The organism is Acidaminococcus timonensis (genome assembly GCF_900106585.1).
GTDB lineage: Bacteria > Bacillota > Negativicutes > Acidaminococcales > Acidaminococcaceae > Acidaminococcus > Acidaminococcus timonensis.
Map to the genome: position 1 here is coordinate 1 of NZ_FNWH01000003.1, position 53,912 is coordinate 53,912.

At 54.1% G+C, this 53,912-nt stretch carries 56 protein-coding genes, 2 tRNA genes and 4 rRNA genes; 8 read left to right on the forward strand and 54 right to left on the reverse strand.

All coding sequences use genetic code 11. The features are described from left to right. From BQ5462_RS00030 to BQ5462_RS00175, 30 genes are all read right to left on the reverse strand, one after another. Nucleotides 1–256: head-tail connector protein (locus BQ5462_RS00030; RefSeq protein WP_071141424.1), on the reverse strand; the 256-nt coding region annotated here is incomplete at its 3' end. A 17-nt stretch (nucleotides 257–273) separates the two neighbouring features. Further along, nucleotides 274–1,410: a phage major capsid protein gene (locus BQ5462_RS00035; RefSeq protein ID WP_071141425.1), complete on the reverse strand. Its 1,137-nt coding sequence runs from the start codon at nucleotides 1,408–1,410 to the stop codon at nucleotides 274–276. 4 nt (nucleotides 1,411–1,414) lie between these two features. Beyond that, nucleotides 1,415–2,149, reverse strand: coding sequence for a head maturation protease, ClpP-related (locus BQ5462_RS00040; RefSeq protein ID WP_071141426.1), 735 nt, complete (start codon nucleotides 2,147–2,149; stop codon nucleotides 1,415–1,417). Then, on the reverse strand, nucleotides 2,146–3,381 hold the full coding sequence (locus BQ5462_RS00045) for a phage portal protein (protein WP_071141427.1): 1,236 nt from the start codon (nucleotides 3,379–3,381) through the stop codon (nucleotides 2,146–2,148). The genes BQ5462_RS00040 and BQ5462_RS00045 overlap by 4 nt, the downstream gene beginning before the upstream one ends. After that, nucleotides 3,378–5,123, reverse strand: coding sequence for a terminase large subunit (locus tag BQ5462_RS00050; protein ID WP_071141428.1), 1,746 nt, complete (start codon nucleotides 5,121–5,123; stop codon nucleotides 3,378–3,380). Before BQ5462_RS00050 ends, BQ5462_RS00045 begins: the two co-directional genes overlap by 4 nt. Then, complete coding sequence (locus BQ5462_RS00055) at nucleotides 5,120–5,599, reverse strand: phage terminase small subunit P27 family (RefSeq protein WP_071141429.1); 480 nt, start codon at nucleotides 5,597–5,599, stop codon at nucleotides 5,120–5,122. Before BQ5462_RS00055 ends, BQ5462_RS00050 begins: the two co-directional genes overlap by 4 nt. 106 nt (nucleotides 5,600–5,705) lie before the next feature. Beyond that, nucleotides 5,706–6,104, reverse strand: a complete 399-nt coding sequence (locus BQ5462_RS00060) for an HNH endonuclease signature motif containing protein (protein WP_071141430.1) — start codon at nucleotides 6,102–6,104, stop codon at nucleotides 5,706–5,708. A 153-nt stretch (nucleotides 6,105–6,257) separates the two neighbouring features. Then, nucleotides 6,258–6,767 (reverse strand): hypothetical protein, encoded by a 510-nt coding sequence (locus tag BQ5462_RS00065; protein ID WP_071141431.1) that lies wholly within the window; start codon nucleotides 6,765–6,767, stop codon nucleotides 6,258–6,260. A gap of 69 nt (nucleotides 6,768–6,836) precedes the next feature. Beyond that, entirely contained in the window at nucleotides 6,837–7,295 is a 459-nt protein-coding gene (locus BQ5462_RS00070; protein ID WP_071141432.1) for a RusA family crossover junction endodeoxyribonuclease, read from the reverse strand. Continuing rightward, entirely contained in the window at nucleotides 7,292–7,597 is a 306-nt protein-coding gene (locus tag BQ5462_RS00075; protein WP_143037986.1) for a hypothetical protein, read from the reverse strand. The genes BQ5462_RS00070 and BQ5462_RS00075 overlap by 4 nt, the downstream gene beginning before the upstream one ends. A 134-nt stretch (nucleotides 7,598–7,731) precedes the next feature. Continuing rightward, nucleotides 7,732–7,947 (reverse strand): hypothetical protein, encoded by a 216-nt coding sequence (locus tag BQ5462_RS00080; protein WP_071141434.1) that lies wholly within the window; start codon nucleotides 7,945–7,947, stop codon nucleotides 7,732–7,734. Next, nucleotides 7,928–8,284 (reverse strand): hypothetical protein, encoded by a 357-nt coding sequence (locus tag BQ5462_RS00085; RefSeq protein ID WP_143037987.1) that lies wholly within the window; start codon nucleotides 8,282–8,284, stop codon nucleotides 7,928–7,930. The genes BQ5462_RS00080 and BQ5462_RS00085 overlap by 20 nt, the downstream gene beginning before the upstream one ends. Before the next feature lie 162 nt (nucleotides 8,285–8,446). Further along, nucleotides 8,447–8,716, reverse strand: coding sequence for a hypothetical protein (locus BQ5462_RS00090; protein ID WP_071141436.1), 270 nt, complete (start codon nucleotides 8,714–8,716; stop codon nucleotides 8,447–8,449). Continuing rightward, complete coding sequence (locus BQ5462_RS00095; RefSeq protein WP_071141437.1) at nucleotides 8,703–9,065, reverse strand: hypothetical protein; 363 nt, start codon at nucleotides 9,063–9,065, stop codon at nucleotides 8,703–8,705. The genes BQ5462_RS00090 and BQ5462_RS00095 overlap by 14 nt, the downstream gene beginning before the upstream one ends. After that, entirely contained in the window at nucleotides 9,058–9,243 is a 186-nt protein-coding gene (locus tag BQ5462_RS00100; RefSeq protein WP_071141438.1) for a hypothetical protein, read from the reverse strand. The genes BQ5462_RS00095 and BQ5462_RS00100 overlap by 8 nt, the downstream gene beginning before the upstream one ends. Beyond that, nucleotides 9,230–9,511 (reverse strand): hypothetical protein, encoded by a 282-nt coding sequence (locus BQ5462_RS00105; RefSeq protein ID WP_071141439.1) that lies wholly within the window; start codon nucleotides 9,509–9,511, stop codon nucleotides 9,230–9,232. The genes BQ5462_RS00100 and BQ5462_RS00105 overlap by 14 nt, the downstream gene beginning before the upstream one ends. After that, nucleotides 9,508–9,693 (reverse strand): hypothetical protein, encoded by a 186-nt coding sequence (locus tag BQ5462_RS00110; protein ID WP_071141440.1) that lies wholly within the window; start codon nucleotides 9,691–9,693, stop codon nucleotides 9,508–9,510. Before BQ5462_RS00110 ends, BQ5462_RS00105 begins: the two co-directional genes overlap by 4 nt. Continuing rightward, entirely contained in the window at nucleotides 9,686–10,150 is a 465-nt protein-coding gene (locus BQ5462_RS00115) for a hypothetical protein (RefSeq protein WP_071141441.1), read from the reverse strand. Before BQ5462_RS00115 ends, BQ5462_RS00110 begins: the two co-directional genes overlap by 8 nt. 13 nt (nucleotides 10,151–10,163) lie before the next feature. Next, entirely contained in the window at nucleotides 10,164–10,370 is a 207-nt protein-coding gene (locus BQ5462_RS00120) for a hypothetical protein (protein ID WP_071141442.1), read from the reverse strand. 3 nt (nucleotides 10,371–10,373) lie between these two features. Next, nucleotides 10,374–11,183, reverse strand: a complete 810-nt coding sequence (locus BQ5462_RS00125; RefSeq protein ID WP_071141443.1) for a DnaA ATPase domain-containing protein — start codon at nucleotides 11,181–11,183, stop codon at nucleotides 10,374–10,376. A gap of 15 nt (nucleotides 11,184–11,198) precedes the next feature. Beyond that, nucleotides 11,199–11,447 (reverse strand): hypothetical protein, encoded by a 249-nt coding sequence (locus BQ5462_RS00130; protein WP_071141444.1) that lies wholly within the window; start codon nucleotides 11,445–11,447, stop codon nucleotides 11,199–11,201. Nucleotides 11,448–11,460: 13 nt separating this feature from the next. Continuing rightward, nucleotides 11,461–12,306 (reverse strand): phage replisome organizer N-terminal domain-containing protein, encoded by an 846-nt coding sequence (locus tag BQ5462_RS00135; protein ID WP_071141445.1) that lies wholly within the window; start codon nucleotides 12,304–12,306, stop codon nucleotides 11,461–11,463. Nucleotides 12,307–12,351: 45 nt separating this feature from the next. Beyond that, the gene (locus BQ5462_RS00140; protein WP_143037988.1) at nucleotides 12,352–12,831 is read right to left on the reverse strand and encodes a hypothetical protein; all 480 of its coding nucleotides are present in this window, start codon (nucleotides 12,829–12,831) and stop codon (nucleotides 12,352–12,354) included. Nucleotides 12,832–12,833: 2 nt separating this feature from the next. Then, the gene (locus tag BQ5462_RS00145; RefSeq protein WP_159429659.1) at nucleotides 12,834–13,751 is read right to left on the reverse strand and encodes a recombinase RecT; all 918 of its coding nucleotides are present in this window, start codon (nucleotides 13,749–13,751) and stop codon (nucleotides 12,834–12,836) included. Continuing rightward, a complete protein-coding gene (locus BQ5462_RS00150; RefSeq protein WP_071141448.1) occupies nucleotides 13,738–14,715 on the reverse strand; it encodes a YqaJ viral recombinase family nuclease in 978 nt (325 codons plus the stop codon). The genes BQ5462_RS00145 and BQ5462_RS00150 overlap by 14 nt, the downstream gene beginning before the upstream one ends. A 121-nt stretch (nucleotides 14,716–14,836) precedes the next feature. Beyond that, complete coding sequence (locus tag BQ5462_RS00155; RefSeq protein WP_071141449.1) at nucleotides 14,837–15,100, reverse strand: hypothetical protein; 264 nt, start codon at nucleotides 15,098–15,100, stop codon at nucleotides 14,837–14,839. A gap of 6 nt (nucleotides 15,101–15,106) precedes the next feature. Further along, nucleotides 15,107–15,382, reverse strand: coding sequence for a LysM peptidoglycan-binding domain-containing protein (locus BQ5462_RS00160; protein ID WP_083378010.1), 276 nt, complete (start codon nucleotides 15,380–15,382; stop codon nucleotides 15,107–15,109). 2 nt (nucleotides 15,383–15,384) lie between these two features. Then, a complete protein-coding gene (locus BQ5462_RS00165) occupies nucleotides 15,385–15,603 on the reverse strand; it encodes a hypothetical protein (RefSeq protein WP_071141451.1) in 219 nt (72 codons plus the stop codon). Between the two features lie 99 nt (nucleotides 15,604–15,702). After that, nucleotides 15,703–16,494 (reverse strand): phage antirepressor KilAC domain-containing protein, encoded by a 792-nt coding sequence (locus BQ5462_RS00170; RefSeq protein WP_071141452.1) that lies wholly within the window; start codon nucleotides 16,492–16,494, stop codon nucleotides 15,703–15,705. Between the two features lie 36 nt (nucleotides 16,495–16,530). Further along, nucleotides 16,531–16,734: a helix-turn-helix domain-containing protein gene (locus BQ5462_RS00175; RefSeq protein ID WP_071141453.1), complete on the reverse strand. Its 204-nt coding sequence runs from the start codon at nucleotides 16,732–16,734 to the stop codon at nucleotides 16,531–16,533. Between the two features lie 136 nt (nucleotides 16,735–16,870). On the opposite strand from BQ5462_RS00175, the gene BQ5462_RS00180 reads away from it, so the two are divergent. The 3 genes from BQ5462_RS00180 to BQ5462_RS00190 all read left to right on the forward strand — a co-directional run bounded on the left by BQ5462_RS00180 (nucleotide 16,871) and on the right by BQ5462_RS00190 (nucleotide 19,733). Further along, a complete protein-coding gene (locus BQ5462_RS00180) occupies nucleotides 16,871–17,692 on the forward strand; it encodes a helix-turn-helix domain-containing protein (RefSeq protein WP_071141454.1) in 822 nt (273 codons plus the stop codon). 14 nt (nucleotides 17,693–17,706) lie between these two features. Then, complete coding sequence (locus BQ5462_RS00185) at nucleotides 17,707–18,108, forward strand: hypothetical protein (protein WP_071141455.1); 402 nt, start codon at nucleotides 17,707–17,709, stop codon at nucleotides 18,106–18,108. A 125-nt stretch (nucleotides 18,109–18,233) separates the two neighbouring features. Next, complete coding sequence (locus tag BQ5462_RS00190; RefSeq protein ID WP_076978278.1) at nucleotides 18,234–19,733, forward strand: recombinase family protein; 1,500 nt, start codon at nucleotides 18,234–18,236, stop codon at nucleotides 19,731–19,733. Here BQ5462_RS00190 and BQ5462_RS00195 read toward each other — a convergent pair. The 14 genes from BQ5462_RS00195 to rpsF form a co-directional block, all read right to left on the reverse strand. Next, nucleotides 19,696–19,771, reverse strand: a tRNA-Lys gene (locus BQ5462_RS00195). The two genes, BQ5462_RS00190 and BQ5462_RS00195, sit on opposite strands and share 38 nt — an antisense overlap. 57 nt (nucleotides 19,772–19,828) lie before the next feature. Further along, nucleotides 19,829–21,046 (reverse strand): NAD(P)-dependent oxidoreductase, encoded by a 1,218-nt coding sequence (locus tag BQ5462_RS00200; protein ID WP_071141456.1) that lies wholly within the window; start codon nucleotides 21,044–21,046, stop codon nucleotides 19,829–19,831. 712 nt (nucleotides 21,047–21,758) lie between these two features. Continuing rightward, a 5S ribosomal RNA gene (gene rrf, locus BQ5462_RS00205) occupies nucleotides 21,759–21,875 on the reverse strand. A gap of 68 nt (nucleotides 21,876–21,943) precedes the next feature. Further along, a 23S ribosomal RNA gene (locus BQ5462_RS00210) occupies nucleotides 21,944–24,849 on the reverse strand. Nucleotides 24,850–25,251: 402 nt separating this feature from the next. After that, nucleotides 25,252–26,808: ribosomal RNA gene (locus BQ5462_RS00215) — 16S ribosomal RNA — on the reverse strand. 366 nt (nucleotides 26,809–27,174) lie between these two features. Then, nucleotides 27,175–28,464, reverse strand: coding sequence for an adenylosuccinate synthase (locus BQ5462_RS00220; protein ID WP_071141457.1), 1,290 nt, complete (start codon nucleotides 28,462–28,464; stop codon nucleotides 27,175–27,177). A 21-nt stretch (nucleotides 28,465–28,485) separates the two neighbouring features. Then, nucleotides 28,486–29,778, reverse strand: a complete 1,293-nt coding sequence (gene purB / locus BQ5462_RS00225) for an adenylosuccinate lyase (protein ID WP_071141458.1) — start codon at nucleotides 29,776–29,778, stop codon at nucleotides 28,486–28,488. Nucleotides 29,779–29,931: 153 nt separating this feature from the next. Further along, the gene (gene dnaB, locus BQ5462_RS00230) at nucleotides 29,932–31,263 is read right to left on the reverse strand and encodes a replicative DNA helicase (RefSeq protein WP_071141459.1); all 1,332 of its coding nucleotides are present in this window, start codon (nucleotides 31,261–31,263) and stop codon (nucleotides 29,932–29,934) included. Nucleotides 31,264–31,336: 73 nt separating this feature from the next. After that, a complete protein-coding gene (gene rplI / locus BQ5462_RS00235) occupies nucleotides 31,337–31,789 on the reverse strand; it encodes a 50S ribosomal protein L9 (RefSeq protein ID WP_071141460.1) in 453 nt (150 codons plus the stop codon). Then, nucleotides 31,749–33,797: a DHH family phosphoesterase gene (locus BQ5462_RS00240; protein WP_071141461.1), complete on the reverse strand. Its 2,049-nt coding sequence runs from the start codon at nucleotides 33,795–33,797 to the stop codon at nucleotides 31,749–31,751. Before BQ5462_RS00240 ends, rplI begins: the two co-directional genes overlap by 41 nt. Nucleotides 33,798–33,809: 12 nt before the next feature. Further along, nucleotides 33,810–34,778 (reverse strand): YybS family protein, encoded by a 969-nt coding sequence (locus tag BQ5462_RS00245; protein ID WP_071141462.1) that lies wholly within the window; start codon nucleotides 34,776–34,778, stop codon nucleotides 33,810–33,812. Nucleotides 34,779–34,923: 145 nt separating this feature from the next. Continuing rightward, complete coding sequence (gene rpsR / locus BQ5462_RS00250; protein ID WP_012937440.1) at nucleotides 34,924–35,160, reverse strand: 30S ribosomal protein S18; 237 nt, start codon at nucleotides 35,158–35,160, stop codon at nucleotides 34,924–34,926. A gap of 21 nt (nucleotides 35,161–35,181) precedes the next feature. Then, on the reverse strand, nucleotides 35,182–35,628 hold the full coding sequence (locus BQ5462_RS00255) for a single-stranded DNA-binding protein (RefSeq protein ID WP_071141463.1): 447 nt from the start codon (nucleotides 35,626–35,628) through the stop codon (nucleotides 35,182–35,184). Nucleotides 35,629–35,641: 13 nt separating this feature from the next. Continuing rightward, nucleotides 35,642–35,926: a 30S ribosomal protein S6 gene (gene rpsF / locus BQ5462_RS00260; protein ID WP_071141464.1), complete on the reverse strand. Its 285-nt coding sequence runs from the start codon at nucleotides 35,924–35,926 to the stop codon at nucleotides 35,642–35,644. Nucleotides 35,927–36,141: 215 nt separating this feature from the next. Here rpsF and BQ5462_RS00265 point away from each other — a divergent pair, with 215 nt between their 5' ends. Together BQ5462_RS00265 and mnmA are read left to right on the forward strand one after the other, a co-directional pair. Beyond that, nucleotides 36,142–37,293 (forward strand): cysteine desulfurase family protein, encoded by a 1,152-nt coding sequence (locus tag BQ5462_RS00265; RefSeq protein ID WP_071141465.1) that lies wholly within the window; start codon nucleotides 36,142–36,144, stop codon nucleotides 37,291–37,293. An 11-nt stretch (nucleotides 37,294–37,304) separates the two neighbouring features. Next, complete coding sequence (gene mnmA, locus BQ5462_RS00270; RefSeq protein WP_071141466.1) at nucleotides 37,305–38,375, forward strand: tRNA 2-thiouridine(34) synthase MnmA; 1,071 nt, start codon at nucleotides 37,305–37,307, stop codon at nucleotides 38,373–38,375. A gap of 101 nt (nucleotides 38,376–38,476) precedes the next feature. Here the strand turns inward: mnmA and BQ5462_RS00275 are convergent, their stop codons facing one another. Continuing rightward, nucleotides 38,477–43,882 carry an ESPR-type extended signal peptide-containing protein gene (locus BQ5462_RS00275; protein WP_071141467.1) on the reverse strand — a complete coding sequence of 1,802 codons (5,406 nt, stop codon included), beginning with the start codon at nucleotides 43,880–43,882 and terminating at the stop codon, nucleotides 38,477–38,479. A gap of 564 nt (nucleotides 43,883–44,446) precedes the next feature. Between BQ5462_RS00275 and BQ5462_RS00280 the strand changes: the two genes are divergently transcribed. Beyond that, nucleotides 44,447–45,172, forward strand: a complete 726-nt coding sequence (locus BQ5462_RS00280; RefSeq protein WP_071141468.1) for a LytR/AlgR family response regulator transcription factor — start codon at nucleotides 44,447–44,449, stop codon at nucleotides 45,170–45,172. Nucleotides 45,173–45,209: 37 nt separating this feature from the next. Here BQ5462_RS00280 and BQ5462_RS11305 read toward each other — a convergent pair whose 3' ends face one another. The 8 genes from BQ5462_RS11305 to BQ5462_RS00320 all read right to left on the reverse strand — a co-directional run bounded on the left by BQ5462_RS11305 (nucleotide 45,210) and on the right by BQ5462_RS00320 (nucleotide 52,586). Further along, nucleotides 45,210–45,713 (reverse strand): GHKL domain-containing protein, encoded by a 504-nt coding sequence (locus tag BQ5462_RS11305; RefSeq protein ID WP_076978277.1) that lies wholly within the window; start codon nucleotides 45,711–45,713, stop codon nucleotides 45,210–45,212. Between the two features lie 840 nt (nucleotides 45,714–46,553). Beyond that, on the reverse strand, nucleotides 46,554–47,465 hold the full coding sequence (locus BQ5462_RS00290; RefSeq protein WP_071141470.1) for a hypothetical protein: 912 nt from the start codon (nucleotides 47,463–47,465) through the stop codon (nucleotides 46,554–46,556). Nucleotides 47,466–47,567: 102 nt separating this feature from the next. Beyond that, nucleotides 47,568–47,643: transfer RNA gene (locus BQ5462_RS00295), tRNA-Thr, on the reverse strand. 61 nt (nucleotides 47,644–47,704) lie between these two features. Continuing rightward, a complete protein-coding gene (murI, locus tag BQ5462_RS00300) occupies nucleotides 47,705–48,499 on the reverse strand; it encodes a glutamate racemase (RefSeq protein WP_071141471.1) in 795 nt (264 codons plus the stop codon). Nucleotides 48,500–48,624: 125 nt separating this feature from the next. After that, nucleotides 48,625–49,806, reverse strand: a complete 1,182-nt coding sequence (locus BQ5462_RS00305) for a M20 metallopeptidase family protein (protein WP_071141472.1) — start codon at nucleotides 49,804–49,806, stop codon at nucleotides 48,625–48,627. Then, nucleotides 49,806–50,183: a peptidase dimerization domain-containing protein gene (locus BQ5462_RS00310; protein ID WP_071141473.1), complete on the reverse strand. Its 378-nt coding sequence runs from the start codon at nucleotides 50,181–50,183 to the stop codon at nucleotides 49,806–49,808. Before BQ5462_RS00310 ends, BQ5462_RS00305 begins: the two co-directional genes overlap by 1 nt. Before the next feature lie 82 nt (nucleotides 50,184–50,265). After that, entirely contained in the window at nucleotides 50,266–51,777 is a 1,512-nt protein-coding gene (locus BQ5462_RS00315) for an AbgT family transporter (protein WP_235819525.1), read from the reverse strand. A gap of 296 nt (nucleotides 51,778–52,073) precedes the next feature. After that, a complete protein-coding gene (locus tag BQ5462_RS00320) occupies nucleotides 52,074–52,586 on the reverse strand; it encodes an NAD(+) diphosphatase (protein ID WP_071141475.1) in 513 nt (170 codons plus the stop codon). A gap of 117 nt (nucleotides 52,587–52,703) precedes the next feature. On the opposite strand from BQ5462_RS00320, the gene BQ5462_RS00325 reads away from it, so the two are divergent. Further along, nucleotides 52,704–53,216 (forward strand): ferritin, encoded by a 513-nt coding sequence (locus BQ5462_RS00325; protein ID WP_071141476.1) that lies wholly within the window; start codon nucleotides 52,704–52,706, stop codon nucleotides 53,214–53,216. Between the two features lie 6 nt (nucleotides 53,217–53,222). After that, the gene (locus BQ5462_RS00330; RefSeq protein ID WP_071141477.1) at nucleotides 53,223–53,423 is read left to right on the forward strand and encodes a DUF2905 domain-containing protein; all 201 of its coding nucleotides are present in this window, start codon (nucleotides 53,223–53,225) and stop codon (nucleotides 53,421–53,423) included. A 404-nt stretch (nucleotides 53,424–53,827) separates the two neighbouring features. Here BQ5462_RS00330 and rrf (BQ5462_RS11780) read toward each other — a convergent pair. Next, a 5S ribosomal RNA gene (rrf, locus tag BQ5462_RS11780) occupies nucleotides 53,828–53,912 on the reverse strand; the annotation flags it as partial.

The following is a 53,912-nucleotide window of genomic DNA, read 5'->3' on the forward strand; positions in this document are numbered from 1 at the left end:
GCTGGTGGAGCATGGACTGGATGATGTAGCCCAGGTCCTTCTTCTCTCCGACTCGGTCCTCATAGAGATTGGTGACGATGGCCAGCATGACCATGTCGGCCTTGGCTTTAAATCCAGCATCCCCAGCGTAGAGGGTGGCATAGTCGCTGACAGCATCCTTGATGTAGCTTTCGGCGGCTGCCATCTCGCTGGTGATCAGGGCATCATCCTCGGAGCCTTCCACCCGCAGGTGCTGCTTGACTTCTTCGAGGGTCATTTAGAGCCCTCCCTTCCTTATGCGCCTACTTTGTAGTTCAGCAGGACCATGGCGTCGGGGTCATCAGCTTCTACGTCAAAGCGTTCGATGGCCCGGATGTAGGTGCCGTTCTTGGTAAAGCCCGCATCAGAGGAGGCTTCGATGGCCACCTGCTGCCGATCGTAGAAAGCCACAGCTTCGGCCATGGCGCCTACATAAAACGGGATGCCAGCGGTCGGAGTAACCAGGATGCTGTCAGACACGGGGACGATGATCTTGCCCCGAATGGTCATCATGGACGGATCAGCCAGGGACGGGGTCAGCAGAGGACGGCCCTGGGTATCGGTCAGTTCATCCAGGTAATCAAAGCCGCTCTGGTTGGTCAGGACGATGGCAGAGATGGCCTTCATGGGGTCGATCTTGGTATTAAGGGCTTTGATGATGCCTTTATAGTCGGTGATGGCAGAGCCTTTGCTGGGCAGCTTGGCCAGGATCTTGTCGTTTTCGGTATTGATAGACTTGATGGCAAAGCGGCGGCCGATGACTTCCATCAGATTGATGTTATTATCTGCAGCCAGTTCGTTGGACACGAGGATGATGTCGCCGTAGCTGGAGATCTTGTAAGTGATCTGACCGAAGTCCAGATCATCCTGGTTGATTTCATTCAGTTCATCAAAAGCTATCAGCTTGCCTTTTTCGGAGGACATGGTGGGCCGCTTGCCGGTGTCAGAGGTTACGGTCTGATAGCCGCAGAAGCTGCGCAGTGCCAGGTTGGCCCGGCGATATTCACGCAGGATAGAGATCTGTTCTTCGGGGACGATGTAGCCGCCCTTGCCCGGAGTGGTTTCAACCAGGCCAGGAGTCCCGGCAGCATCTGCAAATTCCCGTTCCTGGGCATCCAGCGTGCGGCCGAACACCATTTTGTTAAACACACGGTTGCGCAGTCTAGCCATGTTTTCGTTCTTAATGGGAGCCCCTGTCGGGGCAGAGGGGTGCAGCATGGCTTTGGTCAGGTCGGCGGCTTCCACGGCTTCCTGGGTGTGCAGGTCCCGGATGGCGTCATTCAGTTCTTTGGCCTTGGCAGCGGCTTCGTCCATCTGTTCCTTGGCCTGCAGTTCCATTACTTCTTTTTTCAGGCCTGCAACGATTTGTCTCAGTTCATCGGATTTTTTCATGAGATTAAACTCCTTCTGCTGCCATCAGGGCAGCCTTGATATAGTCACTCTGTTCTTGTTTCTTGCGCATTGCTTCCAGCATCTTGGCCTTGGCTTCTTTTGCATCCACCAGGGACAGCCCTGCCGGGATGCTGTCCAGCAGGTTCCTGGCACTGCCAAACTTGGCTACGGCCTGTGTGGGTTTCAGAACGTCCACTTTAAAATACTTGGCGGCGTCCTCCCCTGTCAGCCAGGTGGTGCTGTTGACCATGTCGTGGATCTGCTCGGCCGTCACGCCCTGCCTGGCGGCATTACGGTAGACGGCTTCGATCCCGTCCTGCATAGTGTCCAGCGTTTCCGCCGCCTTGAGCAGGTCGTCGCTGTTCCCGCTGACCACGCAGCTTGGCTTGTGGATCATCAGGTAGCTGTTTGCCGGGATCTTTCTTTCCCGGGCAGCGAAAAAGATCTCGGTGGCGATGCTGCACGCCCACCCCTCCACGACCGACGTCGTCGGCCCTCTGTGGTTGGCGATCATGTTGGCAATGGCCACCCCTGCCTGGACGCTCCCGCCGTCGCTATTGATGTAGACAGTCAGCGGCATATTGGTGTCAATCTGTTCCAGCTGCTTCCGGATGTTCTCCGGCCAGTCAAAGGCGGATTCAATTCCCCAGGCTTTTACAAATTCCCCTTCCATATCGTCGATGATGTCGCCGTTGATGTGGAGCTCGGCCCCTTCGGCACTGTTACGGATGTCGATCATTCTCCCTCACCTCCTTTCGTGGTGTCCTTGTAGGCGATGCCCACATCCTTGACGTCCACCATGGATCCGTTGATCACATGGACATCGCCGCCATCTACAGGAGGCATATCCAGGAGCCTTCTGGCCTCGTTTGGGCTGTAGATCCCGGAGGCGACGCATTTCTGCAGGATGTCGGCCTGCTGGCTCGGGTCGCCCCGTAGGATCACCTGGACATTAAACTTAAAACCCAGGCCTCGCTGCAGCTCCTGCTGTGTCAGCAGCTTACAGTTGAGCTCCTGCTCATACAGGCTGATGTTGTACAGCAGCGTGTCTACGTAAAAGCTCAGATTTTGAGCGGCGCTGTTGGCATAGCTGCTCTTGCTGTAATCGTTTAGGCTGTTCGGTTTGATGCCGAAGGCGGCCGCAATCTGCAGGGCATTGTACTGTTTCAACTCAAAAAACTGACTATCGGTCAGCTTGAGATCCAGTGTCTGGATGTCAAACCCAACCGGCAGCGTGATCATGCGCCGGTTGTTGTCCTTGGCCTGTTCTTCCAGGCGGCGCAGCAGCATGTTTTGCTTGTCCTTGTTCAGATCGCCGACGTACTTGACCACTGCATTTGCGGTCAGCCCGTGCTGGTACAGGTTGTTTAAAAACGCCTGGCTGGCCTTGGCTCCGGCCATGTTAGTGGCCAGGATTTCCCGGACGCTTTTACCCGCCAGTCCGTCGTCGGTGGTAATCCAGCTCTTGACGTGGACCACTTCCTCGGGCCTGAAAAGGTAGCTCTTGCCGCTCCGATTGTCCATGTAGCTGTAATAGTATCCTCGGCTGGTAAAGACGTCGGTATCGTTGACATAGATCTGTACCTGCTGGGGGTTAAGGGGATACAGACCAACGATGCGGCCCTGGCTGTCCGTGCCGATGTAGGCATAGGCATTTCCGTAATGGTTCCGGCACCGTTCCAGATAGGTAAAAAACTGGACCGGCGTCAGGTACGGGTTAGGCCGGGCACTGAAAAGCCGGATGGCGTCATGGTACTGCACCCGGTTCTTGTTCTGATCCATCAGGTAGATGGGCATCTTTCCGATGGACTCTGACAGCGTTTTGAGGCACGTAAAGTAGGTGATCTCTGAAAGATCTGTACCGTACTGCCGCATATCCCCATTAAAAAACAGCTCGTTGATGTCGGACAAGCTGACCGTATCAGCAGAGCTGTTGGAGAATTTTTTCTTTATTTTTTCGATAAAATTCATTTATTTGTTTCCTCCGGTTCCGTTATTCCCAGCCAGGTGTCCAGGGCTTCCTCCCCGCTGACCTTGGCATCGTCCTTCATGATGAACCAGATCTTCCACGCATCCAGGATGGCGTCCACTGGGTCGATGCGGTCGGTCTGTGTCATCTTGTCGACTTTTATCTCGCCGAAGCTGTTGGGTGCGCTGATGATGGCGTTGATGATTGACCAGGTCAGCAGGCTGTTGTGCTTGTCGTACCGCACCTGGTTGGCCTCGACTGACAGCTGGAAATCCTTGGTACAATCGTTGAGGCTCCGGGCTGACTGCTTGACCTCCGTCAGGTCACAGTCCAGGACGCCCTCCAGATCTGCCAGAAAGGCTGCAGCATTGTGGGCATCATAGCCGCATCCGACAACCTTGATCTGATAGGTCTGGACGATCTGACGCAGGTCCTCGATGATGGCGTGATAGTCGGTCTTGATGCCGTACATCCCAGAGGTCAGTGTGATTAGCCCGTTTCGGGACCATTGGCCATATGGGGCCTCGTCGGTCCGCTCATGTTCGGCCAGCCGGAGCTCTGGCATGTATGACTTGCTCCACAGATAGACCCGGTCATCTTCCAGCGGAAATAGCAGCGCAATGGACGTCAGGTCTCCGCCGCTGGAAAGGTCGATGCCCAGATAGCACTCCCGTCCAGCCATGTCAGCGATGGTCAGATCTGACTCGCAGGCTTTCCATTGGTCGGCCGGGATCAGGCAGCCGCCCGTGTAGGTTACCCAGGTATTGAGCGACTTCGTCTGAAAGTTGACCAGGTCAGCGCCCTGCTTTTCCCTGGCGTCGATTGCCTTCTCGGCCATCCTGGCCATCATTTCCTTGTCCAGTTCTGTGTCCGATTTCCACAGGATCAGCGGGTTGGCTTTGGCCCAATTCTCCGGCTTCCAGATGTCGTCATCTGTATCCATCTCGGCAATGTAAATAAACTGAGAGTCCTTGTTGATGGCACCTTCCAGGATTTTTTTGCAAAATAGGTACTGCTGGTAGCATGGTCCGTTTAAGTTAAAGCCTGCCGTGGTGATGGCCATAGTCAGGGCGTTGTCAACCCTGATCTGTCCGTCCAGCATCAGCTTGTACATCTGGATGGTGGCATGTGCATGATATTCGTCAATGACGGCCAGAATAGACCGAAAGCCATCAGCTGACTTGGTGTCCCTACCGATGGCTTTTATTTCAGTTCCGTTGATTTTACTGATTATCGTGGAGTTGTACTCCTTGATCCTGTACAGCTCGCTGAGGTCCTTATCCGCCTTGATAAATTTTGCAACTTCGTCCCAGACGATCTTCGCCTGGTCATATTTTGTCGCCGCACAATAAATCTTGCCTTCTCTGTAGCCGGAAAATGTTGCGAAGTCGTTGACTATCTCCCCAGCCAGAAACGATTTTCCGTTCTGCCGACCAATTTGGATGTAGGCTTCCCTGTATCTCCGCTCCCTGGACCGTTTCTTCCGCCAGCCGAAGATGGAGCCGATGATGAAATTCTGAAAGCCCCTGGTGACCAGAGGTTTCTCCTCCATTCCTTCCCCGATGGTCAGGGTGTTGGCTATTTTGATGTGCCGCTCGGCAGTCTCCGCATCAAAGATGTAGGGGAAATCTTTTCCCCGCTCCATGTCGTCCAGGTGCCTCTTGCAGCATAGATACTCCGACCGCCCTGCCAGCCGTTTCCCGCTCACGACTAACTTGGCGTACTCTGTCGTCCTGTCGGTCATGCCTGGAGCAGCTTCAAAAATTTATTTTCTTTTTTCTCAGGCTTCTGCGGGACGATCAGCTTGAGCCGGTCCGTGGTGGCCAGCCCCAACTTGGCGGAGGCACTCATGATCCGCTTGACGTACATCTCCTGGGCGGTCAGTGCGGGATTGACCTTCGGAGCCCGATTGCCCTGGGAGCCAACCACCTCGATGACATTGCCCTGCTTCTGGATCAGAGCATGGAGTGCGATGTAGTTGGACCAGGCATCAGCATAGACGGCCAGGACGGAGAGATCCAGGTTGTCCAGCAGATCTATCCGGGCAGCTTCTTCCACCACCCGGGCAAACTCCTTCCGTGCTTCCAAGTCCAGCCACTCGGGAGGGTCCAGCCCATCCCTGGGTAACTTGTGCTGGTTCTCGGCCAACTCCCGGTTTAGCCGTTCATCCTTGCTCATATGCTTTCTGGTCAGCTTTGTGGTTTTTCTTGGCGTAGGCATGGTCTCACCTCCTAAAAGCAAGATGGCGATCGGGGCGTTTTTGCAGAAGAAAAGAAATCGCGCGGTCCTATCCAGGGCGCCCAAAACTTTTTTGACCCACCCCCGGTCACTCGAATTTGCGGATAATCTCGAAAAGTTTGGCCTGCATCTCCTGCTTATGCCCAGATTTGTACTGATCATGGACCATCTTATGTGTCTTGGCACTGAGCAGGATCAAATTGTCTGGGTCTGCGCATCCCTCGGGATCCTCGGCCAGCGGGATGATGTGGTGGACGATGGTGCCAGGGACGATGCGATGGTTGACACACCACTCATAGGCATCCATGCCATGGTATTTGTCCTTGACCATATCATGCAAGGCTGTCCATTCTTTGGAGTGGTAGAAGCCAGCCCGTGCTCGGTCCCGATGGTCCCGGTCGTACTCCTTGTGGCGTCGTTTGGCCATGGGGCACTGCTCGCCCTGGTTGTGTATGCGTCCACAGATGGGACAGGTACGTTTGAGCATTGTCTCCACCTCCAGATAAAAGAAAAAGCCATGCGCATGCATGACTCTGTCCTTTGCTGTTGATGCTATCATCTTATCACATCAATGCATCCCTGGCCGATGGACTTTAGCGGAAATCTGCCAGAGGATTGCTCGAAAACTGCTAGCGATCTGCTAGTCCTGATGGAAGAAGACAATGCTGGTTTGGAACGGTACAGCCTTTGGACCGAAGACCATGCGGGTCAGGCTCACCAGTCCGTCCTGTGCCTGGGCTCTGCAGGTACTGTAGCTGACGTTGCAGGCCATGGCCACAGCATCCCAGGAGTGTCGCTTGCGGTAGCGTGCCTCCAGGATGTGATACTGTAGGCTATTAAAAGACTTGAGCGCCTCCATGCTGCTCTCAACCTTGTGGAGCAGGGGCTCGATCTCTGCCAGCTCCTGTTCATAGCCTGCAATCTTATCCCTCAGCTTTTCATGTGCCGCAAAGGCCCGCTCCTCAACACTCTGCTTCTCACCGCCCCCGCCACCTGCAGATGACAGGACGGGAGATGCAGGAGCGGCATCCTGGGCCAGCAGTGTCTCACAGTAGTGGATCTCCTGCCTGGTCGCCTTGACGTATTGATTAAACTCGTCGTACCTCTCCAGATACTCCTTGACTGCGTTGATGTAGTCATTGTGCTGCATCTTATCTCCTCCTGTCTGCTAGTAAAGCGGTAGTCCTGGCAGGCAAGGCAGCAGCCTGTCAGGACTATTTTAATTCTCAGTGATAATTATATCCACGCCAGGATTAGTCTGATAGATCTTGATGGCATTGATGCCAATCACCCGGCTGTCGTCTTTGACGATAACCGTGTTGATGGCGTCCAGGATGCCCTTGATATAGTTGTCCAGATCCGGCTTGCTGGTCGGTCTGATCTCCCCCTTGATGGCCATAGCCTGCTTTTTCTTGCTCCATGACTTGGGAACTGATCTCCCGACGGTCAGCATCATGTAGCAAGGTCCCTCAATAGGTGCGAAGGCCTTGTCCATCTCATAGATCCGCTGGGCCTCTGACCGCACCAGAGCCTTGTAGTTTTTGCTCTTTTCCGGATCCCTGGCAGTGACGTGCCCACACACATGGCTAAACCTTGGACGGCCTTGGGCCACGGGCTCGCCCATGACAATGATCTCTACTTTCCATTTTCCGGCTTCCCGGCTGACGCTGATGCTCATTTACCCCTCACCGCCCTTCTAAAGGCCTTCTCGGCGACATCGGTGCGCCGATTGTAACAGGCTCTCTCGTTGTTGCATTTTTTAACAAGCTGTCCAAACTCGTCCCGCATCCAGTGCCAGCTGGTGGCGGTCAGCAGCCTGCCACAGTAGGCGCAGCGTCCATAGTAAAGGTCAGTTGCCTTGACGCTGACGGGAGTCCGGCCTCTGGTAGTCCTCATGGCTGGCTGACCGTGGCTGATGATCTGCTCGTAGGTGTAGGTGTCGATCAGCTGCCGGTCGAACCGGCTCCTCTTAAATCTCACAAAGTGCTTACGTCCCATTCCTCAGTTCTCCCACTTGCGGCTCAAGGCAAGAGCACAGAGCAGGAGCGCCGCAAAGGACGCCCCGGTTACTGCTCCTAGGAAAAAGATGCCTGCAATTTCCATATCAATCACTCCTATCTATAGATCCTTCCGGTCCTGACATTGCGCAGGACGATACGTCCGACAACCTCGAATCCCGCCAGCTTAAATGCCGACTTGGCAATGGATAATGAGCGGTCCATGCGCTCTGTGTCCTCAGCCTTTTTCGGATCCGGATTCTGCTTTTCCAGGTCTTCGATCACCTTCCCGGCGGTCGGGTCGGCATAATACTCATCGTTCCGCACAACCATTAGCTGCCTCCTTTTTTTCGTTGGCTTCCTGGAGCCGCTTGGCCCATCTGACCAGCTTGCTCCAGTCTTTGACACAAGAGCTGTCAACAAGGCCCAGGACATAAGCCGCAATCAGTACGTCATTGATTTCTTCCCGGAGGTTTTTTATTGCGTCCTCACAGCTGACCGGCGTGGGGTTCTGGCTGAAGCCTTGGGCTCGAATGCACTTCAGCGCCGCCTGGGTGAGTTCAGCCCCCTCCTCGGCCAGCTGTGCATACAGGTCTCGAGTCGGAAGCCCCATGACTTCCCATAGGCAAATACGGAAAGCAGTGTCACTCATTTTTTGTTCCATCGCCATTCTTATCTCTCCCTTCTTTTCACGCCCTGGGGGCATGCGGCCAGATCCAGGATCTTGTCCCCGCACGCCTTGCATGTCAGATACATCCATAGCCTCGGGTAGGGCTGGTACTCCTGGGGGCTTAAAAACCGGCACCCGGAGCACCTGGCCACCCGTCTCTTGTCATCCTTTGCAGCTTTTGTGGCCATTTTTTGCCAACCTCGTAGACATGGCCTTTATGTCCAGTAAAACGGAGCGCATGTCATCGTCTGCCTGTCTCCGGGCTTGGGCCAGGGTGTCAAATGCTTGATTTAGCCAATCAATGACTGCTGTATCACTTTGGCTGTTCTTAATGCCTCTGGCAGCCTCGTTGATCTTTGCGATTGTACCCGCATAATGGGTGGCCATGTTGAAATATCGCATTGAAATCAGTTTGACTTTATTCTCGTTCATGGTTAACCTCCTTGGCAAAATCGTCGATGCACTTGAGGATGCTGTGAGTGGTCAGCGGGAGGCTACGTCTGGAGTAGTACGATCTGACGCTCTCGACTACATTGCCGTCCTTATCGCACCTAAAAATCATGCACTCGTTGCCTGCGTCCGGGGTCCATCTCAGATCTGCTAGGTAGCTCTTGCCCTTGACCTTGGAGATCGCCCGGAACCAGAGCCCCGTAGAGGTGTTTGGCTCATGGCCAGATTTTCGGCCCATGTCCTGGATTTCCTCCGGCACCTCCTCCCTGCCGTAACTGACGTCTAAAATCTCAGCCCCGTGCAGAGTCTTGCCTTTGAGCTCGTCAATCATCCTTTTCTGCCTCCTCGTACTTGTGTTTGCAGGTCGGCCCACAAAAGTAGAGATTGTGGCCATGCCGGACCATGATGTAGGGATACCGTCCCGTTGGCGGTATCCGAAAAATCTTACCGCACCGGTAGCACACCCGCTGCCGGTGATAGAACCCATTGAGGCCTTCATGCATGACCATCGCTGTCGCCTCCTCCAGGCTTACGGTGCCACAGTGGGACCACGTTGGTCTTAGGCTTTTTCTGGCCCCATTTATTAATCTCTGGGTGCTGCTTTGTTGGCTCAGTCTGCTGCAGTTTTAACCATGCCTTGAGGATGTGGTCGTAGGTTATCTCATTGCCTTTGTGATCCCGATACCGGTTGACCAGGCTCCACCCCTGATCAATGCCCCAAATGATGAGATCCATGGCCATGGCAAGTAATACCAGGTTAAAAAGAATTCTCGTCATTTGGCCGCCTCCTCCCGGATGATCCGTCTGATGTGGATCCGATAGATGCCCTCTCCACCGTTGGGCAAATACAGCCGCATGTAGCTTTTCATCGGCTCATGCCAGCCCTTGCACCGGCGAATATCGTTCATCAGCATCATCGCCCCCCAGAGGAGTTTCTTTCTTTTCTTGGTGTTACTCATGGTCTTTGCCCCCTTCTTTTATCTCATTCGGTTTATCGGTCTCTGGATAGTTCATGACTTCCTCAATGGCAGCCTGTACAAATTTGCAGGCCGGTTCGTCAAGGTGGTGGTCTCCGGACCAATGGTGCCAGTCTTTCAAGCTCCTGTCTATGCCTAAGTTGATGAGGCTTTCAAGGATTTCGAAGCTTTTGAAATCGTCCAGGCTAAATTCGCCTTGATCCCATATTTGGTCACTGATGTACTCATTGATAAGGTGCTCTCCATCAACCTTGAAATTCTTCTCTCGGATTAAATTGATGTATGCCAGCTTGTCTTGGTAACGGTAATCTTCGCGGGTCCCCCAGGTGTAGTCCCGGAATGAGTCACGGATCTGCTGCCGAAATTCAGCGCTCACTACAGACTTAGGCGTAATCATTACTTTCACGCCCCTAGGGAAATACAAAACCTTGCTTTTCATGTCTCTGCCTCCTTTATTCGTCCTTAATGGTGATGAGCATCACTACGTCTTCGTTCTTATTGGCACATGCAACGATTTCAAGAATTTCTCGATTCTTGATTTCTTCGATGGAATCCCACGTCATAGCCGCCGGATCACCATTGAGCATGGTTTCTCCACCCCGCGTCTGAACTTCAATGTTCGTATCCACAATCAGTGGAAACAGCTTCTTGAATCTCATTGTTTAGCCTCCAATCCTCTGGTTCTTCCCAGACACGTACAGCCCATACGGCTCGATCATCTGATAGATCCTGCTGCCCAGGGCCATGTCGATCTGGGATATGTCCTTGATGGAGTACTCCCCGGAAAAAATGGTGGTCTTGTGATTGACGTAGCGGGCATTGATGAGGTCGAAGACGACTCTCAGCTCCTCCCGGTCGATGTCAACCAGGTGCCCATCCTGTACCCGGCCGGAGAGCTTAAACAAGTCGTCGATGTACAGGTTCTTAGCGGTTTTCCAGCAGTCCATCGCATCGTCATAATCGGCACTGTAGCTCCTGGCCGCCTTGACCAGATTGGGAATCTCGGCCCGATAAGAAAAGTAGTGATGTGGCTCTCCAAAGTGCTGGGTCAGCGCCAGACAGACTGCGATGCAGATATGAGTCTTGCCCATTCCGCTAGCCCCGAAGATTCCGAAGCCCGGGCCGCCGCCAAGCTCGTGCTCGTTGAGATACCGGAGGGCCAGGTCGGCCATCTTTGCCGCCTCCGGGCTCCGACCCCGGTCAAAGCTCCGGAGACTGTACCGTTTGTAGTCCTCCGGGTTGATGCCGGACACTTTGAGCATCCGGGCCACCTTGCGCCGTGCCCAGCACTTGGGGCAATGGGTCATACACCGATGGCCATCCTCGACGACCTCAATCCATCCGGTGCTGCCGCACTCTGAGCACTGGATGCCGTCCTCCGGCTGGGGCATCGGGATGATGTTGCTCCGGCCCGCTGCCTTCTGCCGGATCCTGTCCAGCATTTCGTGATACTCGCTTTTGACTTCTTCCATGATCAGCCTCCTGCTTTAGTGGTCATCGATTTGGTCTGCTACATCATGCAGGTAGTAGACTCCAATTTGACCATTGCTTAACAAACATTTGAGCACATTCGGGTAACAAATCCCGTCTTTTCCTTCGGCATTGATCATGCCTTTATTGGTTTCGTAGTCAAGGATTACCTTGGCTGCAACATGGTCCACCTTTTCATGCTCCCGACATTCCGATGCGTTTTTAAAAATCTGGTGGCAAAAACTGTATGCATATAAGGTTTCCATCTCGTCACCCTCCTCAAAAAGGTATCTCGTTAGCCTGGTCGATGGTATCCTGGCTCTGGGTCGATGGGCCGCTGCGCTTTTTAGTGCCCGATCGGCTCTTGTACCCTTCCACCTTCCACCGTTCCAGGATCTTTTCGGTATATCTCAATCCACGCCCTCCGCCTTTGATGGTCTCCTTTAAGGCCTTGATGGTCCACTCATCGCTGTACTCATCAGCCAGGTCCAGGAGACAATTGAGCTCATACTCTGACGGCGTCGGACGGATGTTTTTGGTATAAAAGTCAGAGACCGCACAGTGACCGTCTTTGACTTTTCGTTGTTTGGGGCTGCTGCTGCAGCTGCTGCTATATATATCTTTATCTTTATCTACTTCTTCTTCTATTTCTGTCCCCGTTTCATTTCGTTTCTGAAACGTTTCGTGAAACGTTTCATTTTTAGAACTCGTTGAAATTTGTGGAAGATTGCTCTTTTCCTTTTGCTTTTTACGCCACTCCTGGAGCCGTTTCCGGTCTTTTGCCCGGTTGATTTCATACTTGTCAGGAGATTGGTACTTGTTCCAGTTTGGGAGACAATAGACCCCGTCGATGACCTCGATCATCTTGAGCTGCTGAAACGTTTCAAGAGCCAACTTCATAGTGGCCGGTTCTCGGCCAAAGATCATGGCCAGCATATCAGCTGTGTAGGGGACCTCGCTGCTGATCCGGAGGATACCGTCCTGGCACTCTTTTCCGCAATGCGTGAGGATTTGTAGCCAGATGGCTATGATGGTGTCTCCTGCTGGCATCTTCATGATCAGCTTGATTTTGCCCTGGTCAAAGATATTGGTGGCCAGCTTGATCCACTTCATCCCTTCGGCCATATCATCACCACCTTAGTGCGGAGGGGCTTCCCCCCCCCGCATCCATCACTTTCCATCGTCAAACAGAGTCGCCTGGGCACGGTTGCCCTGGACGTATTCTTCCGCCTCAAAGAGCAGCGTTTCTACCCGTTTCCGGTCGGCGTCGTCTTTCATGTCCATCATGGGGATCGGCGGCAGGGCGATTGTGGCGTATCCTTTGATGCCCGGGCAGTAGAGCTTGCCGGTCATCTTGAGCACCTTGCCGTTTTTAGCGGATTCGCTGACCGCCACAGATGTGATAAAGAGACGGCGGATTGGGTCCTCTGCATTTAATGGATCCACCTTGTCCGGGCTAATCATGGCGTGCTTTAAAAACACGGTCCGCATGGCCGCCATGGCCGTGTAAAATTCCGGCCGGGGCAGCTCGCTGGATGCCAGGCGGAGGGTGGAGCTTACGCCCTCACCCGTCTCCCGATAGTCGATGATGACTCTCTCAGTCCCCACGGGGCTGTCGATTTTAAAAATCTCGATGACTTTCTTAGCCATGATCATTTATCCCCCATTTCTTCGGCAGTAAAAGGAGTGTTGGGGTCAATAGTACCCTGGGACTGTTCCTGATCCGGAGCTTCCTCGGCTTCGCTGGCGTTCACATCCACCACATAGTCCGGTTTATCTTCATCATCGAAGGTGCCGGTGGCAATCGCCTGGGCTGCCCGCAGCACGGAGGGATCCGCACTCTGATACGTAACACTCATAAGTCCCCACTTGCCAATCAGTTTACGCATGATGGTCTTTCTCATCATGGCATCCGGGTTTTCTTTCCAACCACGGCTCATGTAATTGCCGTGACGGAACTTCTTTTCGTGTGCCTCCAGCTGTTTCACGGTCATGTAAATGGTCTTTTCCATACCATTTATCATCTGAAAGTACCCGACATAACCGATAATGGGCGCTTTCTCCCGTTCATCTTCATCTTCGATAAATTCCAGTTCAATATCTTCCCGGAGGCGGTCATAAGATTTCAATTCACCGGCGCGCACGTCAACGACATTGATCCGTTTATATACCCCAGTCCGCAGGGCCAGCTGGAGCATGCCCTTGTATCCCATAATGAAGCTGGCTTCCATCCGGTCCCGCTTGCTGTTGCGGAATGGGACAATGTACGCATATCCCAACGCCGGGTTAATCGGCAGGTCAAAGGATGCTGCCTGGAGTGCACTCTGAATAATGGTCACAGGAGCATCATGGAAGGCATCCATAAGCGTGCTGTCCGCGTTCATGAGGCTCACAATGCTGCTGATAAATTGCGGGGACCTTTTGCCCAGCAGTTCATCGAACCGCTTCTGATACCCTTCTTTGCTCAGCAGCATGTTCATCAATGCCGCAGTTGACTCTTTCGCCTGCGGTTGTGTCTGGGTCATTTGTGCCTGCCGTTTCGCCATAAGTCCGCCCTTAGTCGTTGCCATTGTCATCAGCCTCCTTGATTTTCAGCACACGGGTCGGTTTCCCGACTTTTTTGCAGGCCTCATAAGCCTCTGGCCAGTCCTTGGCCAGCTTCTTTCTGTCGATGGTGGTCCGCCCTGCCTGGGGCCTCCAGGTCACCCTGGCCCCGGCCGGAGTCATGCCCACCTCGTTGTCCTCCATCATGGCCATGATCTTGTTGTTGACCTGCTGGAGTCGGACCTTGCGGTCATCGATGTCCTCGGTGAGGCTGCTCCGCATGGCCAGGAGCAGATCCATCTCCTTGGGGAGATCCACCACATCAGCGCCTCCGCCCGGGTATCTCTCGAGCAGTGCCTCTTTGGTCATCTGGCTGCCGTCGATCTCCGGCATCAGCTTCTGCTGGACGTTGACTGTCCAAAAGGCCCGCTCCCTCTTGTAGAGCTCGTCGATGTCCTCCTGGCAGCGGGGCACCTCTTTCCATCTAAAATCCTGGCCGCCGATCAAAACGGCGATGTACCAGAGAGGCATGCCAGTGCACATCATGTAGTGCTGGCATTGCCAATAGTAGCTGTCCGGGAGGTTGTCCCCGTCCCAATCAGATGCTCTAAATGCGTTGGTGGTCTTGATCTCCAGCCCGGCGTCCTCGTGCATTACTACCCGGTCCACGTTGGCCAGCATCCAGGGATCGCTGATGTGCCGCAGCATCCCCAGGCGCTCTACCTTCTTACCGGTCTCTTCGGTAAATTTCCGGGCGATCAACGGCTCCAGCTTGGTGCCCCAGTAGACAGGGCCCTTGTTGCTGATGTCCTCGGCCTCCACCTGGCCGGTCTTTTCCAGCCACAACTGGTAGGGGCTTTTCCATGGGTTGCTCCCCATGATAGTCCCGGCGTCGCTCCCGCCGATGCCGGACGTCCGGATCTTGAGCCAGGCGTCCCGGTCCTGCATCTCCTTGACAGTCATAATCAACTCACAGTTTTTTATTTTCATGCTTTTTCTCCCTCCGTTGTGTTAAAATAGAGGCAACCTTACTTGCCAGAGTGAAGGTTCACCAGCCACCGGCTCCCACATGCCGGTGGCTTTTATTTTGTCTGCCCATTGACAATCATTTTCACGCCTCCTCGATAAAGGCCCGCCCGGCCACTTTAAAGATGTCGTACATCATAGCCATGGGGTTGTCCATGCTGACGTTGACCACCATCTCCGGCTTTTGACTCCGGACGAACTTGATGTGGACTGTCTCTGTATGAGGCTCATAGCTCAAAAACACATGGACATCAGCAGCTTTCAGGGCCGTTTCCAGATGTCCTAAAACTCGGGCCTTTTGCTCCGTATCCAAGGCACGCAGCCGTGCCAGCTCTTTGTCTTTATCCATTTTTAATCACCTCTTGTATCTGATCATGAGGACCTTCCCCGGCTGCATCGCTCCGGGATCGTCCACGTCGTTATCCACCCGGGCCCGGTCGATGATTGTCCGGATGTCCTCGCTGCTGTTGAGCTTGATGCAGATGTCCCACAGGCTCTGTCCAGGCTGGACCACCCGGGAGACCGTCTCATAAGGCCGGTGCTCCCGCTCCACAGCGTCCACGCCGTGGCTCAAGAGAGTCATGCCTGTCAGCACCAGGACGATGGCAGCCAGCTTTTTACGTTTTGTCATTGTCATCCCTCCTTATGAGTCTTGCCCGTGGCCAGCAGCCAGGGATCTATGTCCAGATGGTCTACGATAAACCAAAAGCAATGCAGGCTGATGATGGAGTTTCCTCCATAGCCTAGCAGCTCGCTGATGGCCCGCTGTGAGAGCCCCTTACGCATGCGCCACAGCAGGGTGTTGTAGCGAAAATTGTCCTCTTTGATAGACTCTCTTCCCTCCAGCTTCATTTCCCTCGCCTCCCTCCTGGCTACTCAGCCAGGCCTCGTACTCTGCCTGATGGGCCTGGACGTAATGACTGATGTACTCTAGTAAGTCGTACATAATGGTCACCTCTTGTCCGCCAGAAATCTATTAATAAAATACTGTTGGCCTTTCCCGGTAACTTTCGGAGTTTTTGTAATGATGTTGACTCCACTGCCATTGATGTAGGAGCCTTCTTTGATTTCGAACAGACCCAGCTCCATGGCTCTTTGAGTCGGCATGTTGTAGTCTGTCCCTTGGCGCTTAATCAGGTATCCATGTTCACGCAGCCAGTTAAATAAACGGCGCTGTCCGATTTCGATACCATTTCCCCGGAGAATCTTGGCCAACTCACCAACTAAGATTGATGTGTGGCTGCTGCTCACAGCATCAGCAAAAATCACCTTAGGTTTCTGCACCTCAATTTGCATTTCCGCTTCTTGTCTAGCAGCTCTCTCTTCTTTTAGTTGAGTAGCCAGGCGGATAAGAAAGTCTGGTTCAGTGATAGCTCTCTCGATTGCCTCTTTAGTCATGTAGGCACCATGTTGCCGAATATCTGGAATAACATCATGTGTTATCCAACGCTTAAATTCTCTGGCGGAAGGAAGCTTGCTGGAGAGGACTAAGCTGTAGAGTCCGGATTCATTAATAAGAACCGGATACTGTTCACGCCCCAGAGAGTCTTTGATGGATGGGGTAACGTTCCGTTCACCCATCTTTTTGTCTTCTTCATCAACATGGTCACGGAGCGCTTTTGCTGTATTTTCATAACCAAGCGCTACAGCCACATCCTTTCCTACAAACCACGGTTCATCATTAATAGCAAGTGTTCGAATGCTGCCAAACTCTTGGCTTTTAAAAATTTTCATTTCTTTCATCTTTCAGCCTCCTAGTCACTATTTGTGACAACAGGACTAGAAAAAAATATGCCCAACGGAATCTCCATAGTATCGGGCAATTTTTTCTTTCGTGTAATCCCTAGGTGTTCTTAGCCCTAGCTCATAAGCGGTTAAGGAAGATGCAGCTATTTTTAAATCGCTGGAAGCCTCCATAATGGTTTTGCCTTTCTTTTTCCTTAGCTTTCTCAAACGTTCGCCAACTTCTTCAGGCTTTGGCATCTTGATTCCTCCCTTCTTGTCACTTTCAGTGACTATCTGTATTATAAAATAAGTCACTGAAAGTGTCAAGATTTTTTTTCACCTTTCGTGACATCACGTAATGTGATATAATATCAATTAAAAGGAGGGCTGTATTATGGCAACGTTTGCAAGTCGTCTCAGAGAATTGAGACAGCAAAAAGGCCTAACCCAGGAAGATCTGGCTGATGCTCTAGGGATAAGCCGGAGTGCTTTGGCTATGTATGAGGCCGGAAAAAGGATTCCTCGCTATAAAGCGATTGATACTCTCGCCGCCTATTTTGGTGTTACCGCTGACTACTTGAGAGGAAAGTCAGACTACCCTCACGGGATACTCTTGACAGAGCAACAACAAAAAGAGATGTTTGAGAAAGTACAAGCCCAGGGAGAAAAAGCCGGATTGAAGCTCCCTGATGGAGTCAAAAGCCTGGCAGATCTGAACAACTGGATAGAAATGGAGCGAATGGATGCCATTATTAAAAATCAACGCAAGACTATGGACCAGCTGGCGGCACAAAACCAGAAGCTAATGATGACAAAGTCCAGTGTTAAAATTCCCATTATTGGCCAGATCATAGCAGGCCAGCCCATTGACTCCGTGGAAAACTATGACGGCTGGGAAGAAATCCCCGCCAGCCTGGCAAAAACGGGAACCTTTTTCGCTTTACGGGTACATGGCCAGTCCATGGAGCCTACCATGCGGGAGGGAGATATTATCATAGTCCGGCAGCAGCCGAACGTGGAGAGCGGAGATATAGCAGTGGTCTGCATCAACGGCACGGAGACAACCGTCAAGGAAGTGAAAGAGTCGGCTGACGGCATCACTCTTATTGGCCATAACCTGGCGGTCTATAAACCACAGTTCTACTCCAACGAGCAGATCCAGAAGCTACCAGTGATCATACAGGGCAAAGTGGTCGAACTGCACAGAAAATTTTAAAAGGAAGGTGCCTCATGAAGAAATATGCAAAATTGCTCATCGCTCTGCTGATCCTGCTGGCCATCCCGTTCGGGTTTGACTACTCCGGCCGGTCTATAGAGATCCACGAAGGGCCCCGGGTCCCGTTTGATCCGGGCCATACCCTGGCCATAAATGACCAGACCATCTTGCCCTGCACGATCAACCAGACCGGGACTATCTCCCTGGATGGCAAAAAGGTATACACCCTCAAAAATTTCCAGGCCGGGACACTGGGCCGGAAAGGGCTGACACTGCAGCACATCTTTGTTTTCCGGCTGCCCGATGACCAGTTTAAAAAGATCACCAAAGACGGCTATGCCACGGTCAAATACTCAAACGGCATAAGTCATAAGGTGTCGCTGGCCAAGATCCGGCCATTCCCAGCCGGGAAATAGGCAACAAAAAAATCCCCACCCGTGAGGCAACACGGATGGGGATACCACACAATCAATCGGAGGCTGATCATGTATATATTATTATATCATGTCTGCCTCCTGCGTGCTATAGGAGGCTATTTTTTATGGGACAGAAATGTGTGATCTACACCAGGTACAGCTCTGACCGGCAGCGGGAGGAGTCCATCGAGGGACAGATCAGGGTTTGCGAGGACTACGCCAAGCGCAACGGCCTGGAGGTGCTGCATATCTATGCGGACCGGGCCATGACCGGGAGATCTGATCAGCGGCCGGAGTTTTTGATGATGATAAAAGACGCTGCCAGCATGACTTTTGACACAGTGCTTGTCTATAAGCTCAACCGCTTTGCTCGCAACCGGTACGACAGCGCAAAATATCGGCATAGGCTCAAAAAATACGGAGTCAAAGTCGTTTCGGCCATGGAAAACATCGCCGACGATCCCTCCGGGATTCTGCTGGAGTCGGTCATCGAGGGCATGGCTGAGTACTACTCTGTGGAGCTCGCAGAAAATGTGGTAAGGGGTATGACCGAAAACGCCCTGGAAGGCAAGTGGCCCGGCGGGATCGTCCCCCTGGGGTACAAGCTGGATGCTGACCACCACCTGGTCATCGATGAGCCCAACGCTCTGGTGGTCCGCCGGATCTATCAGATGATCCTGGACGGCCGGACTCCTGCCTCCATCTGCCGCACCCTTAATGCTGAGGGCAAGCGGACGGCCACAGGCAGGCCATTTAACCACAACAGCATCACCAGGCTGCTGCAGAATGAAAGGTACATCGGGACCTTTATCTGGCGGGACATCCGCCGCACGGGAGTCGTCCCCCGCATCCTGGACGACAGGACCTTTTACGCCGTCCAGGAGCTGCGCAAGAGCAGGCAACACCACAAGGGCGTGGCCAAACGGTCCGAAAACTACATGCTGACGGGCAAGATCTTTTGCGGCCGCTGCGGCAGCCCCATGGTAGGCAAGAGCGGCACCGGGAAAGGCGGCGTCTACTACTATTACAATTGCCAGCACCACATCGATGGATCCGGATGCCCTGCCCGGCCCGTTCGGACGGACAAACTGGAGGACCAGGTGGTCCAGGTGACCACTAAGATCCTGAGCCAGCCGGATGCCATCAAGGCCATCGCCCGGCAGGCCATTGCCATCCAAAAGGAGCGCCGGGAGTCACTGGAGGTGCAGTCTCTCAAAGCCCAGGTCAGCGACCTGTCCAAAAAGCTGGATAACTGCCTAAAAGCCGTCGATAACGGGGCCTTTTCTGAGACTCTATGTAATCATATGCGAGAGTACGAAAGTCGGCTGAGAGACCTAAAAACGGCGCTCAGCCGGGCACAATTGATGGACAGAGGTGGTAAGCTGACGGAGCGGCAGATAGAGTTTTTCTTTTTTGCGATTTCCCGGCAGTTAAAGCAGGAGCCACGATACAAAGAGATCCTCCTGTCCTCCCTGGTCCGCTGCGTGATCGTCAACGACGATTCCATCGAGATCCAGTACAACTATAAAAAAGAACTCCCCACCCTGGCCAATCCGGTCAAGGTGAGAAGTTCGCATAAAGTTCTTATGGTGATCCACCCGGGATTCGAACCCGGGACACCCTGATTAAAAGTCAGGTGCTCTACCAACTGAGCTAGTGAATCATTGCGTTACAGCTTAATTATTGTAACAGGAAAAACAGGTTTTTGTCAAGGCCTTTTTCACAATTTCTGCATATAAGCATCCATTTCATCGGCAATCTTCTTGGAATATTCCACAGCATGGACCACAGTCTTGGCCCCGGTCACCACATCCCCGGAGGCAAAGACCCCCGGCAGGGTGGTCTCTCCCTCTTCCGTCACCTTCAGGTTGCCCCGTTCGTTCAGTTCCAGGCCCTTGTTGTGTTCCACCAGCCGGTGCTTGGGGACCTGGGAAACAGCGATGATCACACTGTCCACCGGGAACAGTTCAGCCGTATCTTCCAGCACCTTTACATGGCCGTCGATGACTTCCGTCTCCGCCACCATGGGGCCTTCATCCCGGATGGCCACTGCCGTTTTGTTGAACTGGTATTTCACCCCGTCCAAAAGAGAATATTCGTACTCATCCGGAGAAGCGGAAACCTTGTCCCGGCGCACGAACACCGTCACGTTTTTGCAGCCGTGGCGCACCGCCGTCCGTGCCACATCCATGGCGGAATTGCCGGACCCGAAGATGGCCACGCTCTGGCCCAGGTCGATGGAATCCGGATTGTTCAGGTAGCTGACCGCATAATGCACGTTTCCGAAGGTTTCACCCGGGATCATCATCCGCTTCGGTCTCCAGGCCCCGGTCCCGATGAACACGGACTTGTAACCGTCCTTGAACAGATCGCTCAGCGTCACATTCCCTCCGATGGTGAAGTTGAACCGGAATTTGATCCCCATCTTTTTCATCAGGACCTCATACCGGTCAAGGATGTACCGGGGCAGCCGGAAATCAGGGATCCCGTAGCGCATGGTACCTCCCACCTTGTCCCGGGAATCGAAGATGGTTATGTCATAGCCCCGTCTGGCCAGGATGATGGCAATGGTAATGCCCGCAGGGCCGGCACCGATGATGGCCACCTTTTTCCCGTTTCTGGGGGCCATGTCGATCTTCAGCCGGTCGAAACAGGAGTCGGAAATATAATGTTCAATGGCAGAAATATGCACCGGAGCTCCCTTGATACCCCGGACACAGTGGCCTTCGCACTGGGCAGCATGGTTGCATACCAGGCTGCATACGACCGACAGCGGGTTGTTGTCGAACAGCATCTGGGCGGCTTCCTGCAATTTGTTTTCTTTGAACAGCCGGATCATCTCCGGCACATTGGTATGGATCGGGCAGCCCAGGTTCTGGCAGCGAGGCACCTTGCACTGGAGACACCGGTTGGCTTCTTCTACTTCATGGATGGACATACACACACCTCGTAATTTCTTCAGGATACTTTCATACTTTCCATATAGTGTATATGGCGGGAGCAAGTACTGTCAAGTGTAGCAACAACAAAATAGAAAGGTTAAAGGGCCCTGCGGGGCGACCTGAGCTCGGACGTCCCTCATGGGCCGTCCCTAAGCATGGAAACGTACGGGTACGTATATCCGGCGTAGGGTCTACCCGTAAGGGGAGACCGTTCCCAGGTCCCTAGCGGGCCCATATATCCCTTAAAATTTGCCATAGGCAAATTTTCTCCATCTGCTAGAGACTCGAGACTAGTGACTAGAGACGGGGTGTGAAAAAATCACAGCCCCCTTTTTCAGTGGCTGGTGGATAGCGAGTAGTGGTTGGAAAAGAATTTTTTGCACGCAGGGCAGGTCGGTAAGCAGGTCGATCAAAGCAATCGGCCCCTACAGCGTTGGGGTCATAGCGATACCGTACTCCCTCAGCCGGGCAGGGTGCCGCTGGCCGACCATGGAGCCGAGCGTAAAGCCATTTTCTGTTTCGCTCATCCGCCGTGAGCCTCGTTCAAGCGAAGCGCGTTGGCGGAAGGCGGATTGGAACGGCGAGGCAGAAAATGGCAGGGAGGCGACTTTGCGTCGGCAAGGGGTTCCCTGCCCGGCGGCGACAAGCAGCCTTCTCCTCAGAACACAAAAAGAAAGAGCATCGCGTCTGCGATGCTCTTTCTGTCTTAACCGGCAGCTCCCTATCCTCCCGGAGCGTTTCCACTCGAGTACTTTCGGCGTATAAGGGCTTAACTACTGTGTTCGGCATGGGAACAGGTGGATCCCCTTAGCTGTCACCACCGGATTTTCAATTGAAGGCATGAGCCTTCAAAACTTCATGAAGAGACGTTTTGTCTATTGCCAGACTCGGTTTAAGTCAAGCCCTCGACATATTAGTACAGGTCAGCTTAACATATTGCTACGCTTCCACACCCTGCCTATCAACCTGGTAATCTTCCAGGTGTCTTACCAGCTTATGCTGTGAGAGATCTCATCTTAAGGATGGTTTCACGCTTAGATGCTTTCAGCGTTTATCCGTTCCGGACGTAGCTACCCAACTGTACCCCTGGCGGGATAATTGGTACACCAGCGGTCCGTCCACTCCGGTCCTCTCGTACTAGGAGCAGCCCCCTTCAAATCTCTTGCGCCCGCGATGGATAGGGACCGAACTGTCTCACGACGTTCTGAACCCAGCTCACGTACCACTTTAATGGGCGAACAGCCCAGCCCTTGGGACCGACTTCAGCCCCAGGATGTGATGAGCCGACATCGAGGTGCCAAACCTCCCCGTCGATATGGACTCTTGGGAGAGATTAGCCTGTTATCCCCAGGGTAGCTTTTATCCGTTGAGCGATGGCCCTTCCACTTGGATGCCACCGGATCACTAAGCCCTACTTTCGTACCTGCTCGCCGTGTTTGGCTCGCAGTCAAGCTCCCTTCTGCCTTTGCACTCGCCGCGCGGTTTCCGTCCGCGCTGAGGGAACCTTTGGGCGCCTCCGTTACACTTTGGGAGGCGACCGCCCCAGTCAAACTGCCCGCCTAACACTGTCCCGGCGATCGTTACTCGCACGGTTAGAATCCCGATAGTTGAAGGGTGGTATCCCAACAGCGGCTCAGGCAATCCCAGAGGACTGCCTTCCATGCCTCCCACCTATCCTGTGCATCAAATATCAGAACCCAATATTAGGTTACAGTAAAGCTCCATGGGGTCTTTCTGTCCAGTCGCGGGTAACCTGCATCTTCACAGGTATTTCAATTTCACCGGGTCCCTCGTTGAGACAGTGCCCAAATCGTTACACCTTTCGTGCGGGTCGGAACTTACCCGACAAGGAATTTCGCTACCTTAGGACCGTTATAGTTACGGCCGCCGTTCACTGGGGCTTCAGTCGAATGCTTTGGGTCGGACCCGGACATCCTTCTTTAACCTTCCAGCACTGGGCAGGTGTCAGCACCTATACTTCAGATTTCTCTTTCGCAGGCACCTGTGTTTCTGGTTAACAGTCGCTTGGGCCTCTTCTCTGCGACCACACCGGGCTCCAGGAGCAAGTCCCTTCACCTTTGTGGCTACCCTTATCCCGAAGTTACGGGTACATTTTGCCGAGTTCCTTAACGAGGGTTCTCCCGCGCACCTTAGGATTCTCTCCCCGCATACCTGTGTCGGTTTACGGTACGGGCGGCAGCTTTCTCACTAGAAGCTTTTCTCGGCAGCGTAGGCTCAATCCCTTCGGGAACAAGTTCCCTCCGCATCACGCCTCAGCCTCAGTCACCGGATTTGCCTGATGACCAGCCTATGCGCTTGCACACGAACTACCAATCTCGTGCGGACCTGCCTTCCTGCGTCACTCCATCGTTCAAACGATCACTGCCGGTACTGGAATATCAACCAGTTGTCCATCTCCTACGCTCTTTGCCTCGGATTAGGTCCCGACTTACCCTGAGACGACGATCGTTGCTCAGGAATCCTTATGCTTTCGGTGGAATGGATTCTCACCATTCTTTTCGCTACTCATGCCAACATTCTCACTTCCCACCAGTCCACCGTTCCTTCCAGAACGACTTCAGCCCGATGGGAACGCTCCTCTACCACACATACTTGCGTATGTATCCATAGCTTCGGTTCCATACTTTAGCCCCGGGAATCTTCGGCGCAGGGCCTCTCGACCAGTGAGCTATTACGCACTCTTTAAATGGTGGCTGCTTCTGAGCCAACATCCTGGTTGTTTATGAGACCCCACATCCTTTTCCACTTAGTATGGCATTGGGGACCTTAGCTGATGGTCTGGGCTGTTTCCCTTTTGACCATGGGACTTATCTCTCACAGTCTGACTCCCAGGCTCTGCAGCGTAACCATTCGTAGTTTGACAGGGTTCGGTAACCATTACAGTCCCTATCCCGATCAGTGCTCTACCGCCTACGCTTACTGCCTGAGGCTAGCCCTAAAGCTATTTCGAGGAGAACCAGCTATCTCTGCGTTCGATTGGAATTTCACCGCTACCCACGATTCATCCGAAAGTTTTTCAACACTCACCGGTTCGGTCCTCCACACGATTTTACCCGTGCTTCAACCTGATCATGGGTAGATCACTACAGTTTCGGGTCTACGAACACCAACTATTCGCCCTGTTCAGACTCGGTTTCCCTACGGCTCCGCATTTCCTGCTTAACCTCGCTGGTGCCCGTAACTCGTTGGCTCATTCTTCAATAGGCACGCCGTCGCTTGCGCTCCGACTGCTTGTAGACATACGGTTTCAGGTTCTATTTCACTCCGCTCCCGCGGTTCTTTTCACCTTTCCCTCACGGTACTATGCGCTATCGGTCACTAAGGAGTGTTTAGCCTTGGAGGGTGGTCCCCCCGACTTCCCGCAAAATTCCTCGTGCTTCGCGGTACTCTGGATACTGGCCCCCTTGCTCTGCCTTTCGCCTACCCGGCTATCACGGTCTGTGGCTCATCTTTCCAGATGATTCGGCTAGGCCTGACTCGGTTTATGCCAGTCCGTAACCCCAGAGAACCGAAGTTCTCTGGTTTAGGCTCTGCCCTCTTCGCTCGCCGCTACTGTGGGCATCTCGTTTGATTTCTCCTCCTCCGGCTACTTAGATGTTTCAGTTCACCGGGTTCCCCTCCCGTAGGATACCATCCCATAACGGATGGTGGGTTTCCCCATTCGGACATCTGCGGATCAAAGCCTGCTTGCGGCTCCCCGTAGCTTTTCGCAGCTTACCACGTCCTTCATCGGCTCTTAGTGCCTAGGCATCCACCGTATGCCCTTAGTAGCTTGACTTCCTCGCTTCGATAAATTGGCGTCTCCTGCGTCACGTCTCCGCGTAGCTCGGTCGATNATACCAGATGTATAATCTCCCTCGCCATGCTCGCCGTTCCTTGGATCCATCCAATTTCTCTTCGCGAGCTTGTGAACCTTAGATATCATATATCTTTGGTCCCGGTTCTCAATTACTAAAGACACATTGCTGTGTTCCTAGTTCTCGTTACTCGTTTCTAAATTCGCATTTAGATCAGAGGTGCTTATCCGATCATCACATCGGATAAGACTTTGTTTTGTCTCTTCTATGAAGTTTTCAAGGTTCATGCTTCAGGGACGAGCCCTGAGAACCAAATATTGTTTTGACAGATGTGCGTCGACGAGAATAGAAGCAAGCCCTCGGGCTCCTTCGGTTCTCCATAGAAAGGAGGTGATCCAGCCGCTCGTTCTCGAACGGCTACCTTGTTACGACTTCACCCCAATCATCGGCCCCACCTTAGACAGCTGACTCCTAAAAGGTTATCTCACCGGCTTCGGGTGTTACCAACTTTCGTGGTGTGACGGGCGGTGTGTACAAGGCCCGGGAACGTATTCACCGCAGTATGCTGACCTGCGATTACTAGCGATTCCAACTTCACGCAGGCGGGTTGCAGCCTGCGATCCGAACTGGGGTCGGGTTTCTGGGATTTGCTCCACCTCGCGGCTTCGCTGCCCTTTGTTGCCGACCATTGTAGTACGTGTGTAGCCCAAGACATAAGGGGCATGATGACTTGACGTCATCCCCGCCTTCCTCCAGGTTATCCCTGGCAGTCTCCTATGAGTCCCCACCATAACGTGCTGGTAACATAGGATAAGGGTTGCGCTCGTTGCGGGACTTAACCCAACATCTCACGACACGAGCTGACGACAGCCATGCACCACCTGTTTTCGTGCCTCCGAAGAGGGGGACTTATCTCTAAGTCTTTCACTCAATGTCAAGCCTTGGTAAGGTTCTTCGCGTTGCGTCGAATTAAACCACATACTCCACCGCTTGTGCGGGCCCCCGTCAATTCCTTTGAGTTTCAATCTTGCGATCGTAGTCCCCAGGCGGGGTACTTATTGCGTTAACTCCGGCACAGAAGGGGTCGATACCTCCTACACCTAGTACCCATCGTTTACGGCCAGGACTACCGGGGTATCTAATCCCGTTTGCTACCCTGGCTTTCGCATCTCAGCGTCAGACACAGTCCAGAAAGGCGCCTTCGCCACTGGTGTTCCTCCCAATATCTACGCATTTCACCGCTACACTGGGAATTCCCCTTTCCTCTCCTGCACTCAAGACTCCCAGTATCCAACGCCATACGGGGTTAAGCCCCGCATTTTCACGTCGGACTTAAAAGCCCGCCTACATGCTCTTTACGCCCAATAATTCCGGACAACGCTTGCCACCTACGTATTACCGCGGCTGCTGGCACGTAGTTAGCCGTGGCTTCCTCGTCAGGTACCGTCAATACCGAAGTGTATTGTAAATCAGTACATTCGTCCCTGACAACAGAGTTTTACAATCCGAAGACCTTCATCACTCACGCGGCGTTGCTCCGTCAGACTTTCGTCCATTGCGGAAGATTCCCCACTGCTGCCTCCCGTAGGAGTTTGGGCCGTGTCTCAGTCCCAATGTGGCCGTTCATCCTCTCAGACCGGCTACTGATCATCGCCTAGGTGAGCCGTTACCCCACCTACTAGCTAATCAGACGCAGGCCCATCTTCTGGCGATAGCTTACAAGTAGAGGCCATCTTTCCTCCCGCCTCCATGCGGAGGCGGGAGCACATTCGGTATTAGCATCCCTTTCGGAATGTTGTCCCCAGCCAGAGGGCAGGTTGCCTACGCGTTACTCACCCGTTCGCCACTAAGAATTCACCGAAGCAAATTCTCCGTTCGACTTGCATGTGTTAAGCACGCCGCCAGCGTTCGTCCTGAGCCAGGATCAAACTCTCCAAAATAGATTATTTTGAAGAGCCGCTTGGCTCTCAAATACTAGCTTTGATTTTTTAACCTGGTTTTCATCCAGGTGACTCGATCTCATCACTAAAAGTGACTTGACCCGCACATCTGTCAACAATATTCAGTTCTCAAAGTTCGTCTTGCCGTCTTCGTGACGACTTCTATATCTTACCAAACTTTCAAAGGTTTGTCAACAACTTTTTTCTCACAATGTTTCATGTGAAACAGTTGCCGGACCCATGAAGGCTGGTGGGATGCTTTCTCAAAGAGAAAGCTTGTATAGTATAGCAAAATGGGAGAAAGGTGTCAACACCTTTCTCCCAACTTTCTTGTCCGTCCCCTGAAAGGGGCGGGGGACACAAATCTTAGAAAAACTCCTTCAAAGAGAAGGTCTGATCCCGGTTGGGACCAACGGACACAATGCCGATTTCCACGCCCACCACTTCGCTCAGGCGAGCCAGGTAAGCCCGGGCCTCTTCAGGCAGATCTTCGTACTTGCGCACACCGGAAATGTCTTTCTTCCAGCCTTTGAACGTTTCATACACCGGTTTGGCCTTGGCCAGGATGCTCAGATCCGCGGGAATATGCTGGATGGGCTGCCCATCAATGGTCCAGCCGGTGCACATCTTGATTTCGTCCAGGCCGTCCAGGATATCCAGACGGGTGATGGCCAGGGCATCCATGGAGTTCAGCCGGGCAGCATATTTCACCATGAAGGCATCCAGCCAGCCGCAGCGGCGGGGCCGCCCGGTCACAGTGCCAAATTCATGGCCGGTATTCCGCAGATAGGTGCCGGGACCGTCCGTATCGAACAGTTCGCAGGTGAAGGGGCCTTCCCCTACCCGGGTGGTATAGGCTTTCACCACGCCCACCACATGGTCGATGTAGCGGGGACCCACGCCACTGCCAATGGCTGCGTTGCCGGCAATGGGGTTGGAGCTGGTCACATACGGATAGGTGCCATAATCGATGTCCAGGAACGTTGCCTGGGCCCCTTCGAACAGCACCTTCTTGCCGGCATCGAAGATATCGCCCAGAGCCACGCTGGTATCGGTTACATGGGGCCGCAGTTCTTCTGCATATTGCAGATAGGCCTTCAGCATGGGTTCGTATTCCAGGGGTTCTGCCCCATAGACTTTGGTGAACAGGGCATTCTTGGCATCCAGGTTCCGTTTCAGCTTAGCAGCCAGTACGTCCCTGTTCAGCAGGTCGCACATCCGGATCCCGGTCCGGGCCACTTTATCCATATAGCAGGGGCCGATACCGCCTTTGGTGGTGCCGATCTTGGCATCGCCCAGAGCGGCTTCCTGCAGTTCATCCTGTTTTTCGTGGTACGGGAATACCACATGGGCCCGGTCGCTGATCAGCAGATTGCTGGTATCCACGCCCTTGGCCTTCATTTCGGCGATTTCCTGCAGCACCACACGGGGGTTGATCACAACCCCGTTGCCCAGGATACAGGTCTTGTCGCTGTACAGGATGCCGCTGGGCAGCAGCCGCAGTTTATAGGATACATCGTTGACCACCACCGTGTGGCCGGCGTTGGAGCCGCCGGAATAACGGACCACTGCATCGGCCTGCTGTGCCAGATAGTCCACGATCTTGCCTTTGCCTTCGTCCCCCCATTGGGAACCGATCACTACAACAGATGACATAGAGGTACTCCTTCTTTCGGGTTACAGTCCAAAACGGGCGTAGATTTCGTCCAGATGTTTCAGCATATGTTTCGGTTCGAAGCAGGCTTCCACTTCTTCCTTGGTCAGATACTTGTCGATATCCGGGTCGGCTTCCACGTTGGTCTTGAAGTCGGCGCCTTCCAGCCAGCGGGCCATGGCGTTGCGCTGTACCCACTTGTAGGCATCTTCCCGCAGCACGCCTTTGCTCACCAGGGCAATCAGCAGGTTCTGGCTGTAGATCAGGCCGCCGGTCAGGTTCAGGTCTTTGATCATCTTGTCAGGATATACCAGCAGTTTGCCCAGGATGTCCTTCATCTTGCGCAGCATGTGATCCAGCAGGATGGTGGAATCCGGCAGGATGATCCGTTCTACGGAAGAATGGGAAATATCCCGTTCATGCCACAGGGCCACGTTTTCAATGGCAGCTTCGGCATTGCCCCGCAGTACACGGGCCAGGCCGCAGACCTTTTCACAGGTGATGGGGTTCCGTTTATGAGGCATGGCGGAAGAACCCTTCTGGCCGGGAGCAAAGTATTCTTCGGCTTCCCGGACTTCGGTGCGCTGCAGGTGACGGATTTCCAGTGCCATCTTTTCCAGAGAAGCACCGCACACGGCGATGGTGCTCAGATAGAAAGCGTGGCGGTCTCTCTGCACTACCTGGTTGGCCACAGGCACAGGGGTCAGGCCCAGTTTTTCACACACATATTTTTCCACGAACGGGTCGATGTTGGAGTAGGTACCGATGGCGCCGCTCAGTTTGCCCACGGAAATGTATTTCTTGGCCATTTCCAGGCGTTCGATGTTCCGTTCCGTTTCGCTCATCCACAGCAGGAACTTCAGGCCGAAGGTCATGGGTTCCGCATGGATGCCGTGGGTACGGCCCACACAGTAGGTGTATTTGTATTTCACAGCCTGGGCTTTCAGGATTTCATGCAGTTCCTTTTCTTCCCGGATCAGGATTTCTGCAGAGTGTTTCATCATCAACCCCATGGCGGTATCTTTCACGTCATTGGAGGTCAGGCCTTTATGGATATATTTGGAAGCATCCCCTACATGTTCAGCCACAGAAGTGAGCAGAGAAATGATGTCATGGTTGGTGGTCTTTTCGATTTCGTGGACCCGGTCCAGGTCGAAATCAGCCTTGGTCTGGATATCATGGAGCGCATCATCGGGGACGATGCCCAGTTTGTTCATGGCTTCGCAGGCCGTTACTTCAACCTTGACGATGTTGCGGTCTTCATTTTCTTCCGTCCAGATGGAACCCATTTCTTTACTGGTATAACGTGGAATCACAATACTTCCTCCTTAGGTATAGACAAAAAAATGGCATAACACGAGAACACACCGTTCCCGCTGCATATAGTTTATTGTATCATTTTACCGAACGTATAGCAATCACAAGTATGTTTTGTTTGCAAAGAAAAAGAGGTGCCGGAAGCACCTCTTTTACTCCTGTTTGTTGCTGAGATCATAGAACCGGGTGATATCCTTCCGGAAGTACAGGGGAACCGTTCCCACGGCACCGTTCCGGTGCTTGGCAACGATCAGTTCCGCCACGTTCTTCTGGTCTGTATCCGGGTTGTAGTAATCATCCCGGTAAATGAAGCACACAATATCGGCGTCCTGTTCCAGGGCCCCGGATTCACGCAGGTCACTGAGCATGGGCCGTTTGCTGGTCCGCTGTTCCACGCTCCGGCTCAGCTGGGACAGGGCGATCACCGGTACGTTCAGTTCCCGGGCCAGCCCCTTCAGGGACCGGGAAATGTCGCTCATTTCCTGCTGCCGGTTGTCGCTGGCCCGTTTGCTGGACCCCTGCATCAGCTGCAGATAGTCCACGATGATCAGGTCCAGTCCGTTCTCGTTTTTCCAGCGCCGTGCTTTGCTGCGCATTTCCAGTGCCGTCATGCCCGGCGTATCATCCAGCATGATCTTGGCATTGCTCAGGTTGTCGGCCGCCTGGACCAGTTTGGGCCATTCGCTTTCCTGGAGCTGCCCGATCCGCAGACGGGAGGCATCGATCTGGGCCTGGGAGCACAAAAGCCGCTGCACCAGCTGCTCCTTGCTCATTTCCAGAGAAAAGAACGCCACGGATTTGTGTCCTGCAAGGGCCACATGTTCCGCAATATTCAGCACCAGGGAGGATTTCCCCATGGAAGGACGGGCCGCCACGATGATCAGATCGGAAGGCTGCAGGCCGCTGGTCATCTTGTCGAAATCGTTGAAGCCGGTGGGCAGTCCCGTAAAGGCCTCTTTGGAATCGTACAGTTCCTCGATCCGGGTCATGGCACTTTTCACCACATCCTTGATCTTGGTCACCCCGTTGGCGTGTTTCCGGTTGGCCACTGCCAGGATCTTCTGTTCTGCCTGGTCGATGGTCTGGCTGATGTCCTCGTCCTCTTCGTAGCCTTCCGCCACCACCTCGGTAGCTGCGTTGATCAGCTGCCGGCGCAGGGCCTTTTCTTCCACGATTTTGGCATGGTACACCACGTTGGCCGCGGTGGGCACCGCATTGCTCAGGGCCGTAATGGTGGCCGTGCCCCCCACAGTGTCCAGTTTACCCATCTTCCGCAGTTCTTCCGTCACCGTGACCAGATCCACGGCCTCGTTGCGGCTGTGGAGGTCCAGGATGGCAGAAAAGATGATCCGGTCGTCCGGGCGGTAGAAATCGTCTTCCGTCAGGATCTCCCCGGCTTTATCGATGGCTTCCCGGCTGATGAGCATGGCCCCCAGCACACTCTGTTCCGCCTCAATATTCTGGGGTGGGATACGTTCTTCCAAAGTACGGACCTCCTCGTCACAACATATCCGCCCTTTTCAAGGGCGGGGAACCAGCCGTAAGGCTGGTGGGTTCTTATTCTTCAGTCTCTACAACAACCTTGAATTTCGCCGTTACATCCGGCAGCAGTTTGGCCGTAGCGGTGTATTCACCCGGACTCTTGATGGTGTTCGGCACTTCGATCTTGCGCCGGTCCACCCCTTCCATACCGGTCTGGGTCAGCAGCGCATCGGCCACATCCTTGGAAGCAATGGAACCGAACAGCTTGCCGTTGGCCCCCACCTTCACCTTCATGTGCAGCACCACTTTTTCCAGCTGGGAAGCCAGGATCACGGCTTCGTCATGGGCCTGGGCAGCCCGGTGTCTGGCCACCTTCATGTCCTGCTTGGCCTGGTTCACATTCCGGGTAGTCGCTTCTTCCGCCATACCCCGGGGGATCAGGTAGTTCCGGCCATAGCCTTCGGCCGTTTCAATGATTTCGCCTTTTTTACCCAACTTCTTGATGTCCTGTAACAGGATTACCTTCATCTGTATCGCTCTCCTTCATTTGTTCTTTGGCCAGTTCAATGACTTTCGGCATCAGTTCTTCTGCCGTCACTCCCTTGACCTGTACCCCGGCCACGGTTTGATGACCGCCGCCGCCGAGTTCTTCCATCATCACCTGCACATTGACGCTGCCGTCACTGCGGGCGCTGATGCTGACTCCATTTTCATTCTGGCTGAAGACCACGCTGGCCCGGATGTCATCCATGGTCAGCAGTTCATCCGCCGCCTGGGCCACAATGATGGGCGTATCCCTGTCCGCACAGGAGCAGGTATGCACCGCCACCGCAAGGCCCGGCAAAGGCTGCTGCATCTCGGTGATGATCCTGGCCCGGGTCAGGACCGTATGCTCATCATCCTTGAACAGCATGGAAACCAGATGGGGATCGGCTCCATTCCGGCGCAGGAAGGCCGCCGCTTCAAAGGTCCGTTCCCCGGTCTGCACCGCAAAGTTCTTGGTGTCCACCACAATGCCTGCGTACAGGGCCGTGGCCTCCACTTCCGAAAGCTGCAGTTTGTCCTCGAAATACTGGAGGATTTCCGTCACCATTTCGCAGGTGGATGACGTGGAGGGTTCCATATACTGGAGCATCACTTCCGTGATGGCATCCTCTGCCCGGCGATGATGGTCGATGATGATCCGCCGCCGAATGGCCTGCAACACCCTGGGTGCCGCGCTGAGCATGGCCCGGTGGTGGTCCACCAGCACCAGGATGCTGCCCGGCGTGATCCGCTTCAGGGCTTCCTCCTCGTCCACGAACAGGGACAGGTACTGGTCACTCTGGTCCTTGGACACCGTCTCCAGCTTCTTCAGGGAAGGCCCCTGGCCGCTGGTGACGATACAGCAGCTCTTCTGCAGGGTCAGGGCCATCTTGGCCACCCCAATGGCCGCCCCCAGGGCGTCGTAGTCTTCATTGGCATGGCCCATGATGAACACCTGGTCCGCCCCGGTCATCAGTTCATGGATGGCCTGGGCCACGATCCGGGCCCGTACCCGGGTATTCTTGGCCTGGACGGAACCCCGGGCCCCGTAGAAGCTCATTTCCTCCCCGATCTGCACCACGGCCTGGTCACCGCCCCGGCCCAGGGCCAGATCCAGGGCCGCCTGGGCCTTCTGGCTCATTTCCGCCAGGTTCCGGCCTTCCGCCGCCACCCCGATGCTGATGGTGGGGGTGATCCGATTGCCGCTCTTGATGTCCCGGACCCGATCCAGCACCAGGAACTTCTTCTTGATGGTCTCGTTCAGCCCCTTCCGGCTGAGCCCCACCACGAACATGTCTTCCGTGTATTTCTGGAAGTAGCCGTTCACTTCCTCCACCCAGCTGCCGATGGCCTTGGTCACATCCACCACCACGCTGGCCCGTTCGTTTTCATTCAGGCCTTTCATGGCATCATCGTAGTTGTCGAACTGTACATAGGCCACCACCGGACGTTCTTCCTCGTATTTCTTCCTCCGGCGCTCCCGGTCGGTGATATCCATCAGATACAGGGCCAGCCCCGTGTCATCTTCCGGGTTTTCCGTGATCTGGATCCGGCGTACCAGCATCTGGTACACCCGGTCCCCGATTTTCAGCTGTTTTTCTGCATCCCGCAGCCGCAGGGCCGCAAAATTGTTATCCGGCGGCGGCAATACCTTCTCAAAGGGAGTCCCCAGGGGCACCTCCACCGCCACGTATTCGTTGAACAGCCGGTTCCGCCACTGCAGATGGCCTTCCCGGTCGAAGACCCCGATGCCGATGGGGATCCGCTGGGAGGCATAGTTGTTGGCCCGCTCGATGTTCCGGACCACCGTGGTCATGGAATGATTGAACCAGGCTTCCCGCAGCCGGTTGCTGCGAAATGTCAGGTAGAACACCAGCATCACGGCCACGAAACCTCCTGCCGTGCAGATGGCCTGGTTGATCAGGATGCCGGAGATCACCAGCACCGAGCCGATGATGGCCACGGCGACACGCACCCACTGCCACAGGTTCCGCTGTGTTTTCTCTTCCATAGGTCTTCCCCTCTATTTCTCCTGCTTTGGTTCCTCTTCTGGGACCGGTCTCCGGATCTTCCGGAGGTCGAACACCATCTCATAAGCCCCCAGTACCACGATCAGCTGCGATGCAATGGGGATCGTAAAGGTCAGGATCAGGCTCAGGGGAATCAGGATCCGAGGATAATGTCGATATTCCACATACCAGCGGATCAGGCACAGCCCCTGCACCAGAAGCAACATATTCATCATCATGTACAGGGTGTAACCGCCCCGGTACAGCCAGGAATCCTGGGCATTCTGCCCAAAGAAGATCAGCATCATGCCGATGCCATAGGGCAGCAGCAGCCACTTGGGCAGCTTCCACAGGGCAAAAGGCGGGAACCAGGGGTAGTAATCCCCCATCCGGGCCAGGATCTTCCGGGCCGCCCAGTAGTTGGCCATGGCCGTCACCGGTGCGCTCAGGATGATGCCCGCCGGCAGGATCAGTTCGAACATTTTCTTCAACTGATCCAGCTGGCTGCCATTGAAGCCGCCCATGCCCATTGTCTTCAGCAGATCACCGCTCATGGAGATGGATTCATCGATGGAATCAAAGAATACCTGGATCACGTTCACATCCATCAGGTAGTAGGCCGCCAGGGCGCTGAGCAGGGTAGAGATCAAGGCCCCCAGGCTCCCCATAAGCAGGGTGTTCACCGGGCTCATCTGTTTGCGCATGGCCCAGCCCATGAAAAGGCCGATCAGCCCCAAGATCACGCACTGGGTCAGGGCCTGCATGGGTGACAGCAGGACAGAGACCACCACCCCCGTAACCACCAGGCACAGGATGCTCCATTTCAGCCCGTTCCGCCGTCCACAGAGGATGATGGGAAGGGGCCACAGGATACTGACCACCAGATCCAGAACCGGCACATAATTGCCGACCAGGGTAAAAAGGACTGCCACCGCTGCCAGGATCCCTGATTCCACCAGCGAGGATGTTTTATGATACTGCAATGGGTCTTCCCTCCACTAACCACTAACCACTAACCACTAACCACTAACCACTAACCACTAATGATTTTCTCACACTGTAATATTATATTCTACAATATTTAACAAAAAAAAGACAGGCCCCAAGGCCTGTCTTTCGTCATTCGGCTTATTCAGCCGTAAACGGCAGCAGTGCAACGTTTCTGGCACGTTTGATGGCAATGGTCAGCTGACGCTGATGTTTTGCGCAGGTGCCGGAAATCCGACGCGGCAGGATCTTGCCCCGTTCGGTGATGAACTTCCGCAGTTTGGCAGCATCTTTATAGTCGATTTCCTGGACTTTGTCGACGCAGAAGGAGCAAACTTTTCTTCTGGGTCTCCGATTTCCTCTTTCACGTTTCATCATGGCGTTCTTCTATCCTCCCTTTTAAAATGGGATTTCTTCGTCAAAACCAACTTCAGAGCCAAATCCTCCCATGGGGTTGGAATTTCCACCCTGAGAGTTGTTGTTCTGGGCAGGAGGATTCTGCTGGCCGGCAGCCGGATTGCTGCCATAGCCCTTCCGCTCGATGAATTCCACCCGGTCAGCAATGACTTCCGTCACATAATGCTTGTTCCCGTCTTTTCCATCGTAGCTGCGGATCTGCAGACGACCTTCCACCAGAGCTCTTTGCCCTTTGGTCAAACTGTTCCCACATAATTCTGCGGTTTTATTCCATGTAACGATGTTGATAAAATCCGCTTCCCGCTGACCGTTCTTCGCAGTGAAGGGACGGTCAACAGCCAGAGTGAAGGTGCAGACCGTTTTTTCCGTGGGAGTGACCCGGACTTCCGGATCCCGCACCAGACGGCCCAACAAAATAATGCGATTCATACACCTAACCTCCTTATTCGCCTTTGCGAATGATCATGTGACGCAGGATTTCATCCGTAATCTTCATCACACGGTCCAGTTCCTTGACGGCTGCCGGTTCAGCAGCAAACGTGGTCAGTACATACAGACCATCGTTGAAGTCCTGGATAGGATATGCCAGACGTTTTTTGCCCCACTTATCGGTTTTTTCGATCGTAGCACCGTTGGCAACCAGCAGATCGTCGAACTTCTTTACAACCGTGTTGTAAGCATCCTCTTCTACCGGCTTAACGATGTACATGACTTCGTAGTTATTCACGAAATCACCTCCTCCTTTGGATTTGCTCCTCTACCATGAGGGCAGAAGAAGTATATATAATATATACAGCCTTAAAAGTATAGCATGGAGAGAAGAAAAAAACAAGGGGAAAAGAAAAAATCAGGGAGGTTTCCCCAGATTCTCTTCATTCTTTTCCCGCTTCTTATTCTGTAGTATAATATGATGATATATTTTATTCCAAAGGAGGACCTGCTATGTTTGTCTATGCCGATAATGCCGCCACCACCCGGGTTTCGGATGCAGTGCTGTCTGCTATGCTACCTTATTTCACAAAGCACTATGGCAACCCTTCCAGCACCTATCCCCTGGGCCAGGATGCTTCCGCCGCACTGATCCGTGCACGGGAAACCATAGCTGCCTGCCTGGGCTGCCTGCCCAGCGAACTCACCTTTACTTCCGGGGGCAGCGAGGCCGACAACCAGATTCTCCGCTCCGCCGCGGCCTGGGGCAGACAGCATGGCCGCACCCACCTGATTGCCAGCGCCATCGAACATCACGCTGTACTGAACACCCTGGAAGACCTGAAAGCCCGGGGCTTCACCGTCACCCTGCTGCCCGTGGGACCGGACGGAGTGGTGGACCCGGCGGATCTGAAGGCCGCCCTGACCCCCACGACCGCTCTGGTCTCCATCATGCTGGCCAACAACGAAACCGGTGCCATCCAGCCCATCAGACAGCTGGCTGATCTGGCTCACGCCGCCGGCGCCCTGTTCCATACCGATGCCGTCCAGGCCACAGGACACCTTCCCATCGACCTGAAAAACAATCCGGTGGACTTCCTGTCCGCTTCTGCACACAAATTCCATGGACCAAAAGGGAACGGAATCCTTTTTGCCAGACGAGGTTTTGAACTTACTTCCCTGATTTTCGGGGGAGCCCAGGAGCGGGGCAAACGGGCCGGCACAGAAAATGTTCCAGGCATCGTAGGCATGGCCGCAGCGTTACAGGAAGCCTGCGACCATATGGCAGAAAACGCCCGGCGCATGGAAGAAGCCCGGGACACCCTGCAGAAAAGTCTCAGTGCCCTGGACGGTACCAGGGTCCATGCCGGCACCATGCCGCGCCTCCCCGGCCACCTGAACATGGCCTTTGAAGGGGTTTCCGCCGAAGCCCTGCTGCCCGTGCTGGGCATGGCCGGGATCTGTGTTTCCTCCGGATCCGCCTGTGCCTCGGGCAGCCCTGACCCCAGCCATGTGCTGTTGGCCATGGGCTGCACCCCGGATGAAGCCCGGAGTTCCATCCGGTTCTCTCTGGGCGATGACATCACCCTGGAGCAGGTCCATTTCATCGTGGAAACCGTGACCCGGGAAGTAGCCCGACTGCGGAAGCTCCATCAGCAAGCATAGAAAGGATCATCATGAAAGCTCTCATTGCCATGAGCGGCGGAGTGGACAGCTCCGTTTCCGCCAAACTGATGCAGGATGCAGGTTACGACTGCATCGGCTGCAACATGAAACTGTACAACAACCCGGATGCCGGCTACTGCAGCACCAAGACCTGCTGCAGCCTCAGCGATGTGGAAGACGCCCGCAGCGTCTGTGCCCGGCTGGGCATGCCCTTTTACGTGTTCAACTACACCGAGGAATTCAAACACGACGTTATGGAGAAATTTGCCCGCAGCTACACCCTGGGCCATACGCCCAACCCCTGCATCGACTGCAACAAATTCCTGAAATTCGGAGCCCTGTACCAGCGGGCCCGGGAACTGGGCTGCGACTGCGTGGTCACCGGCCATTATGCCCGCATCCGCAAAAACGAAGCAACCGGTAAATACGAACTCCTGAAAGCCCTGGATCCGAAAAAGGACCAGAGCTATGTACTGTATAACCTGACCCAGGAGCAGCTGGCCCATACCCATTTTCCCTTGGGCGGATACCACAAGACCCACACCCGGGAAATCGCCGAAGAAAACGGGTTCATCAATTCCCACAAGCCCGACAGCCAGGATATCTGCTTCGTGCCCAACGGGCAGTACACGGACGCCGTGCAGCGGATCCTGGATTACAAGCCCCAGCCCGGGCCCTTCCTGGACCTTGAAGGCAATGTTATCGGCCAGCACAAGGGCATCATTTATTACACCCTGGGCCAGCACAAACATCTGGGCCTGAACCAGCCGGATTTTCCCCTGTACGTGGTGAAGATCGACCCGAAGAAGAACGCCATTGTGGTGGGCCCCAGCGAGGCCCTGTTCAGCCGGGAGGCCAGCGTGGGCGAGGCCAACTGGATCAGCGGTGAAGTACCGGCAGGCCCCGTACGCTGCCAGGTGAAGGTGCGATATCGTCAGGACGCCCAGCCCGCCACCGTGACCCCCACAGGGAAAGATACATTCACCATCCAGTTCGATGAACCCCAGCGGGCCATCACCCCCGGCCAGGCCGCCGTACTGTACGACGGAGAAGTCGTCCTGGGCGGCGGAACGATCGAATAAATAGAAAATGCTGTAAAAACAACCCCCTCGCATCGCTGCGAGGGGGTTGTTTTGCTGTATGGTATGCTCAAAGGGGGTGTGGGTAGCATCTGGGGAGATGGTTACGCTTTTCTTTGAGCAGCCATTGCCTGGAGTTCGGGCCGGAATTCTTCTACCAGCTTGGCTTCCGCCTTGGCACCCTTGGACAGGGCGTTGTAGATGATTTCCGCCATTTCATACCGGCTCATGGTGCGTTCACCATGATACTTGCCGTCTTCGTACCCCTGGACGATATCGTTGCCCGCCAGTTTGCTTACGGCTTCGTAAGCCCAGTGGTTGGCCGGTACATCCGGGAAGGCCTTGGACAGGTTCGGGTTCAGTACACCCAGCAGGGCATCCAGCCGGTTCTGCAGGTTGGCGACCTGTTTGGACAGGGCCGCGTTGGTGGCTTCTGCCTGCTGCAGCCGTTTGCTGCTCTTGCCCAGCTTGAAGGATACGCCGCCGCCGACCATGTTTTCACCGTTGCCGAAGCTGGTGGAAACGTTCATCATCACCCGGTCCGTCGGCCGGTAGAACACGCCCAGGGCACCGGCAGTTTCGCTGCGGTAGCTGCCCACTGCAGCGGCTACGCTGACCTTGGAGTCTTCGTCGAAGTCCATGGGGTGCAGGTTGGCCATAGCGGCTGCGCTTGCGCCCACCTTGTCGATCCGGTTATCCAGGTTGTCCACCCGGTTTTTTACCCGGTCTACGCGGTTTTCTACGCCATCCATCCGGTTTTCAACGGTGGAGACTCTCTTGTTGGTGGCATGCAGCTGGCCGCCGTTCACGGCATCGGTGCTGCCTTCGGACACATCGCCGTCGGCCACGTTGGTCACTTTCTGGCTGTTGGCGTTGATGCCGTTCTGGTCGATGTAGGTCTTGTCAGCTACCTTGTAGGATTTGGCCGATACATCGCCGGCTACGGTGGCGTTGCCGCCCACGCGCAGATCCTTTTCCACGGATACGGCATCCTTGAAGGTTGCCAGTCCGTCGAAGGTGGAGGTGCTGGTCACATGCAGGATGTCGGTGGTGGTGCCGCCGGTGATGGCTGCGCCGCCCTTGATGGTGGCTCCGTTGTTCACCACCAGTTTGTCCGTGGTGGTGGTGCCCTTCACATCCAGGTTCTTGTTCACATCCACATAGTCAGCCGTTACCTTGCCGGTTTCCAGGGTGTTCCCGGAAATGGTGGTCTGGGTGATGGATCCTTCTCCAATAGCCGCTGCATGATCGCTATTTTCAAAGGTGGTCCCGGTATCCGTGGTGGTCACCGTGCTCTTGCCCACCACATCCTTGATGCTGGTGGCTGCGGTGTTTTCAATTTCTGCCGCACTGTTGGACAGTTTTTCTTCCGCCTTGTTCACCAGGTTCTTGGCCTCATTGGTGATGGTCCCCTGTTTGGCGGTGTTGGTGATGTCTTTGTTGCCCTGCTGCACACTGGTGCTGGACGCTCCATCGCTACTGGTAACGGTGGTATTCACATACCCGTTTTCCGCATCCTTCAGGATGTCGATGATATTCCCGCTGACCAGTCTTTCGGCAGAAGCCGTTGCCGTCTTCACAGAGGCATTGTACTGGCTATCGCTGGCTTTGATCAGCTGTTCCGATTTGTCCACGGTGCTGTTGGTGTTGTTGGCCTTGGTCCCGTCGGTGATGGAGGAAGCAATGCTCCTGGCATCCTGGTTCACCACCGTGGTGTTGGTCCCGTCCGTTACGGAGGAGGCAACCTGGTCCGCCTTCTGCAGGCTGTTGGAAGTATTGGTCCCATCCGTAATGTTGGTGTTGGTCTGGCCGGCAATGGTGTCGATGGTAGTCTTCTTGTCCCCATCGGTGAGCTGGGATTTTTCTTCTGCTGCGCCCCGGAGATAGGAAGCTTTCTTGCCATCGGCTTGGCTCATTTCTTCCGTGGTCTGGTAGGACAGCTGGGTGGAAGTATTGGAGCCGTACTCGTTGAAAACCTTGCTGACGATGGAGCTGGAAGCATCGGTTTCCACATCCAGAGCCTTGTTGGTGATCTTATTTTTCGCTTCGTTGGTGATGTTTTCCGCCGTCAGGCTGCTGTCGTCGGTCACCTCGGTGGACTGGTTGCCCCCGATCTTGGTATCCAGGTTGGCTTTGTAGTCTTCCGTCACATCGCCGGTTACGGTAGTGGTCTGCTTGCCGGTCACAGTGGTGCTCTGGTCGCCATTGACTTTCGTAATCTGGCTGCCGTAGGTTTCGTTCACGGCACCCTTCACGGTTTCAGTCTTGTTACCGCTGACCGTATTGGTCTGATCCTTGGCTACCACAGTAGTCTGGTTGCCACCAATGTTCGTGCTCTGGTCGCCATCAACGGTAGTTGCCTGGCTGCCGTATTTTTCCTTCACACTGCCCTTGACCGTTTCGGTCTTGCTGCCGCTCACCGTATTCTGCTGGTCGCCGCCCACGATGTTGGTCTGGTTGCCGCCCACAGAGGTCTTCTGGTCGGTCTTGACGTTGGTCTCCAGGGCATTGAAGTTTTCAGTTTCGGTGCCCTTCACATTGACGGTACGGTTGCCGGAAACCGTGGTGGTCTGGTTGCCCGTTACCGCATGGGTTTCGTCGCCGCCCACCTTCGTGCTCAGGTCGGACTTGTAATCTTCCGTGACCTTGCCGGTTACGGTGGTGGTGCTGGTCCCCATGATGGTGTCGATCAGGTTGCCGCCGACGGTGTTGGTCATGTTCCCAGTGGTGGTATTGCTGATGTTTGCAGCGCTGTTGCTGATGGTACCGCCGGTTGCGGTGTTGGTGATACCGTTGGCATCCATTACGCTCTTCACTGCAGACCCGTCACCGATCTGGCTGGTGATGCTGTCGTACGCCTTGTTGACCAGGGCTTTCGCATCATTGGTAATGGTCCCGTTGGCAGCGGTGTTGGTGATGTTGACGTCGGTCTGTTCCACGCTGGTGCTGCCGTTGGCACTCTTGATTTCCTGCAGGATCTGGTCGATCTTCTGCCGGAAGGTGGAGGTATTATTACCATCTTTGTCGCTCAGGACACTGCTGGATTCCGCAGCGCTCTGGGTGGCCGTATTGGTGTTCTTATCCGCATCGGTCAGCGTGCTCTGGCTCTGGGTGGAAGTCTGGGTGGCCAGGTTGCTGTTCTTTTCAGAATCAATAACCTTGGAAGTCACACCGCTGCCTTCTACAGCCATCGTGCTCTTATTCCAGTTGCCATCCGCATCGGTTGCTTTGGCCCAGGTAGAGGTACCGTTTTCATCATAGTCAAAGGCTGCTTCTTTTTCGCTGCCATCTTTGGTGCTGGTGGCTTTCTTGTAGCCCGTGATTTCGCCGGCTGCCACTTTCGTGCTGGCCGTTACGTTGTTGTCCCCTACAATGCCACTCTTGGTCAGGTCGATTTCATCCACATTCAGCTTGCCTTTGACCGTCAGGTCGCCGCCGATGGTGGCATCACCGCTGGTGGTAATGGTTTCAGCGCTCAGGTTCTTCACACCAGTGATATTGCCATTTTTCATGGTCGCCGTGCCGTCGGTGACTTCGGCCCCTTGCAGGGTTCCCGTAGCCGTTACGTCTTTCGCCGACACATCGCCGGAGAAAGTACCATCTTTGGCACTGAGGTCGCCGGAGAAAGTGCCGTCCTTGGCACTGAGATCACCGGAGAGCGTTGCATCTTTTGCAGTGATATCGCCGCTGAAGGTTGCGTCTTTGGCGTAAAGATCGCCCTTGGTCTGGATCGTTCCGGTCCCGGCATCCAGGCTGGTCACGGAGGTATTGCCATTGGCGTCTACCGTGAATTTGCCGTTGGCCCCTTTGATCTGCCCGTCGGACTTCATGGCCGCCTTGGCTGCGTCAAAGGTATCCCCGCCGGTGTAGACACCGTCTTTATCCATCACACTGCTGTTGGTCCCAACCTTGATTCCCTTTTCGTTCAGGGTGATCTGGTTGTCCTTGTCCTTGTTCAGGATCATTTCCTTGGCGTCGCTCTTGGAAGTGGTCACCGTACCGTCATCGGCTACGGTGGTGGTATTCTTTTGCAACACATTATCGTCGCTCAGGCTCAGGCCGCTGTTCACGGCTTCCGCCAGTTTTTTATCAGCCCCGATGCGGGCTTCTTTTTCGGCGGCGTCGGCTGCGTTCAGAGCCGCAAACCCATTGGCCATATTGGTATTGATGGTATTGAACCCATCCACCATATTCTGGTTAACCTGTTCAATGACCTTGTCTTGGGCTGCATCAGCCCCGATCCGGGCGGCGGTTTCTTTGGCCAGAGCAGCGTCCAGGTTGGTGACGTTTTCGCCAATGGTGTTGGCTGCTTTCACGATGGCCCCATCCTGTACGGCCGCATCAGCCTTGCTTACATAATGATCAGATGTCTGTTTTTCCAGATACTCCTTCACATTGGTGATCCGGGTATCCAGCGCCGTATCGGCCGCCTCACGAGCAGCCGTTTCCGTATTGAGGTCACTTTGCAACTGATTCGTCGTTTCGTGAATCGCATTGGCTTCGTTCGTAATGCGTTCATTCAGTTCGTTATCGGCGGCTTCACGAGCAGCTGTTTCCGTATTGAGGTCACTTTGCAACTGATTCGTCGTTTCGTGAATCGCATTGGCTTCGTTCGTAATGCGTTCATTCAGTTCGTTATCGGCATCTTGACGAGCCTGAGCTTCACTAGTAATCGCATCAGCATTGGCCTTAACCTGGGTATCCAGTGCAACGATATTTTCACCTACCGTATTGCCGGCCGTTACATAATTCCCGCTGGTAAGGGTATTATCCACGACGCCCTGCATGCCGACGACTTTATTTTTAGCGGTAATATTGGTCTGGGAAACGATTTCGTTACCGTTGATGGTAGACTGGGAAGTCAAGGTACCTTTGACCAGAGCATTGCCATCCACGTTCAGGTTGCCACGGCTGTTCAGGCTGCCCGCATTGACGGCACCGCCTACGTTAGCATTATGGCCCACTTCAAGGGAGTTGGTAATCTTTCCTGATTCTGCAGAAATCGGACCAGTAACTTTCAACCCCGTTACATCTGTCTTCTTTGTGGTTTTGGTAGCACTGTCATAGCTTTCTTTCTGTAAGGTATTGTCAGCAGAAAGGGTCAGTTTATCCGTTCCCAAGTTATCAATAATATTCTGATGCTGGGCTAATTCATCTTCCACACTCTGCACAGCATCTTGCAAAATACCGATTTGTTTGGAGTTGTAAGGCACCGTCAATTCCACAGCTGCTTCAACAGCACTGGCAGCCGAAGAATTACCGGTAAATACAGTTACCGTATTTCCGCTGGAATCCGTCACTGTAGCCGTTCCAATGGTAATGCCCGCCGCATAAGACGTCCCTCCCATAGAGACAATACTGAAAAATACGGCCAGAGCCGCAGCGGCCTGTGCCACTTTTTTCCGTCCCACGGCCCGGCGTCCATCCTTGGACTGGCCTTTGGCCAGTTCGGATACCACCATGTACATGCCCCGTGTTTTATTCCAGATTACCTTATAAATCTTGTTCATAAAGCCACACCCCTTTTCTTGTTCAAGCCTTTTGATGGATTTTCATGCATCGTCTGGTTGGACGACTCAGTGCGCGCTTCTGAGTATCCTCTTCGTTTTTACGATGTTTTCAACCCCATTTCCCTTGCTTTTCCGGAATCTTTTGGCTTTCTGCCGCTGTATTCCTTTTTATATAGACAATTGTCTGTATCTACAATGCAGATTCACGGAATTTTCCATTCTTTCTTAAGAAGAAAATTCGTGCTTCCAGGGATTTTATCCAGGGTTTCCAGCATCCCTACCGCGGTAGTCCGGTGGATTTTTCCCCAGACCCTTGATCGGTTGTCTAAACTATAACACACCAAAATGGAGAAAAATTACAAATTCCACGAAAGGGCGTTTTTTTGTCATAAAAGTCCTTTTCGGTCTTTTTCAGACAATTCGTCCTCAACGGAAAAACAGGCAGGTATTTCCTTCATGAAAAAAAACCGCCCTTTCAGGACGGGTTTGAGAAGGGATTTAAAACTTTTTGTATAATAGAGATGGATAGACACAAGAAAGCACCTGAAGGAGGGGGAACCGATCATGCTGCACATTGCCATTTGTGATGACCAGACCGACCAGATCCAGAAGATCCGTGCCGCTGCTGAAACATATTTCCTAACCAAGAACGAACGGGTTGAATACCGGACTTTTTCCGACGCCTTTGCCTTTACGGACGCCATCGACAAGGGCTCCATCTTCGACATAGTGCTGCTGGATGTGTGCATGCCGGGCATGCTGGGCACCGAAGTGGCCCAGCACCTGCGGGACGCCCACAGCCGGGCCGAGATCATCTTCCTGACCACCAGCGAGGAATTCGCCGTAGATGCCTTTGCCGTGAAGGCCACCGATTACCTGCTGAAGCCCTTTACCCAGGCCCAGTTCAACAAATCCCTGGAGCGGGCCCTGGGCTTCATCCGCCAGCGCAACAGCGCCAAGGTGATCTTCCGCCTGGTGGGCGGCGGCGTGCGGGTGGAGGAGATCGCCCAGATTTTGTTTCTGGAGAGCCACGGCCATGTGATGGAGGTGTACCTGGCCGATGGATCCACCCTGGAAACCCGGAAATCCGGGCAGGACATGAAGGCGGATCTGGACAAGATTGCCCCGGGCCAGTTCGTGTCCCCCAACAAAGGCTACCTGGTGAACCTGGCTGCCATCCACATGATCAAAACCGACTACGTGGAGATCCAGGGCCATCAGATTCCCCTGGGCAAGCGGAAATACCGGGATTTCCAGGAACAGTATTTCCAGTTCATGTTTGCGGGATGAAAAAAGGAGCTGTGAAGTATTTCTTCACAGCTCCTTTTTAGTCTCCGATTCCTTTCGCCTGCGCTGACACCTGCAGATACGTCATGAACCAGCCGCCTTTTTGCTGGCACAGGACGCTGGCCCCGTATTTATCCCGGAACCGGGCCAGGGATTTCATCCCGATGCCGTGGCCCTTCACGTGGGTCACCGGCAGCCCGTCCTCGCCCAGCCGCACCGGCGCATCGAACAGGTTCTTCACCAATATATTCAGCATATCCCCCTGCCGCAGGGCCACCACGATGATGTTCCGCCGGTCCTCCGGCTGTTTCTCGCTGGCAATCAGGGCATTTTCCACCAGATTGGACAGGACGATGGACAGGTCTCCGCTGCAGCGGATATCCTGGGGCAGATCCGCCGACACGGTCACCGGGATCTCCAGTTCCCTGGCTTTGGCGATGTAGACGGTGAGTGCTGCGTTGATCAGGGTGTTCTGACAGTACTGAGGAAGTTTCGTGGTATTGAACTGTTCCCCCCAGCTCTTCGATGTACCGCAGCACCCCATCTTTATCCTTCCGGTGGATCAGCACCAGCAACTGATTGATGTGATCCTGCTTCTCCCGGAAGATATCATTCAGCCGCTCCCTGCTTTCCCGGGCCATCTGCACATAGTGCTCCGCAGAGGCGTATTGCTGCTGCAGATCGTGTTTCTCTTCGAACATCTGCAGTTCGTGATAGACCTCGTCCTGCCCGCTGCGGATACTGGCCATCATCAGCACCACCACCAGCAGGAACAGCCGGGGGATCAGCAGTTCAAAATACATCTCATTGGAATCGATCAGGCTCAGATAGATGTTTTCGATGGCCATCAGCATGGGGACTGCCGTAATGAGGCGCCAGTACTTCCGGGTAGATGCCTCCCGGAAGCCGCTGAAAGTCCGGGTAAAAAACCTCAACATGAACGGAAAACTGAGAAAGATCATGGCTCCATAGGTCAAAACCTGGAAACCGTACAATTCATCCAGGGTACGTCCGGGATACAGATACAGGACCAGGGCCCGGCTCACGGTAAAAAAAATCCCGGACAGCAGGGCTCGGAAGGACAGGACAAACAGCTGGCCCATCCACAGCTTTCTTTCTGCCAGGAGGCAGAGAAGGAACTGGGGCACCCAGGCCACATAGCCCAGGATCCAGTACCCTTTTTGCAGGGTAGAGAAAAAACCGCTCTGAAGCAGGCCGGTGAATGCCACATATTCTGCCACCACCAGCAGCACCCAGATCCTGACCATCCGTTTCTTTTTTCCTTCCGGCAGGAACGAACGGAAGGGCAGGAAATGGAGAAGGGCAAAAGGCTGAAACATGAGTACATAGTAAAGAGTAAGGACCGGCGTGGAAAAGATGGAATTCATCGACTGTCCACCTCTTTCTGCACCCGCAACAGCAGCTGCTCGGCCTCGTTAAAATGGCCGTGTTCCACCAGCTCGGCCACCATTCGCAGCTGGTGCCGGCTGTCGTGGCGCAGGATGGCCATTTTCTGCTGTTCCTCCCGCAGGGCAGAGGCATATTCATTGACCCGGGTCAGCTGGTCCCGGAGCTGGATGGTCCGTTTCCTGATCTGGAACATGAGTTTCATCTGCCGGACCCCGCTTTTCACTGACTGGATCAGGCACAGCCCCACCAGCAGCAGCACCGACCGGCTGACCAGAGAATACAGGTGGATGGCCGGCATGAACATTTCCCGGGGTTCCAGGGAATAATATCCCATATTCCCATGATAATACACCAGCAGCAGGGGAACCGGCCCCAGATAGGTCCAGAAGTCCGGACGCCGGCTCAGCAGTTCCGGAGTGAACAGGCTGCCCAGCAGCCGTTCCATAAAGGGCATTCCAGCCAAAAACAAAGGGATATAGAGCAGGAAATAGGGCAGGATCTCGCTATGCTCCCAGAATTCCGGCCAGCACAGTTTGTAGATTTCCATGGACACTGTATGGATGAAAATCATGTACATGGCCTGGATCCCGGACACGAACAGGTGCCGGAACCAGTAGGGACGGATGGTGAAAATCAGCAGCAGGAAATAGGGCAGATAGCTGAACAGGTACAGCCGCTGAAAGACACCACTGCTGAATTCCATCATATTGTGGGTGAACAGGGCGGAATAAACCACGAATTCCAGCAGGAAGATATAGATATGCCCGCACAGCAGGATCCGTTTGGCCACCGGGCTGGCAATGGAACGGAAGGGATAATAACGCAGATAGGCCGCCGGTAGCAGGGAAATACAGAACAGCAGCGTTGTCACGATCTTTTCCAGCAATCCAGCCACCTCCCGACAAAAAGTTACAGTTCCAAGCCATATTGTAGCAACAAAAAAAGAACCCTGCAACCGGAATGGTGCAGGGTTCAAAATTTTTTCAATTGGAGCTACTGATAGGATTCGAACCTACGACCCTCTCATTACGAATGAGATGCTCTACCAGCTGAGCTACAGTAGCATCGAACAGATGAATTATACCATAGTCACAGATTGAATTGCAAGAGGATTTTATGTCCCTCTTACAAGGTAATCAGCCGGAAATCGCACTTCTGCATATCCAGCATCCGGGCCGCCAGCCGTTTGCCCCGTTCCAGGTCAGCAGTAAAGCATACCTCTGCCCGTCCCAGGCCCACCTCCCGCAGCAGTTTCCTCTGTTTCAGGTCGTCCATGGCTGCCTGGACCGTCCGTTCCGCCGGATCCAGGATGGTGACTCCGGGACCAAAGGCTTCCCGGATTTCCTTTTCCACAAAGGGGTAATGGGTGCAGGACAGCATCACCGTATCCACATCATGGGCCTTCAGCTTGTCCGTGTATTCCCTGATGGCCGCATTCAGTTCCGGACTGCCGAACTTTTCCCCTTCGATCAGGGGTACGAATTTCGGACATCCCTGGCCAAACACCTGGATTTCCGGATCCATTTCCTGGATTTCCTTCTTATGGGCACCGGAAGCCACTGTAAAATCAGTGGCCAGGAAACCCACCCGTTTGTTTTTGGTGACTCCCTCCACCATATGAGCGCCCTTTTTCATGCCGATCACAGAAAAATCGTACCCGTTCCTGATCACGTCCGTCCCCAGCACCGTAATGGTGTTGCAGGCCACCACCAGCTGCTTGATCTGCCGCCGGTTCAGCCAGGCCGTCATCTGGCTGACGAAATGCTGGATCTCTTCCCGGCTGCGGTTGCCGTAGGGCGTACGGGCGGTGTCACCGATGAAGATGAACCGTTCATGGGGCAGCTTCTGCTGCAGCCATTTCAACACCGTCAGTCCGCCCACGCCAGAATCGATGACGCCAATGGGATCTAATTTGTTCATGGGAACCCTCCTGATTGCAATTTCTAGTCCGTTGAACCTTTTTGGAAACTTTATTATACCACGGCAATGGAAAAGGATGCAAAAAAGCCGATGGGAATCTGCACCAACGGCTCTTGCTCCAACTGTTATGACCGATTCAGGTACTCCACCGCAAATGCCACTTCGATCCCGGTCCCGTAAGGCAGCACATCTTCATCCACGTCAAAGGCCGGATGATGGTGCACACAGCAGATCCCTTTCTTTTCATTCCGGGCGCCCAGGAACAGGAATACCCCCGGCACCTTTTCCATGAACACAGAGAAGTCCTCTGCCCCCATCTGTTTTTCCATGGGCACCAGGGCTTCGGGCCCCATGACTTCTCCCACCACCTTCCGTCCCAGATCGTTCAGTTCCTGATGTTCGTTGATAAGGGGCGCCGGACCGAAGAAATAGGTACAGTCTACCTGGCAGTCCAGCCCTTCCCCGATGGCCCTGGCCACCTTTTCGATCCGCTGGGGCAGGGTCTTCCTGAAGGCCTTGTTGAAGGTCCGGGTGGTCCCCACCAGCTGTACACTCCTGGCCAGGTGACCCTTTTGCTCCCCGTCGCTGTTCATCATTCCCACGGTCAGTACAAAGGTATTTTCCGGATCATTTTTTCGGCTCACCAGCTGCTGCAGCCCCAGGATGACGGAAGCTGCGGCGGCAATGGGATCCGCCCCCTGTTCCGGTGCGTCGGAAGGAGCCGGTTTCCCTGTCAGGGTAATGGTGAACCGGTCACTGCAGGCCATCCGCTCCCCGTCTTCCAGATTGGCCGTACCGGCTTCCAGCAGGGCCCAGATATGCATACCGAAAATGGCATCCACATCCTCCAGGCATCCCTTTTCCACATAATGGCGGGATTCCGTACCGATTTCCTCCCCCATCTGGAACAGCAGTTTCACTTTCCCCGGGAAAGCATCCCGGTGAGCGCTGAGAATCTTCGCCGCACCCAGCAGCATGGCTGTATGGCAGTCATGGCCACAGGCGTGCATCACCCCGGGATTCCGGGACGCATAGGATTTGGTGGTGTCCGCCTCCTGGATGGGCAGGGCATCGATATCCGCCCGGAGCATCAGGGTTTTGCCCGGGCCCTTCGTTCCCTGGATGGTCCCTATACAGCCGGTGATGTCCGGAAATGTCTGTACGGAGATCCCCATTTTCGTCAGTTCGGCTGCAATGTGCGCCGTGGTATTTTTTTCCTCCCGCCCCAGTTCAGGATGGGCATGCAAGTAATGCCGCTGGGTAAGGATATAGTCCTTTTCAGCGGCAGCCAGTGTTTTGGCATCCATCAGCAGGTTCCTCCTTCCGGCAGCAGGGTCAGCTCGCTGCTGCAGCCAAAGGTTTCCGCAGTACGGCGGACCAGTTTTTTCAGTTTGTCCACCATATCCAGCAGCAGTTCATCGTCGTAGGACCGAAGGGTACCCATGAGCTGTACCTTGTCACAGACAATGTTGAACTGTTTGCCGGCTTTCACGTTCTCAAAGCCAAGGACCAGCGGCCGCAGAGGGTTATTGACCCGGCTCACCAGCGTCTGGGCCGCCTGGATCACTGCAGCAGCCGCTACAATAGCATCCTTCCCCAGATGGGGTGTGGAACCATGGGCCGATACCCCATGGACCGTAATGGTAAAGTCGATTTCATTTTCACGTTCCGTTTGTAATGGCATAAGACAGATCCTTTCATACTGAAAAACAAGGGAAGAACCCACCGCCCCTGTGCACCAGCACGGGGGCAATGGGTTCCGGAAGTCAATGCATCAAATAGATCCCGCCACCAGGGCCCAGAGGCAGATTGAAGATCACCCACACGGCCAGCAGGATGGCCCAGGCAATGGCAAAAGAGAAAGAGTAGGGAATCATATTGGCAATGATGGTCCCCATGCCGATATTCTTTTCATACTTCCGGGCAAAGCCCAGGATCAACGGGAAATAGGAAAACAGAGGAGACAGCGGATTGGTCAGAGAATCCCCGATCCGATAGGCCACCTGGGTCAGAGCCGGATCATAGCCCATCAGCATCATCATGGGCACCATCACCGGTGCCAGGATGGCCCATTTGGCAGAAGCGGAACCGATGAACATGTTGATGATACAGGAAACGATGATCAGGCCAAAGATCAGAGGCAGGCCGGTGATACCGGCATTCTTCAGTCCTTCAGCCCCGTTGATGGCCAGCACCACGCCGATGTTGGACCAGGCGAAATAACTGGTGAACTGGGCACAGAAGAAGCACAGCACAATGTAGGAAGAAATGTCCTTGAAAGCCTGGGAAATATCCGCCCACATATCCTTGTCGTTATGGTACTTGCCGGAGGCAAAACCGTACACCACCCCAGGTACGAACAGGACCAGAGTCACCATCAGGATGATCCCTGTCATGAACGGGGACTTGGGATCCATGATGGAATGGGTCTTGGGATCTCCCAGCAGGGGATCCGCCCCCACACACATGAGCACAATGACCACCAGAGTGATCAACCCTGCCAGCAGGGCCTTGTTCACAGCTTTCTTTTTCTGATCCGTCATTTCCCGGATGGATTCATCCAGTTCATACCGGCTCAGATCCGTCCCGGCAAAACGGGGTGCCATGATCCGTTCCGTGACGAACGTCCCCACCAGGGACAGCAGGAAACAGGATACCACCAGGAAATAGTAGTTGATGGCAGGAGACTGCTGGTAGTTGGGATCGATCATCTTGGCGGCGGCTTCCGTAAAGCCATAGGCCAGAGAGTCGGACATGCCCAGCATCACGTTGGCACAGAACCCGGCGGCCACACTGGCGAACCCGCAGAATACACCCAGCAGCGGATGCCGTCCCATGCTCAGGAAAATCACCCCGGCAACCGGTGGCAGCACCACGAACGCGGCATCGCCGGCCACATTGCCGTTGATACCGATGAAGATGATCACGAAGGTCACAATGGCCGGAGCGGCATCTCCCAGCATTTTCTGCATAAAAGCAGCCAGGAAACCGCTCTTTTCAGCCACGCCGGAACCGATGACACACACCAGGACCATGGCCAGGGGAGCAAAGTTGGCAAAATTGGAAACGGCCTTGCTCCACATCATCCGGAAGCCGGATACGGACAGCAGATTGACGATTTTGATTTCCTTCCCCGTTCCCGGATGGACCGCCGATACCCCGGCACTTCCCAAAATGGCGGACAGGATCAGGACGATGATGGAAAGCAGAACAAACAGAGAAACAGGGTCCGGCAATTTGTTGCCAGCCCGTTCGATCCAATTCAGGAAACAATCCATGAGACTTTTCTTCGGTTGTCTTTGTGTCCCTGACATCATATAAACTCCCCCTCTTGTGCAAATACAGCTTCCATTCCTTAAAAGAATAATAATTTCTGTAAACAAATGGATTGGAAAAAGCTTATTTTTATTATAAGCTGTCCCCCACGAGAAGTCCATGAATATGATGAAGAAATACTGTATACATGAACGATCTGAAAAGTAAAATGATAAATCGTTCGATAATACAAAACCCGCCACCCATGCGCTGCCGCACAATGGTGGTGGGTCCTTGTCCCAGGGACGGTGATGGATTCCTATCCCTGTATCCCTTTGATTTCTTTCAGTTTCCGCCACAACGGATAGATCACATTCTCCGGTGTCTCCGGATACGCCGTCTTGGGCAGCTCCAGGATGGGCACCCAATGGGCAGAGCTCACCTCTTTGGACAGGTGGAACGCCTGCTTTCTTACGAAACCCAGGAACCCGTGCATCAGCATCTGCCCCTTGCCGAACCAGTAGGTGCCTTCTGCTACCAGCTTGTCCACGGTCAGTCCCAGTTCCTCTTGGACCTCCCGACGGGCCGTTTCTTCCGCCGTTTCTCCCGGTTTGATGAATCCGGAAGTGATGCTTTCATATTCTTTGGAAAGATGGGGCTGCTTGCACAGGACCACTTCATCATATTCATTGCACACCAGGATGATGCTGCATCTGTAGAACCAGTCGAACCAGTACCGCTTACAGGTGTTGCAGTAAGGAACCAGGCCTTCGTCACCGGCCGGTCTGGGCTGCAGTTTTTCCCCACATTGGGGACAATAGGTAAAATGCATGGATTTTCCCTCCTTTTCTATGCATTGATTTATTATAAACGATTCTCCATTTATTGCCAAACCTGCTATAATGAGGTATTGGAGCGACAGCTCCGACCTTATAAGGGAGTGATTTTGATGTTGGATGAAAAAGTAAGAGATCTGATCAACGGCCAGATCACCAAAGAATTCTATTCCGCTTATCTGTATCTGGATTTTGCCAATTACTATCAGGAAAAAGGGCTGGACGGTTTCGCCCACTGGTTCGATATCCAGGCCCAGGAAGAACGGGACCATGCCATGCTCATGCGGACCTATCTGCAGAACAACGATGCCTCCGTGGTCTTCGGAACCATTGACAAACCGGACCTGACCTACAAGAAACTGGACGATCCGCTAAAGGCAGCCCTGAAACATGAACAATACATCACCGGCTGCATCAACAAGATTTACGCCGCCGCGGACAAAGCCAAGGATTATCGTACCATGCAATGCTTCGACTGGTTCGTGAAAGAACAGGGCGAAGAAGAAAAGAACACCAGCGATCTGATCAAGAAGTTCGAGCTGTTCGGCAGCGACCCCAAGGGCCTGTATGCCCTGAACCAGGAACTGCTGGCCAGAGTGTACGCAGCACCCACCCTGGTGCTCTGATCGGACATGGGCCGTACGCTCATTGCCATCGGATTGCTGCTGGTGGTGGTGGGAGTCATCGTGGAGTTCGGAGGCCATTTCCTGCCCCTGGGCCATCTCCCCGGCGACATCCACATCACCGGCAGACATGGCAGTTTTTATTTTCCCATCGTGACCTGCATCGTGGTCAGTGTGATCTTGAATCTGCTGCTGCGGTTGTTCCATTAACAAAAAAACTGTCGCGCAAGCGGCAGTTTTTTTGTTTCCTTCGGCTGCAGACTAGTGACTAGAGACTAGTGACGGGGTGTGAAAAAGAATTTTTTCACACCCCCCCTTTTTCAGTGGCTGGTGGATAGCGAGTAGTGGTTGGAAAAGAATTTTTTGCACGCCGGGCAGGGTGCCGCTGGCCGACCATGGAGCCGAGCGTAAAGCCATTTTCTGTTTCGCTCATCCGCCGTGAGCCTCGTTCAAGCGAAGCGCGTTGGCGGAAGGCGGATTGGAACGGCGAGGCAGAAAATGGCAGGGAGGCGACTTTGCGTCGGCAAGGGGTGCCCTGCCCGGCGGCGACAAGCAGCCTTCTCCTCAGAACACAAAAAGAAAGAGCATCGCGTCTGCGATGCTCTTTCTCACTTAACCGGCAGCTCCCTATCCTCCCGGAGCGTTTCCACTCGAGTACTTTCGGCGTATAAGGGCTTAACTACTGTGTTCGGCATGGGA

What these genes read in the sequence shown, in the direction of transcription:
- BQ5462_RS00085 (WP_143037987.1), bottom strand. Translation starts at nt 8,284, where the DNA reads ATGGCGATGGAACAAAAAATGAGTGACACTGCTTTCCGTATTTGCCTA.
- BQ5462_RS00315 (WP_235819525.1), bottom strand. Translation starts at nt 51,777, where the DNA reads ATGGATTGTTTCCTGAATTGGATCGAACGGGCTGGCAACAAATTGCCG.
- BQ5462_RS00080 (WP_071141434.1), bottom strand. Translation starts at nt 7,947, where the DNA reads ATGGTTGTGCGGAACGATGAGTATTATGCCGACCCGACCGCCGGGAAG.
- BQ5462_RS00320 (WP_071141475.1), bottom strand. Translation starts at nt 52,586, where the DNA reads ATGCATTTTACCTATTGTCCCCAATGTGGGGAAAAACTGCAGCCCAGA.
- BQ5462_RS00070 (WP_071141432.1), bottom strand. Translation starts at nt 7,295, where the DNA reads ATGAGCATCAGCGTCAGCCGGGAAGCCGGAAAATGGAAAGTAGAGATC.
- BQ5462_RS00095 (WP_071141437.1), bottom strand. Translation starts at nt 9,065, where the DNA reads ATGATTGACGAGCTCAAAGGCAAGACTCTGCACGGGGCTGAGATTTTA.
- rplI (WP_071141460.1), bottom strand. Translation starts at nt 31,789, where the DNA reads ATGAAGGTAATCCTGTTACAGGACATCAAGAAGTTGGGTAAAAAAGGC.
- BQ5462_RS00160 (WP_083378010.1), bottom strand. Translation starts at nt 15,382, where the DNA reads ATGACAAAACGTAAAAAGCTGGCTGCCATCGTCCTGGTGCTGACAGGC.
- BQ5462_RS00185 (WP_071141455.1), top strand. Translation starts at nt 17,707, where the DNA reads ATGAAGAAATATGCAAAATTGCTCATCGCTCTGCTGATCCTGCTGGCC.
- BQ5462_RS00280 (WP_071141468.1), top strand. Translation starts at nt 44,447, where the DNA reads ATGCTGCACATTGCCATTTGTGATGACCAGACCGACCAGATCCAGAAG.
- BQ5462_RS00125 (WP_071141443.1), bottom strand. Translation starts at nt 11,183, where the DNA reads ATGGAAGAAGTCAAAAGCGAGTATCACGAAATGCTGGACAGGATCCGG.
- BQ5462_RS00175 (WP_071141453.1), bottom strand. Translation starts at nt 16,734, where the DNA reads ATGCCAAAGCCTGAAGAAGTTGGCGAACGTTTGAGAAAGCTAAGGAAA.
- BQ5462_RS00140 (WP_143037988.1), bottom strand. Translation starts at nt 12,831, where the DNA reads ATGGCTAAGAAAGTCATCGAGATTTTTAAAATCGACAGCCCCGTGGGG.
- murI (WP_071141471.1), bottom strand. Translation starts at nt 48,499, where the DNA reads ATGAACAAATTAGATCCCATTGGCGTCATCGATTCTGGCGTGGGCGGA.
- BQ5462_RS00155 (WP_071141449.1), bottom strand. Translation starts at nt 15,100, where the DNA reads ATGGATAAAGACAAAGAGCTGGCACGGCTGCGTGCCTTGGATACGGAG.
- BQ5462_RS00220 (WP_071141457.1), bottom strand. Translation starts at nt 28,464, where the DNA reads ATGTCATCTGTTGTAGTGATCGGTTCCCAATGGGGGGACGAAGGCAAA.
- BQ5462_RS00110 (WP_071141440.1), bottom strand. Translation starts at nt 9,693, where the DNA reads ATGAGTAACACCAAGAAAAGAAAGAAACTCCTCTGGGGGGCGATGATG.
- BQ5462_RS00255 (WP_071141463.1), bottom strand. Translation starts at nt 35,628, where the DNA reads ATGAATCGCATTATTTTGTTGGGCCGTCTGGTGCGGGATCCGGAAGTC.
- BQ5462_RS00265 (WP_071141465.1), top strand. Translation starts at nt 36,142, where the DNA reads ATGTTTGTCTATGCCGATAATGCCGCCACCACCCGGGTTTCGGATGCA.
- BQ5462_RS00145 (WP_159429659.1), bottom strand. Translation starts at nt 13,751, where the DNA reads ATGGCAACGACTAAGGGCGGACTTATGGCGAAACGGCAGGCACAAATG.
- BQ5462_RS00105 (WP_071141439.1), bottom strand. Translation starts at nt 9,511, where the DNA reads ATGACGAGAATTCTTTTTAACCTGGTATTACTTGCCATGGCCATGGAT.
- BQ5462_RS00035 (WP_071141425.1), bottom strand. Translation starts at nt 1,410, where the DNA reads ATGAAAAAATCCGATGAACTGAGACAAATCGTTGCAGGCCTGAAAAAA.
- BQ5462_RS00050 (WP_071141428.1), bottom strand. Translation starts at nt 5,123, where the DNA reads ATGACCGACAGGACGACAGAGTACGCCAAGTTAGTCGTGAGCGGGAAA.
- mnmA (WP_071141466.1), top strand. Translation starts at nt 37,305, where the DNA reads ATGAAAGCTCTCATTGCCATGAGCGGCGGAGTGGACAGCTCCGTTTCC.
- BQ5462_RS00180 (WP_071141454.1), top strand. Translation starts at nt 16,871, where the DNA reads ATGGCAACGTTTGCAAGTCGTCTCAGAGAATTGAGACAGCAAAAAGGC.
- BQ5462_RS00325 (WP_071141476.1), top strand. Translation starts at nt 52,704, where the DNA reads ATGTTGGATGAAAAAGTAAGAGATCTGATCAACGGCCAGATCACCAAA.
- BQ5462_RS00200 (WP_071141456.1), bottom strand. Translation starts at nt 21,046, where the DNA reads ATGTCCATCCATGAAGTAGAAGAAGCCAACCGGTGTCTCCAGTGCAAG.
- BQ5462_RS00240 (WP_071141461.1), bottom strand. Translation starts at nt 33,797, where the DNA reads ATGGAAGAGAAAACACAGCGGAACCTGTGGCAGTGGGTGCGTGTCGCC.
- BQ5462_RS00135 (WP_071141445.1), bottom strand. Translation starts at nt 12,306, where the DNA reads ATGGCCGAAGGGATGAAGTGGATCAAGCTGGCCACCAATATCTTTGAC.
- BQ5462_RS00040 (WP_071141426.1), bottom strand. Translation starts at nt 2,149, where the DNA reads ATGATCGACATCCGTAACAGTGCCGAAGGGGCCGAGCTCCACATCAAC.
- BQ5462_RS00150 (WP_071141448.1), bottom strand. Translation starts at nt 14,715, where the DNA reads ATGAAAATAAAAAACTGTGAGTTGATTATGACTGTCAAGGAGATGCAG.
- BQ5462_RS00275 (WP_071141467.1), bottom strand. Translation starts at nt 43,882, where the DNA reads ATGAACAAGATTTATAAGGTAATCTGGAATAAAACACGGGGCATGTAC.
- BQ5462_RS00065 (WP_071141431.1), bottom strand. Translation starts at nt 6,767, where the DNA reads ATGCAGCACAATGACTACATCAACGCAGTCAAGGAGTATCTGGAGAGG.
- BQ5462_RS00165 (WP_071141451.1), bottom strand. Translation starts at nt 15,603, where the DNA reads ATGAAGCTGGAGGGAAGAGAGTCTATCAAAGAGGACAATTTTCGCTAC.
- BQ5462_RS00100 (WP_071141438.1), bottom strand. Translation starts at nt 9,243, where the DNA reads ATGGTCATGCATGAAGGCCTCAATGGGTTCTATCACCGGCAGCGGGTG.
- BQ5462_RS00045 (WP_071141427.1), bottom strand. Translation starts at nt 3,381, where the DNA reads ATGAATTTTATCGAAAAAATAAAGAAAAAATTCTCCAACAGCTCTGCT.
- BQ5462_RS00190 (WP_076978278.1), top strand. Translation starts at nt 18,234, where the DNA reads ATGGGACAGAAATGTGTGATCTACACCAGGTACAGCTCTGACCGGCAG.
- BQ5462_RS00130 (WP_071141444.1), bottom strand. Translation starts at nt 11,447, where the DNA reads ATGGAAACCTTATATGCATACAGTTTTTGCCACCAGATTTTTAAAAAC.
- BQ5462_RS00055 (WP_071141429.1), bottom strand. Translation starts at nt 5,599, where the DNA reads ATGCCTACGCCAAGAAAAACCACAAAGCTGACCAGAAAGCATATGAGC.
- BQ5462_RS11305 (WP_076978277.1), bottom strand. Translation starts at nt 45,713, where the DNA reads ATGGGGTGCTGCGGTACATCGAAGAGCTGGGGGGAACAGTTCAATACC.
- BQ5462_RS00310 (WP_071141473.1), bottom strand. Translation starts at nt 50,183, where the DNA reads ATGCCATTACAAACGGAACGTGAAAATGAAATCGACTTTACCATTACG.
- BQ5462_RS00060 (WP_071141430.1), bottom strand. Translation starts at nt 6,104, where the DNA reads ATGCTCAAACGTACCTGTCCCATCTGTGGACGCATACACAACCAGGGC.
- BQ5462_RS00090 (WP_071141436.1), bottom strand. Translation starts at nt 8,716, where the DNA reads ATGAACGAGAATAAAGTCAAACTGATTTCAATGCGATATTTCAACATG.
- BQ5462_RS00305 (WP_071141472.1), bottom strand. Translation starts at nt 49,806, where the DNA reads ATGGATGCCAAAACACTGGCTGCCGCTGAAAAGGACTATATCCTTACC.
- BQ5462_RS00170 (WP_071141452.1), bottom strand. Translation starts at nt 16,494, where the DNA reads ATGAAAGAAATGAAAATTTTTAAAAGCCAAGAGTTTGGCAGCATTCGA.
- BQ5462_RS00120 (WP_071141442.1), bottom strand. Translation starts at nt 10,370, where the DNA reads ATGAGATTCAAGAAGCTGTTTCCACTGATTGTGGATACGAACATTGAA.
- BQ5462_RS00115 (WP_071141441.1), bottom strand. Translation starts at nt 10,150, where the DNA reads ATGAAAAGCAAGGTTTTGTATTTCCCTAGGGGCGTGAAAGTAATGATT.
- BQ5462_RS00330 (WP_071141477.1), top strand. Translation starts at nt 53,223, where the DNA reads ATGGGCCGTACGCTCATTGCCATCGGATTGCTGCTGGTGGTGGTGGGA.
- rpsR (WP_012937440.1), bottom strand. Translation starts at nt 35,160, where the DNA reads ATGATGAAACGTGAAAGAGGAAATCGGAGACCCAGAAGAAAAGTTTGC.